Annotated in this window: 52 protein-coding genes; 28 read left to right on the forward strand and 24 right to left on the reverse strand. The window is 59.8% G+C overall.

The genetic code is table 11. From position 1 onward, the window contains the following. Positions 1-14: 14 nt before the first annotated feature. A complete protein-coding gene (gene polA, locus ACM6IN_RS15510) occupies positions 15-2,819 on the forward strand; it encodes a DNA polymerase I (protein WP_414916316.1) in 2,805 nt (934 codons plus the stop codon). Positions 2,820-3,230: 411 nt separating this feature from the next. Here the strand turns inward: polA and yihA are convergent, their stop codons facing one another. Continuing rightward, the gene (gene yihA / locus ACM6IN_RS15515) at positions 3,231-3,872 is read right to left on the reverse strand and encodes a ribosome biogenesis GTP-binding protein YihA/YsxC (protein WP_007911767.1); all 642 of its coding nucleotides are present in this window, start codon (positions 3,870-3,872) and stop codon (positions 3,231-3,233) included. 191 nt (positions 3,873-4,063) lie between these two features. Here yihA and ACM6IN_RS15520 point away from each other — a divergent pair, with 191 nt between their 5' ends. The 7 genes from ACM6IN_RS15520 to ACM6IN_RS15550 all read left to right on the forward strand — a co-directional run bounded on the left by ACM6IN_RS15520 (position 4,064) and on the right by ACM6IN_RS15550 (position 11,366). After that, entirely contained in the window at positions 4,064-4,354 is a 291-nt protein-coding gene (locus tag ACM6IN_RS15520; RefSeq protein WP_038365005.1) for a c-type cytochrome, read from the forward strand. A gap of 43 nt (positions 4,355-4,397) precedes the next feature. Further along, on the forward strand, positions 4,398-5,009 hold the full coding sequence (locus tag ACM6IN_RS15525; RefSeq protein WP_095113107.1) for a c-type cytochrome: 612 nt from the start codon (positions 4,398-4,400) through the stop codon (positions 5,007-5,009). Positions 5,010-5,209: 200 nt separating this feature from the next. Then, positions 5,210-5,851 carry a thiol:disulfide interchange protein DsbA/DsbL gene (locus ACM6IN_RS15530; RefSeq protein ID WP_007911777.1) on the forward strand — a complete coding sequence of 214 codons (642 nt, stop codon included), beginning with the start codon at positions 5,210-5,212 and terminating at the stop codon, positions 5,849-5,851. Between the two features lie 14 nt (positions 5,852-5,865). Next, entirely contained in the window at positions 5,866-6,744 is an 879-nt protein-coding gene (locus tag ACM6IN_RS15535) for an endonuclease/exonuclease/phosphatase family protein (protein ID WP_007911779.1), read from the forward strand. Continuing rightward, positions 6,741-8,792 carry a diguanylate cyclase gene (locus ACM6IN_RS15540; protein ID WP_414916317.1) on the forward strand — a complete coding sequence of 684 codons (2,052 nt, stop codon included), beginning with the start codon at positions 6,741-6,743 and terminating at the stop codon, positions 8,790-8,792. The genes ACM6IN_RS15535 and ACM6IN_RS15540 overlap by 4 nt, the downstream gene beginning before the upstream one ends. Before the next feature lie 101 nt (positions 8,793-8,893). Next, positions 8,894-9,676: an N-acetylmuramoyl-L-alanine amidase gene (locus tag ACM6IN_RS15545; RefSeq protein ID WP_007911785.1), complete on the forward strand. Its 783-nt coding sequence runs from the start codon at positions 8,894-8,896 to the stop codon at positions 9,674-9,676. A 76-nt stretch (positions 9,677-9,752) separates the two neighbouring features. Beyond that, the gene (locus tag ACM6IN_RS15550; protein WP_095113109.1) at positions 9,753-11,366 is read left to right on the forward strand and encodes an EAL domain-containing protein; all 1,614 of its coding nucleotides are present in this window, start codon (positions 9,753-9,755) and stop codon (positions 11,364-11,366) included. On the opposite strand, the gene ACM6IN_RS15555 is transcribed toward ACM6IN_RS15550, so the two are convergent. Together ACM6IN_RS15555 and algB are read right to left on the reverse strand one after the other, a co-directional pair. Next, the gene (locus tag ACM6IN_RS15555; protein WP_414916318.1) at positions 11,363-13,153 is read right to left on the reverse strand and encodes an ATP-binding protein; all 1,791 of its coding nucleotides are present in this window, start codon (positions 13,151-13,153) and stop codon (positions 11,363-11,365) included. The genes ACM6IN_RS15550 and ACM6IN_RS15555 overlap by 4 nt on opposite strands. Before the next feature lie 10 nt (positions 13,154-13,163). Next, entirely contained in the window at positions 13,164-14,510 is a 1,347-nt protein-coding gene (gene algB, locus ACM6IN_RS15560; RefSeq protein ID WP_007911789.1) for a sigma-54-dependent response regulator transcription factor AlgB, read from the reverse strand. 428 nt (positions 14,511-14,938) lie between these two features. Here algB and ACM6IN_RS15565 point away from each other — a divergent pair, with 428 nt between their 5' ends. The 5 genes from ACM6IN_RS15565 (at position 14,939) to ACM6IN_RS15585 (ending at position 19,326) form a co-directional block, all read left to right on the forward strand. Further along, positions 14,939-15,223 carry a hypothetical protein gene (locus ACM6IN_RS15565; protein WP_007911790.1) on the forward strand — a complete coding sequence of 95 codons (285 nt, stop codon included), beginning with the start codon at positions 14,939-14,941 and terminating at the stop codon, positions 15,221-15,223. Positions 15,224-15,295: 72 nt separating this feature from the next. Further along, entirely contained in the window at positions 15,296-15,460 is a 165-nt protein-coding gene (locus ACM6IN_RS15570) for a DUF1328 domain-containing protein (RefSeq protein ID WP_003177151.1), read from the forward strand. A 2-nt stretch (positions 15,461-15,462) separates the two neighbouring features. Beyond that, positions 15,463-15,927 carry an inhibitor of vertebrate lysozyme family protein gene (locus tag ACM6IN_RS15575; protein WP_007911791.1) on the forward strand — a complete coding sequence of 155 codons (465 nt, stop codon included), beginning with the start codon at positions 15,463-15,465 and terminating at the stop codon, positions 15,925-15,927. Positions 15,928-16,628: 701 nt separating this feature from the next. Then, entirely contained in the window at positions 16,629-17,960 is a 1,332-nt protein-coding gene (gene gltP / locus ACM6IN_RS15580; protein ID WP_007911792.1) for a glutamate/aspartate:proton symporter GltP, read from the forward strand. A 136-nt stretch (positions 17,961-18,096) separates the two neighbouring features. Then, positions 18,097-19,326: a nucleoside recognition domain-containing protein gene (locus ACM6IN_RS15585; protein WP_007911793.1), complete on the forward strand. Its 1,230-nt coding sequence runs from the start codon at positions 18,097-18,099 to the stop codon at positions 19,324-19,326. A 118-nt stretch (positions 19,327-19,444) separates the two neighbouring features. Here ACM6IN_RS15585 and ACM6IN_RS15590 read toward each other — a convergent pair whose 3' ends face one another. The 9 genes from ACM6IN_RS15590 to ACM6IN_RS15630 form a co-directional block, all read right to left on the reverse strand. Next, positions 19,445-20,071, reverse strand: a complete 627-nt coding sequence (locus ACM6IN_RS15590; protein WP_007911794.1) for an ABC-type transport auxiliary lipoprotein family protein — start codon at positions 20,069-20,071, stop codon at positions 19,445-19,447. Next, positions 20,068-21,006, reverse strand: a complete 939-nt coding sequence (locus ACM6IN_RS15595; RefSeq protein ID WP_016986431.1) for an MlaD family protein — start codon at positions 21,004-21,006, stop codon at positions 20,068-20,070. The genes ACM6IN_RS15590 and ACM6IN_RS15595 overlap by 4 nt, the downstream gene beginning before the upstream one ends. A gap of 1 nt (position 21,007) precedes the next feature. Continuing rightward, positions 21,008-21,811 carry an ABC transporter ATP-binding protein gene (locus ACM6IN_RS15600; protein ID WP_007911797.1) on the reverse strand — a complete coding sequence of 268 codons (804 nt, stop codon included), beginning with the start codon at positions 21,809-21,811 and terminating at the stop codon, positions 21,008-21,010. Continuing rightward, on the reverse strand, positions 21,808-22,956 hold the full coding sequence (locus ACM6IN_RS15605) for an ABC transporter permease (protein ID WP_034152225.1): 1,149 nt from the start codon (positions 22,954-22,956) through the stop codon (positions 21,808-21,810). The genes ACM6IN_RS15600 and ACM6IN_RS15605 overlap by 4 nt, the downstream gene beginning before the upstream one ends. Before the next feature lie 54 nt (positions 22,957-23,010). Then, the gene (locus ACM6IN_RS15610) at positions 23,011-24,039 is read right to left on the reverse strand and encodes a DUF5924 family protein (protein ID WP_007911799.1); all 1,029 of its coding nucleotides are present in this window, start codon (positions 24,037-24,039) and stop codon (positions 23,011-23,013) included. Between the two features lie 184 nt (positions 24,040-24,223). Further along, on the reverse strand, positions 24,224-25,603 hold the full coding sequence (locus ACM6IN_RS15615) for a M16 family metallopeptidase (RefSeq protein WP_123376021.1): 1,380 nt from the start codon (positions 25,601-25,603) through the stop codon (positions 24,224-24,226). Positions 25,604-25,772: 169 nt separating this feature from the next. Then, positions 25,773-27,431: a Na/Pi cotransporter family protein gene (locus ACM6IN_RS15620; RefSeq protein WP_007911815.1), complete on the reverse strand. Its 1,659-nt coding sequence runs from the start codon at positions 27,429-27,431 to the stop codon at positions 25,773-25,775. Positions 27,432-27,741: 310 nt separating this feature from the next. After that, positions 27,742-28,509: a TerC family protein gene (locus ACM6IN_RS15625; protein ID WP_007911817.1), complete on the reverse strand. Its 768-nt coding sequence runs from the start codon at positions 28,507-28,509 to the stop codon at positions 27,742-27,744. 85 nt (positions 28,510-28,594) lie between these two features. After that, the gene (locus tag ACM6IN_RS15630) at positions 28,595-29,902 is read right to left on the reverse strand and encodes a CitMHS family transporter (RefSeq protein WP_007911819.1); all 1,308 of its coding nucleotides are present in this window, start codon (positions 29,900-29,902) and stop codon (positions 28,595-28,597) included. A 323-nt stretch (positions 29,903-30,225) separates the two neighbouring features. On the opposite strand from ACM6IN_RS15630, the gene ACM6IN_RS15635 reads away from it, so the two are divergent. After that, on the forward strand, positions 30,226-30,627 hold the full coding sequence (locus ACM6IN_RS15635; protein WP_414916319.1) for a GFA family protein: 402 nt from the start codon (positions 30,226-30,228) through the stop codon (positions 30,625-30,627). Here the strand turns inward: ACM6IN_RS15635 and ACM6IN_RS15640 are convergent, their stop codons facing one another. Beyond that, positions 30,628-30,954: a DOPA 4,5-dioxygenase family protein gene (locus tag ACM6IN_RS15640; RefSeq protein ID WP_007911836.1), complete on the reverse strand. Its 327-nt coding sequence runs from the start codon at positions 30,952-30,954 to the stop codon at positions 30,628-30,630. It abuts the gene before it with no gap. 83 nt (positions 30,955-31,037) lie between these two features. Here ACM6IN_RS15640 and ACM6IN_RS15645 point away from each other — a divergent pair, with 83 nt between their 5' ends. Further along, a complete protein-coding gene (locus ACM6IN_RS15645) occupies positions 31,038-31,703 on the forward strand; it encodes an NAD(P)-dependent oxidoreductase (RefSeq protein WP_414916320.1) in 666 nt (221 codons plus the stop codon). Positions 31,704-31,783: 80 nt separating this feature from the next. On the opposite strand, the gene ACM6IN_RS15650 is transcribed toward ACM6IN_RS15645, so the two are convergent. Then, entirely contained in the window at positions 31,784-32,734 is a 951-nt protein-coding gene (locus tag ACM6IN_RS15650; protein WP_007911840.1) for a choline sulfate utilization transcriptional regulator, read from the reverse strand. A gap of 114 nt (positions 32,735-32,848) precedes the next feature. Here ACM6IN_RS15650 and betC point away from each other — a divergent pair, with 114 nt between their 5' ends. The 3 genes from betC to ACM6IN_RS15665 all read left to right on the forward strand — a co-directional run bounded on the left by betC (position 32,849) and on the right by ACM6IN_RS15665 (position 37,125). Then, positions 32,849-34,363, forward strand: coding sequence for a choline-sulfatase (gene betC / locus ACM6IN_RS15655; protein WP_414916321.1), 1,515 nt, complete (start codon positions 32,849-32,851; stop codon positions 34,361-34,363). Between the two features lie 16 nt (positions 34,364-34,379). Beyond that, entirely contained in the window at positions 34,380-35,300 is a 921-nt protein-coding gene (gene choX, locus ACM6IN_RS15660) for a choline ABC transporter substrate-binding protein (protein WP_095113118.1), read from the forward strand. A gap of 256 nt (positions 35,301-35,556) precedes the next feature. Then, positions 35,557-37,125, forward strand: a complete 1,569-nt coding sequence (locus ACM6IN_RS15665; RefSeq protein ID WP_414916322.1) for a SulP family inorganic anion transporter — start codon at positions 35,557-35,559, stop codon at positions 37,123-37,125. A 130-nt stretch (positions 37,126-37,255) separates the two neighbouring features. On the opposite strand, the gene aroE is transcribed toward ACM6IN_RS15665, so the two are convergent. Next, positions 37,256-38,077, reverse strand: coding sequence for a shikimate dehydrogenase (gene aroE / locus ACM6IN_RS15670; protein ID WP_414916323.1), 822 nt, complete (start codon positions 38,075-38,077; stop codon positions 37,256-37,258). Between the two features lie 9 nt (positions 38,078-38,086). After that, complete coding sequence (gene hemF / locus ACM6IN_RS15675) at positions 38,087-39,001, reverse strand: oxygen-dependent coproporphyrinogen oxidase (protein ID WP_007911850.1); 915 nt, start codon at positions 38,999-39,001, stop codon at positions 38,087-38,089. Positions 39,002-39,150: 149 nt separating this feature from the next. Here hemF and ACM6IN_RS15680 point away from each other — a divergent pair, with 149 nt between their 5' ends. Next, complete coding sequence (locus ACM6IN_RS15680) at positions 39,151-40,128, forward strand: NADPH:quinone reductase (RefSeq protein WP_414916324.1); 978 nt, start codon at positions 39,151-39,153, stop codon at positions 40,126-40,128. A 64-nt stretch (positions 40,129-40,192) separates the two neighbouring features. Here the strand turns inward: ACM6IN_RS15680 and ACM6IN_RS15685 are convergent, their stop codons facing one another. From ACM6IN_RS15685 to ACM6IN_RS15700, 4 genes are all read right to left on the reverse strand, one after another. Next, the gene (locus ACM6IN_RS15685; protein WP_414916325.1) at positions 40,193-40,867 is read right to left on the reverse strand and encodes a hypothetical protein; all 675 of its coding nucleotides are present in this window, start codon (positions 40,865-40,867) and stop codon (positions 40,193-40,195) included. A gap of 240 nt (positions 40,868-41,107) precedes the next feature. Next, positions 41,108-41,665 carry an L-threonylcarbamoyladenylate synthase gene (locus ACM6IN_RS15690; protein WP_414916326.1) on the reverse strand — a complete coding sequence of 186 codons (558 nt, stop codon included), beginning with the start codon at positions 41,663-41,665 and terminating at the stop codon, positions 41,108-41,110. 55 nt (positions 41,666-41,720) lie between these two features. Next, entirely contained in the window at positions 41,721-42,821 is a 1,101-nt protein-coding gene (gene dprA / locus ACM6IN_RS15695) for a DNA-processing protein DprA (protein ID WP_007911856.1), read from the reverse strand. An 80-nt stretch (positions 42,822-42,901) separates the two neighbouring features. Further along, positions 42,902-43,927 carry a LysM peptidoglycan-binding domain-containing protein gene (locus ACM6IN_RS15700; protein WP_414916327.1) on the reverse strand — a complete coding sequence of 342 codons (1,026 nt, stop codon included), beginning with the start codon at positions 43,925-43,927 and terminating at the stop codon, positions 42,902-42,904. Positions 43,928-44,087: 160 nt separating this feature from the next. On the opposite strand from ACM6IN_RS15700, the gene def reads away from it, so the two are divergent. The 5 genes from def (at position 44,088) to ACM6IN_RS15725 (ending at position 48,801) form a co-directional block, all read left to right on the forward strand. Continuing rightward, the gene (gene def, locus ACM6IN_RS15705) at positions 44,088-44,594 is read left to right on the forward strand and encodes a peptide deformylase (RefSeq protein WP_007911858.1); all 507 of its coding nucleotides are present in this window, start codon (positions 44,088-44,090) and stop codon (positions 44,592-44,594) included. A gap of 58 nt (positions 44,595-44,652) precedes the next feature. Continuing rightward, positions 44,653-45,612: a methionyl-tRNA formyltransferase gene (gene fmt / locus ACM6IN_RS15710; RefSeq protein WP_414916328.1), complete on the forward strand. Its 960-nt coding sequence runs from the start codon at positions 44,653-44,655 to the stop codon at positions 45,610-45,612. Further along, positions 45,609-46,919, forward strand: coding sequence for a 16S rRNA (cytosine(967)-C(5))-methyltransferase RsmB (gene rsmB, locus ACM6IN_RS15715; protein WP_007911860.1), 1,311 nt, complete (start codon positions 45,609-45,611; stop codon positions 46,917-46,919). Before fmt ends, rsmB begins: the two co-directional genes overlap by 4 nt. Before the next feature lie 22 nt (positions 46,920-46,941). After that, a complete protein-coding gene (gene trkA / locus ACM6IN_RS15720; RefSeq protein WP_007911861.1) occupies positions 46,942-48,318 on the forward strand; it encodes a Trk system potassium transporter TrkA in 1,377 nt (458 codons plus the stop codon). A gap of 168 nt (positions 48,319-48,486) precedes the next feature. Beyond that, positions 48,487-48,801 carry a tetratricopeptide repeat protein gene (locus ACM6IN_RS15725; protein WP_007911863.1) on the forward strand — a complete coding sequence of 105 codons (315 nt, stop codon included), beginning with the start codon at positions 48,487-48,489 and terminating at the stop codon, positions 48,799-48,801. A gap of 1 nt (position 48,802) precedes the next feature. On the opposite strand, the gene ACM6IN_RS15730 is transcribed toward ACM6IN_RS15725, so the two are convergent. From ACM6IN_RS15730 to ACM6IN_RS15740, 3 genes are all read right to left on the reverse strand, one after another. Beyond that, the gene (locus ACM6IN_RS15730) at positions 48,803-49,042 is read right to left on the reverse strand and encodes a PilZ domain-containing protein (protein WP_007911864.1); all 240 of its coding nucleotides are present in this window, start codon (positions 49,040-49,042) and stop codon (positions 48,803-48,805) included. Between the two features lie 73 nt (positions 49,043-49,115). Next, complete coding sequence (locus ACM6IN_RS15735) at positions 49,116-50,003, reverse strand: lysophospholipid acyltransferase (RefSeq protein WP_008084359.1); 888 nt, start codon at positions 50,001-50,003, stop codon at positions 49,116-49,118. Positions 50,004-50,043: 40 nt separating this feature from the next. Then, on the reverse strand, positions 50,044-50,601 hold the full coding sequence (locus ACM6IN_RS15740) for a DNA-3-methyladenine glycosylase I (RefSeq protein ID WP_414916329.1): 558 nt from the start codon (positions 50,599-50,601) through the stop codon (positions 50,044-50,046). Between the two features lie 81 nt (positions 50,602-50,682). Here ACM6IN_RS15740 and glyQ point away from each other — a divergent pair, with 81 nt between their 5' ends. From glyQ to ACM6IN_RS15760, 4 genes are all read left to right on the forward strand, one after another. Continuing rightward, positions 50,683-51,636, forward strand: a complete 954-nt coding sequence (glyQ, locus tag ACM6IN_RS15745; protein ID WP_034152298.1) for a glycine--tRNA ligase subunit alpha — start codon at positions 50,683-50,685, stop codon at positions 51,634-51,636. Beyond that, positions 51,633-53,687, forward strand: a complete 2,055-nt coding sequence (glyS, locus tag ACM6IN_RS15750) for a glycine--tRNA ligase subunit beta (protein WP_007911868.1) — start codon at positions 51,633-51,635, stop codon at positions 53,685-53,687. Before glyQ ends, glyS begins: the two co-directional genes overlap by 4 nt. A gap of 4 nt (positions 53,688-53,691) precedes the next feature. After that, the gene (gene gmhB, locus ACM6IN_RS15755; protein ID WP_414916330.1) at positions 53,692-54,231 is read left to right on the forward strand and encodes a D-glycero-beta-D-manno-heptose 1,7-bisphosphate 7-phosphatase; all 540 of its coding nucleotides are present in this window, start codon (positions 53,692-53,694) and stop codon (positions 54,229-54,231) included. 83 nt (positions 54,232-54,314) lie between these two features. Beyond that, complete coding sequence (locus ACM6IN_RS15760) at positions 54,315-55,094, forward strand: lysophospholipid acyltransferase family protein (RefSeq protein WP_414916331.1); 780 nt, start codon at positions 54,315-54,317, stop codon at positions 55,092-55,094. 168 nt (positions 55,095-55,262) lie between these two features. On the opposite strand, the gene ACM6IN_RS15765 is transcribed toward ACM6IN_RS15760, so the two are convergent. Then, a complete protein-coding gene (locus tag ACM6IN_RS15765) occupies positions 55,263-56,795 on the reverse strand; it encodes an ATP-binding protein (RefSeq protein WP_414916332.1) in 1,533 nt (510 codons plus the stop codon). Between the last annotated feature and the right edge of the window lie 127 nt (positions 56,796-56,922).

Here is a 56,922-nt window from a genome sequence, read left to right on the forward strand (position 1 = left end):
GGTTGATCCTGCTCATGAGCCAAGCCCCCCTCGTCCTGGTGGACGGTTCGTCTTACCTGTATCGCGCGTTTCACGCGCTGCCACCACTGACCACCTCCAAAGGCCTGCCGACCGGTGCGGTCAAAGGCGTGTTGAACATGCTCAAGAGTCTGCGCAAGCAGTACCCGGACAGCCCGTTCGCCGTGGTGTTCGACGCCAAGGGTGGGACATTTCGCGATGAGATGTACGCCGAATACAAAGCCAACCGCCCAAGCATGCCCGATGACATGCGCGTGCAGATCGAGCCGCTGCACCAGAGCGTGATCGCCCTCGGTTTCCCGCTGCTGTGCGTGGAAGGCGTCGAGGCCGACGACGTGATCGGCACCCTCGCCCGCAGCAGCGCGGCGGCGGATCGTCCGGTGATCATCTCCACCGGCGACAAGGACATGGCGCAATTGGTCGACGGCCACATTACCTTGGTCAACACCATGTCCGGTAGTTCGATGGACGTGGAAGGCGTGAAGGAGAAATTCGGCGTCGCACCGGAGCAGATCATCGATTATCTGGCGCTGATGGGCGATTCGTCCGACAACATTCCGGGTGTGCCGGGCATTGGCCCGAAGACCGCTTCCGGCTTGCTGGTCGGGGTCAACGGCGGCCTTACCGAGCTGTACGCCAATCTCGACATCGTTCCGAGCCTGCCGATTCGCGGCGCGAAAACCCTGCCGGCCAAGCTCGAAGAGCACAAGGAGATGGCGTTCCTCTCCTATCAACTGGCGACCATCAAGGTCGACGTGCCGCTGGACGTCGAACTCGACGATCTGCAAATGGGCGCGGAAGACCCGGCCAAGCTCTACGAGCTGTACTCGCTGCTGGAATTCAAGAGCTGGATCAACGATCTGGATCGCGACGCCAAGCGTCTGGAGCTGAGCGCGGCCAGCGAGCCTGCACCGGCCGGCGATCTGTTCAGCGCGCCAGCAGCAGAAGCGCCTGCTGCTCCGACCGAAGCCGCGTATGAAACCATCCTCGATCAGGCGCGTTTCGACGTCTGGCTGGAAAAACTGAAGAACGCCAAACTGTTCGCCTTCGATACTGAAACCACCGGCATCGACGCGCAACAAGCGCAACTGGTCGGCCTGTCGTTCGCCGTGCAGGCCAACGAAGCCGCGTACATTCCGCTGACCCACTCCTACATCGGCGTGCCGGAGCAACTGGATCGCGACACCGTACTGCGCGCACTCAAGCCGATTCTGGAAGACCCGAGCAAGCTCAAGGTCGGCCAGCACGCCAAGTTCGATATGAATATTCTGGCCAACTGCGCCATCGGTGGCGACCAGAACAACGGCATCACCGTGCGCGGCATCGCCTTCGACACGATGCTTGAGTCCTACGTGCTCAATTCCACCGCGACCCGCCACGACATGGACAGCCTCGCGCAGAAGTACCTCGATCACACCACCGTAAGCTTCCAGGACATCGCCGGCAAAGGCGCCAAGCAGCTGACCTTCGACCAGATCGCCCTGGAGCAGGCCGGCCCTTACGCCGCCGAAGACGCCGACATCACCTTGCGTCTGCACCAGACGTTGTTCGAAAAACTCAGCGCGATCCCGAGTCTGGCCAGCGTGCTGACCGACATCGAAATTCCGCTGGTGCCGGTGCTGGCGCGCATCGAACGCCAAGGCGCGTTCGTTGACGCTGAGCTGCTCGGCATCCAGAGCATCGAGCTGGGAAACAAAATGGTTGCGCTGGAGCGCGAAGCGTTCGAAATCGCCGGGGAAGAATTCAACCTTGGCTCGCCGAAACAACTGGGCGTGATTCTCTATGAGAAACTTGGTCTTCCGGTGCTGAAGAAGACCGCCAAGGGTCAGCCGTCCACTGCTGAAGAAGTGTTGGCGAAGCTCGCTGAAGACGATCACCGCTTGCCGAAGGTGCTGATGGAGCACCGCTCGATGAGCAAGCTGAAAAGCACTTACACCGATCGCTTGCCGGAGCAGATCAACCCGCGCACCGGCCGTATTCACACCTCATATCATCAGGCTGTGGCGTCGACCGGGCGCTTGTCCTCCAGCGATCCGAACCTGCAGAACATCCCGGTACGCACCGCTGAAGGCCGCCGTATCCGCCAAGCGTTCGTCGCGCCAAAAGGCTACAAACTGCTGGCGGCGGACTATTCGCAGATCGAGCTGCGAATCATGGCGCACCTGTCCAAGGACGAAGGCCTGATGAACGCCTTCCGCAACAATCTCGACGTGCACACCGCGACCGCTGCCGAAGTGTTCAAGGTCGAACTCAACGAAGTGACCTCCGACCAGCGCCGTGGCGCCAAGGCGATCAACTTCGGTCTGATCTACGGCATGGGCGCGCAGAAGCTCGGCAAGGACATCGGTGTCGATACCAAGACCGCCAAGGCTTACATCGACACCTACTTCGCCCGGTATCCGGGGGTTCGCGAATACATGGATCGCACCCGCGCGCAGGCGGCGGATCAGGGTTATGTCGAAACCTTCTTCGGTCGTCGCCTGTATCTGCCGGAAATCAACTCGAACAAACCGCAGGAACGCGCCGCCGCCGAACGTACGGCGATCAACGCGCCGATGCAGGGCACGGCCGCCGACATCATCAAGAAAGCCATGGTGGCAGTGGATAACTGGCTGGCGACGTCCGGGCTGGACGCCAGAGTCATTCTGCAGGTGCACGATGAACTGGTACTGGAGGTTCGCGAGGATCTGGTCGAACAAGTCAGTGCCGAGATCCGCGTACACATGAGCGAAGCGGCGAAACTGGATGTACCGCTGCTGGTCGAAGTGGGTGTGGGCAACAATTGGGATGAGGCTCACTGAGCCTTTTGAACACGGTTTGCCGCGACCTGTTGTCGCGGCAATGCCGGTAAAACCTGCTTATTTCAAAAAGCGCTTGGGATTATTCCAAAGCTTTTTGAAAAAAATCTGAACTAATCTGGAAGGTCACTACTCAGAGTTACTGAATGGCTGGTGAAGCCCTTCGATGCTCCTATGTTGTGTTAAGTGTTGGCAGATATCTGAACCCCGCCCTAGCGGTTCGGAACTTAAACCCCGGAACTTCTCCCTCCCCAATGAAGTCCGGGGCTTTTTTTGCCCGAAAATTGGCTGTGGCACGCTCAGACTGCGTTGAAAGCACAGCTAAAAATGCTCATTTAGGTACCCTAAACTCCGCTTTTTAGCTGTGCTTTCGCCTTGCCTGAGCGCACCACAGCCAATTTTCTAATCCCTGTTTTACTCAGCCGCCTCGGCGCCTTTGTCTGCCAGTTCCATCCAGCCGGCCAGTACAGTGTAGGCCTCTTCCAGGCCCATGCGTTTTGGCGCGGAGAACAGCTGGATGGTGACCAGATCGCCCCAACCCTTGCGAATTTCCGACTGCACTTTGAGCAGGGTGTTCTTGGCTGCGCCGTAGGTCAGCTTGTCGGCCTTGGTCAGCAGGATGTGCATCGGCATGCCGGCGGCAACGGCCCAGTCGAGCATCAGCAGGTCGAAGTCGGTCATTGGATGACGGATATCCATCATCAGAATCAAACCCTTCAAACTCTCGCGGCCACCGAGGTAAGCCTCAAGGTGACGCTGCCAGTGCATCTTCAGCGGGATCGGTACTTTTGCGTAACCGTAGCCCGGCAGGTCGACCAGACGGCGATCTTCGTCTAGCTTGAAGAAGTTCAACAGCTGTGTGCGACCCGGAGTTTTCGAGGTGCGCGCCAGGCTGGCGTGAGTCAGGGTGTTCAGTGCGCTGGATTTGCCGGCGTTGGAACGACCGGCGAACGCCACTTCGAAGCCTTCGTCGTCAGGGCATTGATCGACTTTGGCGGCACTGAGCATGAACGTGGACTGTTGGCACAGGCCGAGGATGGGATTCTTGAGTTGCATGGGATTTCCGATGTGGGCGGCGCCGGGATTGGGCGCGGAACGCGGTGTCGCTTCCGTTTCAGTGACGCCAGTATATAATGCCGCAGATTTTGTGTGTGCTTTGTCCCAGCGTAGGATGAAGTTCACGAGAGCGACAGACCTTGATTGCGCATTAGAACGCAGAACGCTCTCAACCCTGAAAAGGTCGTTTTATGACGAAATGGCTGCTGGCTGCCGGAGTCTTGATGCCGCTTTACAGCGCACAGGCTACACAGGATCCGGAAGCTGTGTACAACCGTGTTTGTGGTGCCTGTCATTCCGGCCAACTACCCATGGCGCCCAAAAGAGGCGATCAGGAAGCTTGGACGCCGAGGTTGGCGAAAGGTATGGGGACGCTGGTGCAACACGTGACCCAGGGTTTCAAGGCGATGCCGCCGCGTGGTTTGTGCATGGACTGCAGTGCCGAGGATTACCAAGCCATCATCCTGTGGATGAGCGAGTAAACCCGGTCCATAACTTAACCCTTAGCCGTAGTTGGATTAGCTGATGAACAAATTGATCGTGAGTCTGCTGTTGACCGTGGGAATTTCAGGCTTCGCCCATGCTGCCGGTGATGCCGCAGCGGGCCAGGCAAAAGCCGCTGTATGTGGAGCCTGCCATGGCCCGGACGGTAACAGCATGGCGCCAAACTTTCCGAAACTGGCCGGTCAAGGTGAACGCTACCTGACCAAGCAGCTGCACGACATCAAGTCGGGCAAGCGCACCGTTCTGGAAATGACCGGCCTGCTGACCAATCTGAGTGATCAGGACCTGGCCGACATCGCCGCCTATTTCGCCAGCCAGAAAGGCAGCGTCGGCGCCGCCGATCCGAAGATCGTCGCGCGCGGTGAAGCGCTGTTCCGCGGCGGCAACCTGGCCAAGGGCCTGCCAGCCTGCACAGGCTGCCACTCACCAAACGGCGCCGGCAACGCCGCTGCCGGTTTCCCGCATCTGGGTGGCCAACACGCTCAATACATCACCAAGCAGCTCACCGACTTCCGCAAGGAAGAAGGCGGCCGCACCAACGACGGCGACACCATGACCATGCAGACCATCGCCAAACGCCTGAGCGACGAAGACATCGCTGCGGTCTCCAGCTACATTCAAGGTCTGCACTAAGGCCTACGGATCGAGCGCTGCAGGCGATGGACATCTCCTGCAACGTTAACGCTCGATTAATCCGTCGCAGCAAGTATAAAAAGGGTGGCTTTGGCCGCCCTTTTTTGTGGCCGCTGCCGTTACACTACAGAACTCATGCCCGCCAGGATCTGTCTGAAAACAGGTCGCGCGAGGCGACCCAAATTGTCCAGGAGTAAAGCATGCGTAATCTGATCATCAGCGCCGCTCTCGTCGCTGCCAGCCTGTTCGGCGTGACCGCTCAAGCCGCCGAAGCCCCAGCCGCCCCTTACGTGGAACTGGCCAACCCGGTACCGGTTGCAGAGCCTGGCAAGATCGAAGTGGTCGAGCTGTTCTGGTACGGCTGCCCGCATTGCTACGCCTTTGAGCCCGTGATCAACCCTTGGGTTGAGAAACTGCCGTCCGACGTCAACTTCGTGCGTATTCCTGCCATGTTCGGCGGCCCATGGGACGCTCACGGCCAGATGTTCCTGACCCTGGAAGCCATGGGTGTCGAGCACAAGGTTCACGCTGCGGTATTCAACGCAATTCAGAAAGAACACAAGAAGCTGACCGATCCACAGGATATGGCTGACTTCCTTGCGACCCAGGGTGTCGACAAGGACAAGTTCCTGGCCACCTTCAACTCGTTCGCTATCAAGGGTCAGATCGTCAAAGCTCGCGAACTGGCCAAGAAGTATGAGATCACTGGCGTACCTACCATGATCGTCAACGGCAAGTACCGTTTCGACATCGGCTCTGCCGGTGGTGCCGAGCAAGCGCTGAAACTGGCTGACCAACTGGTCGCCAAAGAGCGAGCGGCAACCAAGGCTGCTGCCAACTAAGCGCGGCAACCGCCATGCGCCGCTGGAAGTCCGAACGCATCGTTGGCCTGCATGATCCGCAGGTCAATGAGCATCACCTGGAGTCAACGGGCCTGCCCGCAGACCAGCGTCTGCGTTTGCTCAGTTTCAATATCCAGGTCGGCATCAGCACCGAGCGCTATCGGCATTACCTGACCCGCAGCTGGCAGCACCTGCTGCCGCACAACGGACGCTCAGGCAATCTGCAAAAGATCGGCGACCTGCTCGGCGACTTCGATCTGGTCGCCCTGCAGGAAGCCGATGGCGGCAGCCTGCGTTCGGGCTACGTCAATCAGGTCGAACACCTGGCCCAACTCGGCGCCTTCCCCTACTGGTATCAACAGCTCAATCGCAACCTCGGCCGACTCGCTCAGCACAGCAATGGCGTGCTCAGTCGTCTGAAACCGTCGGCGATTGAAGATCACCCGCTGCCCGGACCGAAAGGTCGCGGGGCGATTCTGCTGCGTTTCGGCGAAGGCCCGGAAGCGCTGGTGGTAGTGATGATGCACCTGGCTCTTGGCGCGCGAACGCGCAGCCTGCAACTGGCCTATATTCGTGAGCTGATCGGTGGCTATAAACACCAGGTGTTGATGGGTGACATGAACACCCATGCCAGCGATCTGCTACAACATTCTCCGTTACGCGATCTCGGCCTGCTGGCCCCGCAGGTGGAAGCGACATTCCCCAGCTGGCGTCCTCAGCGTTGCCTTGATCATATTTTGCTCAGCCCGACCCTGACCCTGGAAAAGGTCGAAGTGCTGGCACAACCGATTTCCGATCACCTGCCGGTCGCGGTAGAGATTCGTCTGCCGGGTTCGCTCACGGCCGATGCATTGCCCGCGTTGAGTCCTGCCCCTCGCGGAACCCCTGAATGAGCGACGACGCCCAGCGCTGGAAAGAGAAGTACCTCAAAAGCATCGAACAACAGGACAAACTCGAACGCCGCTGGGCCGCGAGGCTCGACTTGCTGCGTCGCGGCCTGGTGCGCAGCACGCTGGCGGCCGAAGGTACCGATAAAGTCGTCGATCAGTGCATGAAAGAGATGCGCGACGTGGTGCGCACCGACGACATGGACGCCGGCCTCGCCGCCCTCCTGCCGCGCCTGGAAAAAGCCGTGCTCGATTCCGAGCAGCGCCGCGAAACCCGTATCGATCAGGTCAGCACCGCGCTGACATCGCTGGTCACCCAGTTGCAGGCGTTGCCGCTGCCGCGGGAAGTCGCCCAGCCCTTGAAGAAGTTCGCCAAACAACTGGATAGCCGCGTAGGTTCGGCGCGGGAAATGCCATTGCTGCTGAGTGAACTCAGCGGCCTGCAAGGCAAGGCACTGAGTCAGTTGGACACCCCGCCAGAGCCGGGGCGACCAGGTCTGCTGCAGCGTTTGTTCGGAAGCCGCGACAGCGAAGAAGCCCCAGCGACAGAATCACCCGCGCCGCTGCAACCGCTTGCCGCACCGTCACCCGCACCAGAAACCGCACAGCCCGCCCCTGTCGCATCGATTGAACCTGTGATGGCAACTGCTGCCATCGAAGCAATTGCGCCTGTCGAAACAAAAATGCCGGACGCCCAGAATCAACCGGAATCGGCAGAAGTGGTTACCTTCGTGCCACCCTCGGTCGGCAGCGAAGGCAGCAGTGACCCGAGCGAACCTCAAGCAGAGCGCTTTGAACCCGAGCCTGTTTTCACCCAGGCTGCCGCTCAGACTCCAATCACGCCTGCCGCCATCAATCCTGATGAGCTGATTCACCCCGGTGATCCATCGCCACTGATCCTCGACAGCCTGCCGCTGCCCGAACCCATCGCGCAGGCGTTGGCCGCCATTGATCCGGAGCAATCCGAACACGACATCCTGTTCGCCCTGCCTGATACCCCGGAGCCGTCTTACAGCTCCGTGGCCAAGCACATCGAAGACACCCTGATCGGCCTCCTCGACGACCTGACCCTGCCGGAGCGCCACCGCCCGCAAGCCGAAGCCATGCGTGAAAGGCTGAAACATGGCTTGAACTGGTACGAACTGATACCGATCCTCGACGATCTCGCGACGTTGATGCTGGCGATCACCGACAGCGGCCAGCACGAATTCGAAGCCTACCTGCAGCAACTCAACGAACGCCTCGAAGCGTTCCAGAGCAATCTGCAAGCTGCCAGTGAAGGCCATGCCGACAACAGCTCAGCGGCGCGGGCCATGGATACGCAGATCCGCGAGCAAGTCGACGGCTTGCAGACCAGCGTTCAGGAAGCCGCCGATCTGGATGACCTCAAGCAAGTGTTGGAGAACCATCTCGAAGGCTTGATCGGCACCATGGATCAGCACCAGAAGCAGCGCGACGCCCGCGAACAGGAAGTGGCTGCGCGGCTCAAAGGTCTGTCCGAGCGCGTGGCGCATATGGAGCAGGAAGCCCAGGGATTCCGTGAGCACCTCGAAGAACAGCGCCAGAAAGCCTTGATCGACCCACTCACCGGCTTGCCCAATCGCGCTGCGTGGAGCGAGCGCCTCGAGCATGAAATCAAGCAGTGGCAGCAGCACGGCAACACCCTGAGCCTGGCCATGCTCGACCTTGATCACTTCAAACGGATCAATGACAACTACGGCCATCTGGCCGGCGACAAGGTGCTGAAGATTATTGCCACGGTGCTGCGCAAACGCCTGCGCGGATCTGATTTCATTGCCCGATTCGGTGGTGAGGAGTTCGTCTTGCTGCTGCCGGCCACCCCGCCTGCGGTCGGCGCCAAGCTTCTGGAAACGTTGCGCGCAGCGATCGAAGCCTGCCCTTTCCACTTCAAGGGCGAGCGAGTGACGATCACCATTTCCATGGGGCTGGCAACATTTCGTGCTGGAGAACACAGCGATCTGGTGCTGAAAAGAGCCGATCAGGCGCTTTATCGCGCTAAAAATGCAGGCCGTAATCGGGTCGAGCTGGGCTGAGCAAATTGTTCCATTTTGTTTAAATCCGCCCACTGACCGTCGAGACGCAAGGCAGTACGTTACACTGTTGCATTACTGTCTTGCGTGTACTGCCTTCTGCCATGAAATTCTTTGCCCTCCTCGCTTCGTTGCTCGTTCTGGCCGGTTGTGCCAGTGGCCCGCGCTACAACACCAGCCACCCTTCGGCCAATTACGACAGCCGCATTCAGTTTGTGGTCGTGCATTACACGTCGGCCTCGCTGGAGCGCTCGCTGCAGTTGCTGACCCACGGCGAAGTCAGCAGCCATTACCTGATCGGCGACGACAATAGCGGTACGGTCTACAAACTCATGGATGAGAATCAACGCGCCTGGCACGCCGGCGAAAGCCAATGGCAGGGGCGTACCTGGCTCAACTCCAGCTCGATCGGCATTGAAATCGTCAACCCGGGTTTCAAGGACACGCCGAGCGGGCGTCTGTGGTATCCGTACAGCGAGGCGCAGATCCAATCGTTGATCGCCCTGCTCAAAGACATCAGCAAACGCAACGGCATCAGCCCGCGACACATTATCGGTCACAGCGACATCGCACCCTTGCGCAAACTTGATCCGGGGCCACTGTTCCCGTGGAAACGCCTCGCTGCTGAAGGCTTGGGCGTCTGGCCGAACGAACAGGCGGTAGCGCGCCAGCAAATGCTGTTCAACAGCAGTGAACTGCCGAGTATCAGTTGGTTCCAGGCACAACTGGCGCACCTGGGTTATGACACGCCGCAGACTGGTGAACTGGACGTCGCCACGCGCCACGTCCTTGCAGCGTTCCAGATGCACTTCCGCCCTTCGCGCTTCGACGGCACGCCGGATGCGCAAACGGCGGCACTATTGCTGGTGCTCAATCAGACAAAATAATGACGCCCGCCCGACGGTCAGGGCGAAATTGCAATCAGCAGCTATAACTCATTGGTAATTCTTCGGATATTCCTTGATGGCTGCTACCCGAGAGACGTTGCGTAGCTGGTTTTATCGCCCCTGGTTTTTGGCGATGATCGCGGCTGTCCTCAGTGCCAGCCTGCTGATCGCCGGCGGAATGTTCGTGGCGATGCGCCAGGTCGAGCAAAGCGAAAGCCAGCAAATGAACGCACAAGGCGAGCGGTTCCTCGCCCGCCTCGAACAATTGTTCGGCCAGTTGCGTGAAAGTCTCGATGATCTTGAAGCGCAGCCATTGCGCAGTTGTGACGATGAAATGATCGCCACCCTGCAGCAGGTCACCTTCAACTATCGCTTCGTGTATGAAGCAGCTTATATGGACGCTTCGCGGACCTGCTCGAACCGTCCGCGCCAGGAAGGCCTGTCGGTGGTTCGCGCGCCGGATATCAAAGGCCCGACTTACAGTTATTGGCTGAACACCACCACCGAACCCGATGAAAACCGTGCAGCGCTGATGCTCGGACGCGGCAATTTCCGCGTGGCCACCTCGCGCGGGCATCTGACCGACATGGTCGATCTGTCGCCCGGCAGCAGCCTGCTAGTGGTGCTCGATCACGGCACCCGGGCCATCCCGGTGCTCGGCATGGCGCAAGACTGGCCACCCACGGAACACTGGCCACCAAAGAGTCGCGATGCCCTGCAAGTCACGCAGACCCGGCTGATCTACCGCATGCCCACGGATAATCCGGAGTATCAGTTGGTGCTGATCACACCCAGAACCAGCATGCACATCCCGGCTATCTGGTGGTGGATGATTCCGGCGTGCGTGCTGCTTGGCGCCTTTTCGGGTTTCTTCGTTTTCCTGCTGGTGCGCCAGCGTCAGTCACTGGACGCCGAACTGCACGGCGCGATCCGGCGCGGCGAGTTGCAGGTGCTCTATCAGCCGATCTTCGATCTCGACAGCCGCAACTGCGTCGGCGCCGAGGCGCTGCTACGCTGGCGTCGCCCGGACGGCACGCTGACCAGTCCCGACCTGTTTATCCCCATGGCGGAAAACACCGGACAAATCCGCCAGATGACCGACTTTGTTCTGCAGCGCTTGCTGGAGCAACTGGGCCAGTTGCTGCGCGCCAATCCGCAGCTGTATATCTCGGTCAACCTTGCAGCCTGTGACGTGATGGTGCCGCGCATTGGCCAGGTCATGGCGCGGCTGCTCACGCTCCATCGCGTCGCCGCGCGGCAGATTGCCTTCGAAGTTACCGAGCGCGGTTTGATTGATGTGGTGGTGGCGCGGGAAAACCTGCAAGCCTTGCGCGATGTCGGCCATCAAGTATTGATCGATGACTTCGGCACCGGCTACTGCAGCCTCGCCTATCTGCAGACCTTGCCGGTCGATTGCCTGAAAATCGACAAAGCATTTATCGATGCACTGGGCCATGACGCAGCGAGCAGCGGCGTCGCCCCGCACATCATTCACATGGCCCAGGCGCTGGATCTGAAGGTGATTGCCGAAGGCATCGAGCTGGAATCGCAGGCTGAGTTGCTCAGCAGCGAAGGCGTGAAATTCGGCCAGGGCTGGTTGTTCGCCCATGCGCTCAGCGCGGTGCAGTTCATCGAACTGATCACCCGTGGCCGACGCCTTGCCGGACGGCGAATGGACGATGAAGCCTAGACCGTCAGCGCCATATAAAACTGCGTACCTTGCCCCGGTCGCGAGTAAACGCCCATGCGTCCGCCATGCAGCTGGACGATTTCCTTGCACAGCGCCAAGCCCAGACCGGCACCACCCTTCTTGCGCCCTACCTGTACGAACGGTTCGAAGATCCGTCCTTGCTGACCGTAGGCAATGCCTTCGCCGTTGTCTTCAACACTGATGATCACTCGCTCGCCGTGCCGGCGTGCCTGCAAGCGGATCTGACCGTTGCGGGCGGTATGGCGCAGGGCGTTGTCGATCAGGTTATCCAGCACGCGATCGAGTTGCGCCTGATCGGCCTGCAAACGTGGCAACGGCCCCTGCACCTCGACATTCAGGGCGATGCCCTTGGCCGCCGCCGAATCGGCAAAGCGTAGTTGCGCCTGCTCCAGCAAGTCTTCGATGGAGCATGGTGCCAGGGTGAGTTTCTGCAGGCCATTCTGATAACGCGAGAAGTTGAGCAAGTCATTGATCAACTGCATCAGGCGCTGCATTTCCTCATTCACGGTGTCGAGCAGATCGGCCTCTCGCGACTCCGCGGGATACTTCGCCCGTTCGCGGAACAGGCCGAACGCCATGTGCATGCCGGTGACGGGGGTGCGCAGCTCATGGGAAGCGCGCAAGACGAACTCGCTGCGCACCCGTTCGAAGGCGCGTTGCTCGGTGACATCGTGCAGCACCATCACCGCGCCGAGGATATGTCCCTGGGTGTGGCTGACCGGGGTCAGGCTGTAGGTCAGCAGGCGGGATTCGCCGTCGACCTCGATGCTCAAGTCTTCCGGCGCGCGCTCCAGGGAGCCGCCGCGCAGCACCAGCTGCAGCTGCGAATCCAGCTCTGGTCGCTCCAGCGCCGTGCCCAACCCTTGGCCGAGACGATCATCTTCCCAGCCCAATTGTCGCTGGGCCACTGGGTTGAGGTGCTCCAGATGCCCTTGGCGGTCGATCATCAGCAAGCCGTCATCGATGCTGTCGAGCACCGCTTGCAAGCGTTGCTGACCGGCGAGCAGTTCATCAACGTTGGTCGCCTGGTGCTCGCGAAGCGCCTCGGCCATCAGGCCAAAGCGTTTGGTCAGCAGATTCATTTCCATCGCCGAGGAAATCGGCAGGGTCACTTCAAAATTGCCCTGGCCGATATTGTCTGCGGCTTTCGCCAGCGCCTCGATCGGCGCGCCGAAACGCCGAGCAATGCCGTGGGCCGTGATAAAACCGATGATCAGCACCGCCAGCCCGACAAAGCCAAGCAGACCCGCAATCAACAAGGCACGGTCGCGCGCCTCACGCTGTACCGCGTTGATGTTGTCCAGTGCATGCTTGTGTTCGGTGATCAGTCCGTTGCGCAGTGTGTTGAAGCGCTCTCGAAAGTCGGCGCTGCTGCTTATCGAGCTGGCCGGGTCACGCGACAAATCGAACGCTTCCAGAAAGCTCAGATAATCCGCTTTTGCCCGACTGAAGCCATATAGCCGGCCATCGCCCTCTTGCTCTTGGGCGATGCCTTGGTCCAGTAACTCGAAGTAATGCTGTTTCGACGCTTCGAACGCCACCGGATCAGGCTTTTCCGCCAGCATGATGATCAGTTGATCACCCAGCGTCTGGCGCAGCTTGAGACCCAGATCGAGGGTGACGAAGTTGCTGCGCACCAACGCCTCTTGCGTTCCCGCCATCTGCATCACGCTGACCAGCCCGAGCAGCAGCCCGAGCAAGGCCACGGTGATGAGCGCGGAAATACTCAAGAACAAACGGGTCCGCAACTTCATCGCCAGTTTCATCGCCGGGCGCTCACAGGTTGTACTGCTTGCGCTTGCGATACAGGGTCGAAGCGTCGATGCCGAGGGTTTTTGCCGCTTGATCCAGCGTGCCGGCGGTGGCGAGGACCGCGCCGATGTGGGCTTTCTCCAATTCGTCGAGGCTCAATGCCGCACCGACTCGAGGGGCGTTGTTGACCGGTTGTTCGGCCATGCCGAGGTGGCTGATTTCCACACGCTCCTGCGGGCAGATGATGCTTGCCCGCTCAACCACGTTACGCAGCTCGCGAATGTTGCCCGGCCAACGGTAGCCCAACAGTGCCTCGCGAGCCTCGTCGCTGAAGCCCCGTGCCGGGCGCGCATACTCTTTGACGAAACGCGCGAGAAAGCGATCGGCCAGGGTCAGAATGTCCTCGGCGCGCTCGCGCAAGGGCGGCAGATGCAGGGTGATGACATTCAGACGATAGAGCAGGTCTTCGCGGAAACGCCCGTCTCGGACCATGTCTTCGAGGTTGAGGTTGGTTGCCGCCAGAATACGCACATCGGCGCGACGGGTGACCGGATCGCCCACCCGCTCATATTCCTTGTCCTGAATGAAACGCAGCAACTTGGGTTGCAAAGTGAGCGGAAAATCGCCGATCTCATCGAGAAACAGCGTACCGCCGTCGGCCTGATTGACTCGACCCAAGGTGCTCTCGCTAGCACCGGTAAACGCGCCGCGACTGTGACCGAACAGCTCGCTTTCCATCAATTCCGCCGTCAGCGACGGGCAGTTGATGGTCACGCAGGATTTCTTCTCGCGCTTGCTCCAGCCATGAATCGCTCGAGCCAGTTCACCTTTACCGGTGCCGGACTCGCCGAGGATAAGAATGTTGGCGTCGGTGCCGGCGACCTGGCGTGCTGTTTCCAGTACCACTTTCATTGCCGGGCTGTGGGAGTCGAGACCGTCCTTCGGTTTGCGAATCTCGCCTTCGAGAGCTTCCAGGCGCGCTGACAGTTGGCGCACTTCCAGCTGTTTGGCGGTGGCCAGACGCAACTGATCCGGGCTGCACGGTTTCACCAGATAGTCGGCCGCGCCTGCCTGGATCGCATCGACGGCGGTATCGACAGCCGAATGCGCGGTGACGATGACCACACGCATCCACGGCGCCTGAATGCGCATCTGCGCCAGTACGTCGAGACCGTTGTCTTCGCCCAGACGTAAATCAAGGAAGCACAGGTCGAAGACCTGGCGTTGCAGCAGCGCGTCGGCCTGAGCCGCGCTGTTGGCTGTGGCAACCGTATAGCCTTCGTCTTCGAGGCAATAACGGAAGGTACGCAGGATGGCAGATTCGTCGTCCACCAGCAGAATGCGGCCTTGATGCTCAGTGGCAGATTCCATTTTTCCTACGCTCCATAGTGATTGGTCTTGGGTTAGTCCCGGAAAAATCGGGCAAGTTGCATGGTTGATTCTGAACGATGCCAGCCATAGGAGGGTAGCTCTCTCCTGCCATTACGGCCAAGTTGTTGGTTTTGCTGGTTTTTTAAACAATCACCGATTTGCAGGGCATTCCCTGCGTACTTTTCTGACATCTGCGCCCTGCTCTCAATTCCATAAGAATGAAATCTCCTACGAAAAAATCGTGCATTGCGCACGATCTCAGATGCCCCATCGTGCAGGATGCGTCGCAAACGTTTTTTATCACGCACATAACTCATTGATTTTATTGAATATTTTTCAATTAAAAAACTGGCATGCAGGCTGCAATACCTCACTTAGCCCGGGCAGAACATGAACTGCCCTAACCGAATAAGAGTGAGGAACCCAGGATGACTCGCCAACGTGCCGCCCAAGTGCGTATCTCGCCACTGCACATCCAGCAAGGTCTGTTTGGCGTATTGGCGCTGTTGATCACCCTGATCGCTTGCCAGCAATACCTGAGCTGGGAAAACAGCCAGAAAGTTGAGCCGCTGATCTCGATCCAGCACAGCACGCAAACGCACTTCAGCGCCGTCAGCAGCAGTCAGGCCGAAAGCGCCTCGATGCGCATGATGGACGTCGATCAGGCGCAGCCGCTGGATCAACTGCCACGTGAAGAGCGTTGGGTTTTCTAAAGAGCAAACGAATTCGGGCGCACAGCGCCGGGACATGCAACACCCCTAAATAGAGAAGTAAGGAGAATCACCATGTTGAGCTGGGCAATTACATTCTTGATCATTGCCATCATCGCTGCAGTACTGGGCTTCGGTGGTATCGCGGGCACCGCCACGGGTATCGCCAAGATTCTCTTTGTCGTGTTCCTGGTGATGTTCATCGCTTCCTTCTTCTTTGGCCGTCGTGGCCGAGGTTAACGATGAGTGCGTTAAAGACACTGGCAGCCGCCCTGCTTCTGGGCGGTAGTGCCATGGCGATGGCGGCCAATGACGGCCAGGCGCGGGTCAACGAACTGCTCGCCTCTGACGAGCAGTACCGTGAGACCTGGGAAGGCGTGATAAAGAAAGAAGAGCGCGTACCGGAATGGGTGATCAACCTGTCCGGGGCCTCCGAACAACAGATGAACGCGGTTACTGAAGACGGCAACAAGTACTTGGTGGGCCCGCTCTGCGAGAATCAGGACAAGTGCCTGAACCACCGTTTGATCGTCGCATTCAGTTTCGACAAGGATGACGCCTACGCCATGCTGGTTGATGTTCCTGAAGGATTGCCGCAAGACAAGTCGCCGACGCGACATGCGACATATCGCTTCTTCGGCAAACCCGATCAAGGCATGCAGGATCTGCTGATGGAAACCCTGAAGAAAGATCCGAAGTGGTACTGATTTGAACATGAGGGCAGCGCCCTGCTGCCCTCCATTGCGCTCACCTGAGGAAGGCAGGCGCATGACCAAGGGGCCGGGATGTTCTGACTGTTGCAGGGTCGGAGTGACCTACGGGTACAGGGAGTGCCTGCGAGAGGGCCGGGTCAGGGTAAAAGCTGCGCCGCAGGTTCGCCGACCCACAGTGGCTCGACGGACTTGCGCTGAGCTTTCAAAAAGACAAAACATTGATCCAGAGCGTCCAGCTCGCTGTTTTTATCGCTGACACTGCGCGCGAAAACATTACGCGGTGTTTCCTGGCGACCGTATATCGACAAAAAAACCGCTTAAACAGTAGGACTTCTAGTCTTGCCACGTAGGCATTTTCCCAACATTTTTGTCGATTTTTCTCGTTCAAAAAATAATCAACGTGCTCTGTGATGGCCGGTTCACGGCACTTATGCCGGCCGAAATGTCACAATCGAACCGGTTGGGACGCCAGTTTCAATAAAAAAAGCTCATGCCGATTCGGCATAGGGTAGGCGTTTACGGCATTAGACGGCGCAACCTTGCATCGGAATAGTTGCGCCTTTTTTCGCCTGCCGAAGAGCCGTAAATACGCGCTTCGGGGCACCTTATACGGAGGCAGATGCACAGACTTTTCCGCTAAAGAGCGTTCCAGTTCCTGCATGTGCCTGAGTCAAACGCAAGTAAGGGTAAAGATAATGAAGAAGGCAAAACTTAGCCTCGCCTGGCAGATCCTCATCGGTCTGGTATTGGGTATTGCAATTGGTGCGTTGCTCAACCACTTCAGTGCCGAGAAAGCCTGGTGGATCAGCAACGTCCTGCAACCGGCAGGCGATATCTTTATCCGTCTGATCAAGATGATCGTGATCCCGATCGTCATCTCTTCCCTGATTGTCGGCATCGCCGGCGTGGGCGACGCCAAGAAGCTCGGGCGCATCGGCCTGAAGACGATCATCTATTTCGAAATCGTCACCACCATTGCCATCCTCGTTGGTCTGGTATTGGCAAACGTGTTCCATCCGGGTGCCGGCATCGACATGAGCACCCTGGGCACGGTGGATATCTCCAAGTACCAGGCGACCGCCGCCGAAGTGCAGCATGAACACGCGTTCATCGAGACCATCCTCAACCTGATCCCGTCGAACATCTTCGCGGCCATGGCTCGCGGCGAAATGCTGCCGATCATCTTCTTCTCCGTGCTGTTCGGTCTCGGTCTGTCGAGCCTGCAGTCGGACCTGCGCGAGCCGCTGGTGAAGATGTTCCAGGGCGTCTCGGAAAGCATGTTCAAAGTCACCCACATGATCATGAACTATGCGCCGATCGGCGTATTCGCACTGATCGCGGTAACGGTGGCCAACTTCGGCTTCGCCTCGCTGGTGCCGCTGGCCAAACTGGTCATCCTGGTTTACTTCGCCATCGCCTTCTTCGCCTTCGTGGTGTTGGGCCTGATCGCCAAGATGTTCGGTTTCTCGGTGTTCAAGCTGATGCGCATCTTCAAGGATGAGCTGGTCCTGGCCTACTCCACCGCTTCTTCGGAAACCGTGCTACCACGCGTGATCGAGAAGATGGAAGCCTACGGCGCGCCGAAAGCCATCTGCAGCTTCGTCGTCCCGACCGGTTACTCGTTCAACCTCGACGGTTCGACCCTGTACCAGTCGATCGCGGCAATCTTCATTGCGCAGCTGTACGGCATCGACCTGTCGATCAGCCAGCAACTGCTGCTGGTCCTGACCCTGATGGTCACCTCCAAAGGCATCGCCGGTGTACCGGGCGTGTCCTTCGTGGTGCTGCTGGCAACTCTGGGCAGCGTCGGTATTCCGCTGGAAGGCCTGGCGTTTATCGCCGGTGTCGACCGCGTCATGGACATGGCCCGTACCGCACTGAACGTGATTGGTAACGCGCTGGCCGTGCTGGTTATCGCACGCTGGGAAGGCATGTACGACGACGCCAAGGGCGAGCGCTACTGGAACTCCCTGCCGCACTGGCGCAGCAAGGAAAAACTGCCAGCAGGCGAAATCTCGAAGAACTGACACACCCCTGTAGGAGATTGAGGTCAACCCGGTAAATGGGGTGGCAGCAGGTACACACAAACCCCGGAGAAATCCGGGGTTTGTCGTTTCTGGCGACCCCGCTATCATTCGCCGCATTCTTCGGGGGATTTGACTGATGCTTAATGGCCTGTGGCTTGGCTTCTTCATCGTGGCAGCCGTATCGGCGCTGGCGCAGTGGCTGATCGGCGGTAACGCCGGGATCTTTGCGGCGATGGTGGAAAGCATTTTCGCCATGGCCAAGCTCTCGGTCGAAGTCATGGTGCTGCTGTTCGGCACCCTCACCCTGTGGCTGGGCTTCCTGCGCATTGCCGAGAAGGCCGGGATCGTCGAGTGGCTGGCGAAAGTGCTCGGCCCGCTGTTTCTGCGGCTGATGCCGGAAGTCCCGGCCGGTCACCCTGCCCTTGGCCTGATCACCCTGAACTTCGCCGCCAACGGTCTCGGCCTCGACAACGCGGCCACGCCGATCGGCCTGAAAGCCATGAAGGCGCTGCAGGAGCTCAATCCCAGTGCCACCATCGCCAGTAACGCGCAAATCCTCTTCCTGGTGCTCAACGCCTCTTCCCTGACCCTGCTGCCGGTAACGATCTTCATGTACCGCGCCCAGCAAGGCGCACCCGACCCGACGCTGGTGTTCCTGCCAATTCTGCTGGCGACCAGCTGCTCGACGATTGTCGGCTTCCTCTCGGTGGCGTTCATGCAGCGTTTGCGGATCTGGGATCCGGTGGTGTTGGCTTATTTGATTCCGGGCGCGCTGATTCTCGGTGGATTCATGGCGCTGTTGGGTACTCTTTCAGCTACGGCCTTGGCGGGATTGTCGTCGATCCTCGGCAATCTCACGCTGTTTGGGTTGATCATGCTGTTTTTGCTGATCGGCGCGTTGAAGAAGGTCAAGGTCTACGAGGCGTTTGTTGAGGGCGCCAAAGAAGGCTTCGACGTAGCGAAGAACCTGCTGCCCTATCTGGTCGCGATGCTCTGTGCGGTCGGCGTGCTGCGCGCCTCCGGGGCACTGGACTTTGGTCTGGACGGCATTCGGCATCTCGTCGAGTGGGCCGGTTGGGACACGCGGTTTGTCGATGCGCTGCCGACGGCGATGGTCAAACCGTTCTCCGGCAGTGCGGCGCGGGCGATGTTGATCGAGACGATGAAAACGTCCGGTGTCGACAGCTTCCCGGCGCTGGTCGCGGCGACGATTCAGGGCAGTACCGAAACCACGTTCTATGTGCTGGCGGTGTATTTCGGTGCGGTGGGGATTCAACGCGCGCGGCATGCGGTGGGGTGTGCGTTGTTGGCGGAGTTTGCCGGTGTCGTGGGTGCGATTTTCGTCTGCTACTGGTTCTTCGGCTGAACAAATATCCAAACTGTAGGAGTGAGCCTGCTCGCGATAGCTGGGTGACAGTCACTGATGATGGTGGCTTATAGACCGCTATCGCGAGCAGGCTCACTCCTACATGGATTGTGGTGAATCAGGGCTTTGGGGGAGCGAGTTTCTGGCCTTGCTCTACGGCCCAGGCGACTACTTTGGCGGTGAGACGATCACTGGCCTGACCAAACCCGGCGACCACCGCCGGCACCTGCACATCGTTCAATGGCTGACGCTCCTCAAACCGCCGACTGGCCAGAATCCGCTGGTCATAACCGCGCACCAGCAACGCATCAACCCGCACCACTACGCTGGCCTGGGTGCCCTGATACTCGGTCTGAAACGCCTGCAAACTCCCGCCCAATTCCAGATCCGCCGCAAAGTTGCTGTCATCGGTACTCAGCAACGTCACCCGGCCATCACGCGCAAAGCCGTCGAGCAAACGATTACGCACCAGCACCGGTGCCGGATCGCTCCAGCGCGAGCCTTTGTAGCTGCTGATCACGTCACCCTGCGGAATCACCGCAATCGTCGGCCGGTTCAACGCTTCACTGGCCTGCAGCTTGTTCAACCGCAGCGACCACGACTGAGTCGCCGCCGAACGGGCCGAGGCGGGCGCCTGGGCAGTCGGCAGGCGATAGACATCCGACGGCTCGGACTCGGGCAGAATCGAACAGGCGCTGATCAAGGAAAAACCGGCAGCGAAGAGGGCGAGGCGAGTCAGCTTCATGGCGTGAATTCCTTGTTCTTGTCACGGCCCAGCAGGTAACCGCTGGGGTTGGCCTCAAGGCGTTGGGAAATAGCTCGCAGCGAGGTCAGCGTCTCACGCAGTTCGCGGATCGCCGGCGCCAGGCCATTGAGGCCCTGCATGCCGTTGTCGAGGGAGTTTTCGTTTTTGCTGAGCAAGGTGCTGATGGTGGTGGTGCTTTGTTCCAGCGACTTCATCGCTTGCTCGGCGCTGCCCAATGCTTGCTTGCCTTGATCGTTGATCAGGCCGTTAGCGTTGCGCATCAGCAGCGAGGTCTGTTCGAGCATGCTGCCAGCCTGTTTGCCGACGGTCGCCAGTTGCTGCATGGCCTGTTTGATGTCACCGCGCTGATCGTTGATCGTCCCGGTGGTTTGCTCCAGATGGGCGAGGGTCTTGCTCACACGCTCGACGTTCTCGGCAGAGAACATCTGATTGGCGTTCTGCAGCAGCGCGGTGATGCCGGTCATCAAATCGTTGGAGTCATTGAGCAAGCGCGAAATAGGCGAGGGCGATGCCACGATGGTCGGCAGATTACCGTCATGCCCACGCAGTTTCGGGCTCTCGGGCGTGCCGCCGCTGAGCTGGATGATCGACGTCCCCGTAATCCCGGCCAGCGCCAGTTTGGCCTGGGTGTCTTCCTTGACCGGTGTGTCACCGGCCAGGCGAATCCGCGCCAGCACCCGCCGCGGATCCTTTGGATCAAGGCGCAGGTTGATCACATCGCCGACCTTGATCCCGCTGTACTGCACCGGGCTGCCCTTGGACAAACCGCTGACCGCTTCGCTGAAGACAATCTCGTAGTCCTTGAACTCGGTATCGACACTGGACTTGGCCAGGAACAGACCGAAGAGCAGGGCGCCTGCCACCACAATCACGGTGAACAGGCCGATCAACACATGATGCGCTCGGGTTTCCATGTCAGACCTCGTTGAGCAATTTGGCGGCGTCCAGCGCCGAGCGGCCGCGCGGGCCGTGGAAGTATTCGTGAATCCACGCGTCGTCGGTTTCCGAGACGACGTCGATGGGACCGGCGACCAAGACCTTTTTCTGCGCCAGCACCGCCACGCGGTCGGTGATGGTGTAGAGCGTGTCGAGGTCGTGGGTCACCAGAAACACGCTGAGGCCGAGCGCATCGCGCAGGGTCAGGATCAATTGATCGAATTGCGCCGCGCCAATCGGATCGAGGCCGGCGGTGGGTTCGTCGAGAAACAGAATGTCCGGATCCAGCGCCAGCGCCCGGGCCAGCGCGGCGCGCTTGATCATGCCGCCGGACAGCGACGCCGGGTATTTGTCCGCTGCCGACAGCGGCAAACCGGCCAGCGCCAGCTTCACGGCGGCCAAGTGCTCGGCGTCGTTGCGGCTCAAGCCGGCGTGTTCGATGAGGGGCAGGGCGACGTTCTCGGTGACGGTCAGCGAGGAGAACAGCGCGCCTTTCTGGAACAACACACCGAAGCGTCGCTCGACCAGCGAGCGCTCATGCTCGGACAGGCTCGGCAGGTTCTTGCCGAACACTTTGACCATGCCTTCGCTGGGCCGGCGCAGACCGACAATGCTGCGCAACAGCACCGATTTGCCGCTGCCGGAGCCGCCGACCACGGCGAGGATTTCGCCCTTGTACAAATCCAGATCGAGGTTCTCGTGCACGCTCTGGCTGCCAAAGCGATTGCACAGGCCGCGGACTTCGATCACCGCCTCCGAGGGCGCGCGGGGTAGACGACTCACCAGCCCATCTCCATGAAGAACAGCGCGGCCACCGCATCGAGCACGATCACCACGAAAATCGATTGCACCACAGCGGAGGTGGTGTGGGCGCCGACCGACTCGGCGCTGCCGCTGACCTTGAAGCCTTCCAGACAACCAATCGCGGCAATGATGAAGGCAAAGATCGGCGCCTTCACCAAGCCTACGAGAAAGTGCTGAACGCCGATGTCCGACTGCAACAGCGTCAGGAACATCGCTGGCGAAATATCCAGCGACACCGCGCAAACCACGCCGCCACCGATGATCCCGCACAGCATGGCGAGAAACGTCAGCATCGGCAGCGCCACCAGCATCGCCAGTACCCGCGGCACGACCAGCAACTCCATCGGGTCGAGGCCGAGGGTGCGGATCGCGTCGATTTCTTCGTTGGCCTTCATCGAGCCGATCTGCGCGGTGAAGGCACTGGCGGTGCGCCCGGCCATCAGGATCGCCGTGAGCAGCACGCCGAATTCACGCAGGAACGAGAACCCGACCAAGTCCACGGTAAAAATCGTCGCGCCGAAACTGGCCAGTACTGTGGCGCCGAGAAACGCCACCACCGCGCCGACCAGAAAGGTCAGCAACGCCACGATCGGCGCGGCGTCGAGGCCGGTCTGTTCGATGTGCGCGATCATCGGCGTGATCCGCCAGCGCTTGGGCCGGAACAGGCTGCGCGCGATGGTTTCCATGATCAGGCCGACGAAGCCGAGCAATTGCAGGGTGTCTTGCCAGACGGTATCGACGGCGCGACCGATGCGCGTGAGCAATTGCACGCTGACGCTGATTTCCGGCTCTTTGATCGGCACGCAGAAATCGGTCATCGAGCAGTACACGGTTTGCAGCAGCGCGCGGTCGGCGGAGGTCAGGGTGCAATCGGGGTGTTCGGCGGATTTGCCCAGGCGTTCGGAGCCGAGCAGTTCGACCAGCAACGAAGCGCCAGCGGTGTCGAGGGCGCCGAGGCTGTTGAGGTCGATCGGGGTGTTGGCATCGTACTGACCGTGGAGCTTTTCGCTCAGTTGCTTGAGCTCGGCGTAATGGGCAAGCGTCCAGTCCCCCGTGACCCGCAGGCGGGCAGGGGTTATCGACGTGTCCAGTTGAGCATTACCGCTGATCGAGCTGCTGGTCATAAGCTCCGTGCTTGTTCGGCCTTTATGCGAACTAACGTAATAGCACGAACCGGATTACTTTTCTTTGATCGCTGTGCTGTCCGTGACTTCGAAACGCAGCACGCCGATCACCTGGCCATCCTCGGTCAACACCCGCACTTGCCACTTGCCCGCCGGGTTGCCGGGGAAGTTCTGCTTGTGCGTCCACGCACGGTAGCCTTCCTTGCGCCCGCCATGGATGTCGAGGGCGATGCGGTCGACCTCTTTGCCGTTGAATTGCCAGACGTGATAAATCCGCTCATCCAGCCCGCGCGGTGCGTTGATCGCGGTGTAGGCATACAGGCCATCGCCGCGAATCTGCTCGGCGCTGACCGTGTCGAGGCTGGCACCTGGGGTGCGGTCCTGCATTTGCGTGCTGATCGCCACGTCGGTCATCCATAGCGTCGCCGGCGGCACCCACGAACGCAGCGCCCAACCCACGCCACCAATGCCGACGGTGATGCACAGGATCGCCAGCGCGTTGCGCAGCGTGCGGATCGGAAAGATCGACGCCAGACTCGGGAACGACAACAGCACGGCAATGCCCAGCGCCCACTTGAAACTCTGCGCCGTGGTCAGGTGCATGATCACCGGCAACGCAGTGAGCAGGGCGGCGAACAGGGTCAGCGTGTGCAGTGCGAGAAACGCCCAGCGCCGGGGCGCCAGCCATTTGTAATAGAGCGGGTCGACGATCGAGATCAACGCGGCGACGCTGAGCAGGCCGGTGAAAAACAGCTGGCCACTGTTCCAGGTCGTGGTGATAAAGAAGAACGGCAGGACGAAAAACAGGCTTTCCTGATGGATCATCTGCGTCGCGTAACGCAGCAGCGGCTGGGGAATCTCGCGTTTGAAGATCCGAGTGAAAAGGCCGGTAAGGGTGTTTTCCAGCATCAGCCAGATCCAACTGAGCAGCATGATCACGGTGATCCAGCTCGCCAGCCCTTGCTGACGATCGACCATGATGAAACTGCCGACCCCGGAGATGAACCCGCCAAGCGCAATGACCCCGGGATAGCGCTTCATCAGTTCGAGAATGCGCTGGATCAGGAGCTGTATTTTTGGCATTTGGGCGGTTCACGACTTGAGGGAAAAAACCTCGACAGAGTAGCGCCCGCCGGGCGTTGTGGCGAGGCTGCCGGTCACTTATTCGGTGCATTTCAGGGCCTCAAAAGATCGCAGCCTTCGGCAACTCCTACATTTGGAACGCAATCCCCTGTAGGAGCTGCCGCAGGCTGCGATCTTTTGATCTTCAACCCCGCTTGCGGTGCAAACGCCAGCCGATCAGGATCAACAACACCAGACCCAACCCACCCGCACTCAACCACAACACCTGATCATCACTGAGCAACGGCTTCTCGATCCGCAGATACCCCGGTTGCAGCAACAACTCGCGCATCGCCTTGTTCGCCGCTTCCAGCGTCACCCCTTGCAGCTCGCGCGCCGGATTGGCAAAGCGTCCGTCCTGGTAATCAGCGAGCGCGCTCCAGTAGTAATCCGCCATCGCGCTGTTGCCCTGCACCGCCCACGCCTGATGGGCGATCGAGGCCTGTTTGATCCGCGCAAAGGTGTCCGGGTCGAGACCGTTTTTCAGTAGGTCGGCCTTGAGGTCTTCCAGCACTTGAATGGCCTCGTCGACATCATCGCGATCGAGATCGGCATTCAGGCTCATAAAGCCGACACCGCCAAACACTTCACGCTCGGCCCATGGCCCGTAAGACAAGCCGTGGTTGAGGCGGATCTGTCGGTACAGCGCCCAGTCGAGGTAATCCTTGAGAATGTCGAAGGTCTGGTCGTACTGATCGTCGATCACCGGCTCCGGCACCAGCCAGTGCAGTTTGGCGCTGTCACCGATAAAGCCACGGGTGAGGGTGCGTTCATGGGCGGCACTGGTACGGATGTCCGGTAGCGGGCGGTGTTCGCTCGGCTCGACCGCTTCGAGTGCGCCCCAGGTGCGTTCCAGATAGGCCGGCAGCAGCTTGTCGAGTTCGCCGACGACGATCAGGGTCATGTTGTTCGGTGCGTACCAGGCCTTGCGAACCTTCTCCAGTTGTTCCTGAGTCAGGTGACCGACCTCGGCGCGCTGCGGGCATTTCAAGCCCAGTTCGACGGCGAGCTGATTGCTCGCGGTGTGGCCGAGATCCTGCCGATCGAGAAAGCGTTGCAGACGCGTGTAATGGCCGCCGTCCTCGCGCTCGACCACACGTTTGGCGGCGTTGATGGCGTTGTCGTCGATGCGCGTTTGCGTAAGCAGAGCGAGCAGCAGGTCGAGCACTTTGCGTTGGTTTTTCGCCGGGGCCTCGATGACAAACGTGGTGTCGGCATTGCTGGTGAACGCGTTCCAGTCACCGCCCAGCGCCTGCATGCGTTCCTCTAAACCGCCTTCGCCGGTCGCATCGATGCCGCTGAAGAGCAGGTGTTCGAGCAGGTGCGGCAACTCCTTTTCGTCACAGTCGAAATCATCGAGGCCGACACCGACCACCAGCCGGATCGCCACGTGCCCGCGCTCGGTGCCGGGTTTGAGCATCAGTTGCAAACCGTTGGGCAGCGCATAGCCTTCGACCTGAAAACGATCCAGGGCAAAGGCGGGCAGGGAACCGAGCAACAGACAGGCGAACAACAGGCAACGCATAACAGGCTTCCGTACGGCTGATTTGGAGATCCGTGTCGTCAGTCAGGCCCCCATCGCGAGCAGGCTCACTCCTGCATTTGGAATGCATCCCCCCTGTAGGAGTGAGCCTGCTCGCGATAGCGGCCTGAAGGCTGAATCAATGTAACTGACTAAACCCAGCCCCAGACGTTCAAGGCGAATGCGTAATGTCGGCAATATCATCCGCCGCCAGCGCCCCGGTATCCGCCGTTTCCAGCACCACATACGCACTGCCGCAAAACAGCGAATTCAAGCGTTTCATGTCGGCAATCAACTCCAGGTGCAGCGAACTGGTCTCGATACTCTGCACGATCTTGCGTTGCAAACGGCTGACATGCGCATGGGCCAGACGCCGTTCCTGAGCGCGGAAACGGCGTTTCTCGCGCAGCAATTGCCGGGCACTTTCGCGGTCACCACTGAGGAACACCGAAAGGCCCAAACGCAGGTTGGAAATCAGTTGCTGCTGCAATCCGGCCAGATCCTCCAGACCTTCTTCGGAAAACGAACGCCGCTGCGAGGTCTTCTGCTGCTGGATCTTGCGCAGCATGCGTTCGATCAGGTCGGCGGCCAGTTTCAGGTTGATTGAAAGCTCGATGATCTCGGCCCAGCGTCGACTGTCCTGCTCGCCGAGGTCTTCGCGGGGCATCTGCGCCAGGTACAACTTGATCGCGCTGTAGAGCGCTTCGACGTCGTCGGTCAATCGGCGCATTTCCTGGGTGACGGCGGTCTGCTTGCCGCGCAGCACATCGAGGGTCGCGTCGAGCATGTTGTCGAGCAGATCGCCCATGCGCAGGGTTTCCCGTGCGGCGTTGGCCAGCGCCAGGCTCGGTGTAACCAGCGCCGTCGCGTCGAGATGGCGCGGTTTGGCGGTGCCGTTGACCTCCGGCCGCTCTGGCAGCAGCCAGGCGCAGAGGCGTGCCATTGGCCCGACGCTTGGCAGCAGAATCAGGCAGCGCGCGGTGTTGTAGAGCAGGTGGAAGCCGATGACCATTTCCTGCGGGCTGAAATCGAGGCTGTCGATCCAGTGCACCAGCGGATCGAGCACCGGGATGATCAGCAGCAGGCCAATGAGTTTGTACAACAGACTGCCCAACGCCACTTGCCGCCCGGCGGCGTTCTGCATGCTGGTGCTCATGAACGCGAGAATGCCGCTGCCGATGTTGGCGCCGATCACCAGACCGATCGCCACTGGCAGGCTGATCACACTGGCCCCGGCCAAGGTCGCCGTGAGCAGTACGGCGGCGAGACTGGAGTAGGAAATCATTGCGAACAGCGCGCCGACCAGGGCATCGAGGAGGATGTCACCGGTCAACGAGGCGAAAATCACCTTAACCCCTTGCGCGTGGGTGATTGGCGCAGCAGCCTCAACGATCAATTGCAGCGCGAGAATGATCAGCCCGAGGCCGATCGACACCCGGCCCATTTGCCCGAGCCGCGTCTGTTTGCGCGACAGAAAGAAAATCACCCCGAGAAAGATCAGCAGCGGCGACAGCCATGACAGGTCAAACGTCAGCACCCGCGCCATCAGCGCGGTACCGACGTCGGCGCCGAGCATGGTCGCCAGCGCCGGGGTCAGCGCCATCAGACCCTGACCCACGAAGGAGGTGACGAGCATGGCCGTGGCATTGCTGCTCTGCACCATGGCGGTAACGACAATGCCGGCAACGAACGCGAGCCAGCGCTTGGACATGTTCTGGCCAATCACATGGCGCAGGTTGGTGCCATACACCCGCAGGATGCCGGTTCTGACGATGTGCGTGCCCCAGATCAGCAGGGCGACGGCGGAAAGCAGATTGAGCAGGGTGAGCATGCAGACCCCCTGTAATAGCAGTGCCTCAGAGAGGCAAGTTGACGGTACCGCGCGGTTTCTACGTTTTTGATACTTAAGCTGTAGTTGGCTAACGGTCTGGGCGCCAGCATTGCACAGCTAAAGTGTCGATTGAAACAAAAGTGTCATGAAAAGCGCCTTCATACACTCCCTTTAAATCAACGCCGTCTCCTGTGGGAGCGAGCCTGCTCGCGAAAGGGGTGGATCAGCCAACATTTCAGTCGACTGACACTCCGTCTTCGCGAGCAGGCTCGCTCCCACAGGGGGTACTGCGTATTGCCGGACTAGCAGATTACTGGCCCGGGATGTCCTTGCGCAGTTTCACCGGATCTTGCTGCTGTCGCTTCTTGGCCATTGCGCCGCGCAGCTTGATGTTGATCGCCTCAACCGCCAGCGAGAACGCCATGGCGAAGTAGACGTAGCCTTTCGGCACATGCACGTCGAACGACTCGGCAATCAGCACGGTACCGACCACCAGCAGGAACGACAGCGCCAGCATCTTCAGCGACGGGTGCTTGTCGATGAACTCGCTGATCTTGCCCGAGGCCAGCATCATCACCAGTACCGCCACAACGATCGCCGCAACCATCACCGGCACGTGGGAAACCATACCCACTGCGGTGATCACCGAATCCAGCGAGAAGACGATGTCGATGATCGCGATCTGGATGATGGTGTAGAGGAAGTTGCCACCCTTGCCACCCGGGGTTTCGTCGCTTTCGTCTTCGCCTTCCAGCGCGTGATACATCTCTTGCGAGCTCTTCCACAGCAGGAACAGACCACCGAAGAACAGAATCAGGTCACGGCCGGAAATGCCCTGACCGAACACTTCGAACAGGTCGGCGGTGAGGCGCATGACCCAGGTGATCGACAGCAGCAACAGGATGCGGGTGATCATGGCCAGGCCAAGACCGAAGATCCGGGTGCGCTGCTGCATGTGTTTCGGCATGCGGCTGACCAGGATCGAAATCATGATGATGTTATCGATGCCGAGGACGATTTCCAGGGCGGTCAGGGTGAAGAAGGCAACCCAGATTTCGGGGTTGGTCAGCCATTCCATGTGTATTCCTTTGAGCGATTGTTAAACCGAAAAAGGTCCGGGCTTCAAACCGCGAAGCCAGGACCCGAAACGGTGAGTCTTGGGCTTATAGAGTGCTGAACACCGGGAAAGTCCCCAACAGCAGTGCAGCAATCAGGATGCAGATACAAACCAGGATCGCCCATTTCAGGGTGAAACGCTGGTGGTCACCAAAATCAATGCCGGCCAAGGCTACCAACAGATACGTCGATGGCACCAACGGGCTCAGCAAGTGGACGGGCTGACCGACGATCGAGGCACGGGCCATTTCCACTGCGGTGATCCCGTAGTGGCTGGCGGCTTCGGCCAACACCGGCAACACGCCATAGTAAAACGCATCGTTGGACATGAAGAAGGTGAACGGCATGCTCACCAGCGCCGTGATCACCGCCAGGTACGGGCCGAGGAAATCCGGGATCACCGCCAACAGGCTCTTCGACATCGCATCGACCATGCCGGTGCCGCTCAGGATACCGGTGAAGATACCCGCCGCAAAGATCAGACCGACCACTGCCAGCACGCTACCGGCGTGAGCGGCGACACGATCCTTCTGCATCTGCAGGCAAGGGTAGTTGACGATCATGGCAATACTGAACGCAACCATGAACAGCACCGGCAATGGCAGCAGGCCGGCGATCAGGGTGCACATCAGGCCGAAAGTCAGGGCGCCGTTGAACCAGATCAGTTTTGGACGGCGGGCATCCGGGAACTGCGACACGCTGATTTCGCTGTGATCGATATCATCGCCAACCAGATGCAGCTCACCCAGACGCGCACGCTCACGTTTACCGTAGAAATAAGCGATAACCAGAATCGCCACCACACCAGCGGCCATGGCCGGAATCATCGGCACGAAAATGTCCGACGGATCGACATGCAGCGCACTCGCCGCACGCGCGGTCGGGCCGCCCCACGGCGTCATGTTCATCACGCCACCGGCGAGGATGATCAGACCGGCCATGATCCGCGGGCTCATGCCGATGCGGCTGTACAGCGGCAGCATGGCGGCCACGCAGATCATATAAGTGGTCGCGCCGTCACCATCGAGGGAAACGACGAGCGCCAGTACGGCGGTGCCGACCGAAACCTTCAGCGGGTCACCCTTGACCAGTTTGAGAATCTTGCGCACGGCCGGGTCAAACAGGCCGGAGTCGATCATCAGGGCGAAATAGAGAATCGCGAACATCAGCATCACGCCAGTCGGCGCGAGCTTGGTGATGCCTTCGAGCATCATCGGGCCGATCTTCGGTGCAAAACCGCCGAACAGGGCGAAGACGATCGGGATGATGATCAGAGCGATCAGCGCGGACAGGCGCTTGGTCATGATCAGGAACATGAACGTGATGACCATGGCGAAGCCAAGGAAAGTCAGCATGGGAATACTCCAGGCGTAGCGCGGCTAGTTAAATGAGCAGATCGGACGGGATCAGCGCAGAACGGGAAGCACGAGACGTACGGGCGGAGTGACAGCGAAAAGGCGGGCTACAGAGGACATCAGAATCACCATTGTTGTTGTTAATTGGGCCGTTCGTGCGAGGTATCACACGCGTTGGCCAACCGGTCTGTTGCCGGAAGTGGAGGCGATCCTAATCGGGGAAGCTTTCAGCTACCTTTCGCTTGAGAAAGCTTTGAATGAACGGTCAACCGGCCGTCGGATGCGAACTAGAGTCAATAAACACGGGAAGGGGAGCTTTCGAGATGAGCGAATTGCACAGCGGCGGCTGCCATTGCGGACACATTCGTTATCAGTTCAGCGGGGCCTTGCAGGATATCGCCCATTGCCATTGTTCGATTTGCCGCCGAGTCAGCGGCGGAATCGTCACGACCTGGATCACCGTGCCGGCAGCGAATTTTCAATGGCTGGCCGGCGTGCCTTCGCGATATGACTCGTCGGCCAGTTGCGCGCGGTTCTTCTGCCCGCACTGCGGCGCGCAACTGGCGCTGGTGACATTACTCAGCCCCGAGAGCATCGACGTGACCATCGCCACCCTTGATCACCCAGAGCAGGCACCCGCCGAGCGACACATCTGGACGGACAGCCAATTGCCCTGGCTGCATCTGGACGAGCATCTGCCAGGCGAGGCAGCAGAAACGATTTGATCAAAAAATAGACAGATCCAGCGTTCGGATCGCACCCATCCAGATCGCGTGCTCCGTATGGTCGAGCAAGTCATCGCCAGTGTCCGGGTGCAGAAACACCACCAAGCCTTTACGGTTCAGCGCCAGCCATGGCAGCACATCGCCAATCAGCTCGGGGCCGAAGGCCAATTGGCAACTCCAGTCCGGATGCGGCCCGACCGGGCGCTCGTGGACGCGGCCCATCTTCAATGAAAACAATTGCGCGGCCTGCTCGCACAAGGCCCGCGCCTGTTCAATGGTGTCGGCGTCAAAATAGACGTGGGCGTGGTAGCCCTTGATCGCTTGCATCGCAAACCCTCGGAAATCGGTTCGAACCCTCGGCGTTGCCCGTATGTCACACGCCATACAAGGAATAAGAAAAGGGATCAGCCATGAAAAATGCCGAAACCCCGGCGGTAAAAGTGGTGCTCTATGGTGCCATGAGTAGCCTGGGCAGCGCGTTGATGGCTGAATTGCTGCGTCGTCAGCACGAAGTCATCGCCATCCTCGACGATTTGACCGCAATCGCGCCGCGTCCTGGATTGCGCACCAAAACGGGCGATTTGTTCGACTCGGAACGGGTCAATCAGAGTGTGGCCGGCAGTTCGGCGGTCATCTGTTTACTGGATGCGCCGGGGTTACCGTTCAGCAGCGATCAGGTTGAACGCTCCGTAGTGCTCGGACCGGTCGAGCAAGTCCTGGCCGTCGACGCACTGGTTGATGGCCTGCAAGCGGCCAATGTGTCGCGGCTGTTTCTGGTGGGCGACTTTGCCGTACTTGATGAGCCGGATGTTGATGATCGCCTGCAACGTCATGCTGCCGAAGAAATTCGCGAAGCCGTGCAAAGCAGCCCGCTGCACTGGACGCTGGTCAATGCACCGCACGGCGTGGCCGGGCTGACCATCGAACATTTCAGTCAAGTCGGCGGCAACCTGGAACCGGGTCTGGCCGAACCGCTGGAGCGGCTGAATCGCGTGGCGGTGGGCATAGCCGATGAGCTAAGGCTGAATTTGCATGTGGGTGAACATGTGAATTTTGTGGCGGCTTCAGATTCGTAAAAGATCGCAGCCTTCGGCAGTTCCTACAGGGGACCGCGTTCCAGATGCAGGAGCTGCCGAAGGCTGCGATCTTTTGATCTTCAAACCGCAATCGAAGGCAATGCCAACCCATTGAGCGATTCAGCGCTACTCGCCTGCTCCACCATCAACCAATCGACAAACTGCTGAATCAGAGTGCCCCGGCGTTTGCGTTGCGGCAGCACCACGTAATAACCCAACCGCGACAGCGTCGTTTCAGCAATCGGCCGGCATAACAAACCCTGACTCAGCAAGTTATCCACAAGGTGCCGCCAGCCAATCGCCACGCCTTGCCCGCCAATCGCCGCTTGAATCAACAGCGTGTAATTGTCGAAGCGCAATTGCCCCGGCGCTGGCGGTGTATTGATACCGAGTTCACGGAACAGACCACTCCAGTCAAACCAGTTGCTGCTGTTTTCCCCGCGCAGGTGCAGCAACGGAAACTCCAGCAACGCCTGAGCAGGCAAGGGCGGGGCGCGGTCCTTGAGCAATTGCGGACTGCACACGGGGAACACTTCTTCGCTGAACAGCCAATGGCTTTCACCCTGTTTAAAGCGCCCATCGCCAAACAGGATCGCCACATCGATATCGGTGCGCAGCATGTTGTGGTTGCGTTCGCTGGTCACGAGGCTGACGTCGACCTGCGGATTGGCTTCGTGAAAGCGATGCAGGCGCGGCATCAGCCAATACGCAGCGAAGGCAAAATCAGTGGCAACCTGCAGGACTTCATGTTGCTGCTGTGCACTGATCGCACTCAATCCTGCATCGATATTCTGCAAACCGAGGTTAACTTGCTCAAACAGTATCGCGCCGACTTCGGTCAGCTCGATGCCACGGTAGATGCGATCAAACAACCGCGTACCAAGTTTTTCTTCCAGCCGTTTGATTTGCTGGCTGATCGCCGGTTGTGTGGTGCCCAGCTCGACCGCCGCCGCGGTAAAACTGCGATGCCTGGCTGCGGCCTCGAAGGCGCGCAGCAGGTCGAGGGACAGATCCCCCAGAGCTTCATACATAAGCTGTGCTTATCCTAGTCATTGTCCGGCGCGGGCTTTACCGAATACAGCATGGACTCCATGCTCGATCGCAGCAATGTCGCATAAATATTCACTATGGAATGCCGCGATCACATGAAGCGCAAGAATATTCTTTTCATCATGGCCGATCAGATGGCCGCGCCAATGTTGCCGATCTACGGCCCGTCGCCAATCAAACTGCCGAATCTTTCCCGCCTCGCCGCCCAAGGCGTGGTGTTCGATGCCGCTTACTGCAACAGCCCGTTATGCGCGCCGTCGCGTTTCACCCTGGTCAGCGGCCAGTTGCCGAGCAAGATTGGCGCCTATGACAACGCGGCGGATTTCCCCGCCGACATTCCGACCTACGCCCACTACCTGCGCCGCCTCGGCTACCGCACCGCGCTGTCGGGCAAGATGCATTTCTGCGGCCCGGACCAGTTGCACGGTTATGAAGAACGCCTGACCAGCGATATCTACCCGGCAGATTACGGTTGGGCCGTGAACTGGGATGAGCCGGACGTGCGGCCGAGTTGGTATCACAATATGTCTTCGGTGCTGCAGGCCGGGCCGTGTGTGCGCACCAACCAGCTCGATTTCGATGAAGAGGTGGTGTTCAAGGCGCAGCAATACCTGTTCGATCACATTCGCGAGGATGGCGATCGCCCGTTCTGCCTGACCGTATCGATGACTCACCCACACGATCCCTACACCATTCCCAAGGCGTTCTGGGATTTGTACAACGATGCCGATATCCCGCTTCCGATCACGCCGGATCAACACGAACTCGATCCGCACTCGCAACGTCTGCTCAAGGTTTACGACCTGTGGGACAAGCCGCTGCCTGTGGATAAGATCCGCGATGCACGCCGGGCCTACTTCGGCGCCTGCAGCTATATCGACGCCAACGTCGGTAAACTTCTGCAAACCCTCGAAGAAACCGGACTAATTGACGACACCGTCATTGTGTTCTCCGGTGACCACGGCGACATGCTCGGCGAGAAAGGCCTCTGGTACAAAATGCACTGGTACGAGATGGCGGCCCGTGTGCCCCTGTTGATAAGTGCCCCAGGCCAGTTCGATGCCGGGCGGGTTAGCGCAGCCGTGTCGACCGCTGACCTGTTGCCGACCTTCGTTGAACTGGCCGGCGGAACGCTGGAACCGGGCTTGCCGCTGGACGGCCGCTCACTGGTTTCACACCTGCAAGGGCAGGGCGGCCATGACCAAGTGTTTGGCGAATACATGGCCGAAGGCACCATCAGCCCGTTGATGATGATCCGTCGCGGCGCCTACAAATTTATCTACAGTGAAAGCGACCCTTGCCTACTCTTCGACGTAAATAACGATCCGCGTGAACTGGAAGAACTCAGCCAATCGCCGCAACATCGCCAGCTTTTCGACGATTTTCTCGCCGAGGCGCGAGCCAAGTGGGACATCCCGGCAATACACCGCGACGTCCTCGCCAGCCAACGCCGTCGCCGATTTGTTGCCGACGCATTAACCATCGGCAAGCTGAAGAGCTGGGATCACCAGCCGCTGGTGGACGCCAGTCAGCAGTACATGCGCAACCACATCGACCTCGATGATCTGGAACGCAAAGCACGTTATCCACAACCCTGCCAAAACCAATAATGTTAAGGGGAAGTCCATGCGCAAGTTATCCACAGTAGTGACGGTTGGCCTGATCGCGTTGAGCAGCACTTCGGCCTTCGCCGAGCAGAGCTGCGACACGGTGAAAATGGCTGATCCGGGCTGGAGCGACATCGCCGCGACCAACGCCATCACCGGGTTTCTGCTGGACGGCATGGGCTACAAGGCTAAGGTCGACACCCTCGCGGTGCCGATTACTTTTGGCGGGTTGAAGGATGGCCAAGTGGATGTGTTCCTCGGCAACTGGATGCCGGCGCAGCAGGGCTTCTACGACAAGTTCGTCGCCACCGGCGATGTCACGCAACTGGCGAAAAACCTCGACGGCACCGAGTTCACCCTGGCTGTACCGGATTACGTGTGGGACGCCGGTGTGCATAACTTTGCCGACCTGAACAAATACGCCGACAAGTTCGAGCGCAAGATCTACGGCATCGGCTCGGGCGCGCCGGCAAACATCTCGCTGCAGGAGATCATCAAGAAGAACGACTTCGACATGGGCCAGTGGAAGCTGATCGAGTCCAGTGAACAGGCGATGCTGGCGGAAGTGTCGCGGGCGGTGAAGAAACAGAAATTCGTCACCTTCCTCGGCTGGACGCCGCACCCGATGAACGTGCAGCTGAAAATGCATTACCTGAAGGGTGGCGAGAAATACTTTGGCGAGACTGGCAGCGTGTTTACGTTGACGCGCAAGGGCTACGCCGAGGCGTGTCCGAATGTGGGTAAATTGCTGACCAATCTTTCGTTCACTCAGGAGATGGAGAACAGCATCATGGCTGAGGTGGTGAACAAGAAGGTCACTAATGCCGAGGCGGCGAAGGCGTGGATCAAGGCGAATCCGGCGGTGCTGGACAAGTGGCTGGATGGGGTGAAGACCGTCGATGGCAAGGATGCGTTGGTGGCGGTGAAGGCGAAGCTCTGATCGTGGGGTTGCTGGAATTTTGCTTGGCTTGAGATTTTTTCCCCCTCACCCCAGCCCTCTCCCCCAGAGGGGGCGAGGGGGAAAGGGAGCCGATATTTGTTGCATTCAAAACTTGCGTTCAACTTTGAAATCGCAGGTTGATGAATCTCTGACAGACACCTCGGTCAGTCCCCTCTCCCTCTGGGAGAGGGCTAGGGTGAGGGGCCTTTCCCTGACACCCTGATAACCTTGAATAAAACCCCAACCGCGAGGACCCATGGCCTTCCCCAGCCGCCACTCTCTCTTGCCCTTCCTCACCTGGCTACCGCGGCAAACCCGCGCCAGCGTCGGACGGGATCTGATCGTCGGCCTCAGCGGTGCGATTCTCGCGTTACCCCAGTCGATTGCCTACGCGCTGATCGCCGGCCTCCCACCTGAATACGGCCTCTACGCCGCGATCATTCCGGTGTTGATCGCCTGCCTGTGGGGCTCATCGTGGCATCTGATCTGCGGCCCGACGGCGGCGATTTCGATTGTGCTGTACGCCAGCGTCAGTCCCTTGGCCGTGCCAGCCTCGCAGGACTACATCACCTTGATCCTGCTGCTGACGTTCCTGGCCGGGATTTTCCAGTGGCTGCTCGGACTGCTGCGCTTCGGTGCGCTGGTGAATTTCGTTTCGCATTCGGTGGTACTCGGTTTCACTCTCGGCGCGGCGGTGGTGATCGCCATCGGGCAGTTGCCGAATCTGTTGGGACTGGAATTACCGGCGAAAGCCACGGCGCTGGCGAGTCTGATGGATCTGCTGCAGCACCTCAGGGCTGTGGATAAACCGTCGTTAGTTCTGGGCGTAGCCACGGTGGTGGTCGGCGTGGTGCTGAAACAACTGCTGCCACGCTGGCCAACGCTGTTGATCACATTGGTGCTGGCCAGTCTGGTGGTGTGGCTGTGGCCGGCGATGTTCGGGCATGTGCATCTGGTCAGCGCGTTTGTCGGGCGCCTGCCGCCGTTCAGTGGCTTGCCGCTGGATCTGGATTTGATCCTGCGTTTGCTGCCGAGCGCCGTGGCGGTGGGCATGCTCGGGCTGGTCACCAGCCTGTCGATCGCGCGCTCGATTTCCGCTCGGTCGCAACAGTTGCTCGATGCCAATCAGGAAGTTCGCGCGCAGGGTTTATCGAACATCGTCGGGGCGTTTTTTTCCGGGTCGCTGTCAGCCGGATCGTTTACCCGTTCGGGGTTGAGCTACGAGGCGGGCGCCTGTTCGCCATTGGCCGGGATCTTTTCAGCGATCTGGGTGGCGTTGTTTGCGATTTTCGGCGCCGGTCTGATTTCGCACATTCCCATTCCGGCAATGGCGGGCAGCATTCTGCTGATCGCCTGGGGCCTGGTCGATCATCGCGGCATTCGCGCGTTGCTGCGAGTCAGCCGTGCCGAGTTCGTGGTAATGGCGCTGACTTGCCTGGCGACATTGCTGCTGGAATTGCAGACGGCGATTTATGCCGGGGTGCTGGCATCACTGTTCTTCTACCTCAAGCGCACCTCGCAACCGCGTGTGCAGCATTGGCGCGACGGTGAGGATGATGTTTTGCGCGTCGGCGGCTCGATCTTTTTCGGCGCCAGCCATTACCTGCAAGTGCGCCTGCAGCGCCTGCACGGCGCGCGGGTGGTGATCGAGGCGCAGCAAATCAACTTCATCGACTATTCGGGGGTGGAGATGCTGCATCAGGAGGCGCGGCGTTTATTGCGCCAGAATCGCAGCCTGACCTTGCGCCGGGCGCGGCCGCAGGTGGTGGAGGAATTGAGGAAGCTTGAGGGGCCGGAGAAATGTCCGATCCGGTTTGAGGATTGATTGGCGATCGAGGTAATCCTTGTGGGAGCGAGCCTGCTCGCGAAGACTGCGGCACATCCAACATTGATGTGTCAGACAGACCGCTTTCGTCGGATCGCCGCCCGGAGCCGGCTCGCTCCCACATGGGTACTTATTGGGCCAGTTGCCGGCGCAGTTCGGCGAGTACTGGCGCGGTGTCCGGGCGTACACCGCGCCACAGGAAGAACGCCTCAGCCGCCTGTTCAACAAGCATCCCCAAGCCATCCATCACCACCGCTGCGCTATGCTCAGTGGCCCAACGGCAGAACGCTGTCGGCTCCTTGCCGTACATCATGTCGTAGCACAGGGTCTTGCCCGGCTCGATCAGGCTCGGCGCAATCGGCGGCACATCACCGGTCAGGCTGGCAGATGTAGCGTTGATGATCACGTCCACCGGCTCGCGCAACCAGTCGAAACCACTGGCTGACACCGGCCCGAGGTCGCAGAACAACTCGGCCAGCAATTCAGCCTTGTCCACCGTGCGATTGGCGATGATCACCGACGCGGGCTTCTCCGCCAGCAACGGCTCCAGCGCACCGCGCACGGCGCCACCGGCACCGAGCAGCAGGATGCGTTTGCCGGTCAGGCTGAACCCGGCGTTCACCGTCAGATCACGCACCAGTCCGGCGCCGTCGGTGTTGTCACCCAGCAGCGAGCCGTCCGCCAGTTTGCTCAAGGTATTCACCGCACCGGCGCGCTGCGCACGAGCAGTCAGGCTATTGGCCAAACGGTAAGCGTCTTCCTTGAACGGCACGGTAACGTTGGCACCGCGACCGTCCTGGAAAAACGCCGTGGCGCAGCCGGCGAAATCATCAAGCGGCGCCAGCAGCGTGCAGTAGTCGAGGCTCTGACCGGTCTGCGCAGCGAACAGTTTGTGAATCATCGGCGATTTGCTGTGGCCGATCGGGTTACCGAAAACGACGTAACGATCCATCAGAAATCCTCAGGCTTCGCCTAACCAGTCGCGGTCTTGCAGGAAGTACTCGGTCAGGCGCGCTTCTTCGCTGCCAGGTGCAGCCTTCCAGTCATAGCCCCAGCGCACTTGCGGCGGCAGCGACATCAGGATCGATTCGGTTCGCCCGCCCGATTGCAGGCCGAACAGCGTGCCACGGTCGTACACCAGGTTGAACTCGACGTAACGGCCACGGCGGAATTCCTGGAATTCACGCTGCTGCGCGGTGAAAGCATCGTTTTTACGGCGCTGCACGATCGGCAGATAGGCGTCGATGTAAGCGTCGCCGATGGCGCGCATGAAGGCGAAGCTGGTGTCGAAGTCCCACTCGTTCAGGTCATCGAAGAACAGACCGCCGATGCCGCGCGGTTCGTGGCGATGCTTGATGTGGAAGTAGGTGTCGCACCAGGCTTTATAGCGCGGGTAGACATCCGCCCCGAACGGCGCGCAAGCCTGCTCGGCGACGCGGTGCCAGTGGATGCAGTCTTCTTCGTTGCCGTAATACGGAGTCAGGTCGAAGCCGCCGCCGAACCACCAGACCGGCTCCTCACCTTCCTTCTCGGCAATGAAAAAACGCACGTTGGCGTGGGAAGTCGGCACATGCGGGTTGTGCGGGTGGATCACCAGCGACACGCCAAGCGCTTCGAAACCGCGACCGGCCAATTCCGGGCGATGGGCGCTGGCCGACGGTGGCAGACCACTGCCGAAGACGTGGGAAAAGTTGACACCGCCCTTTTCGATCACCGTACCGTTCTCGATCACGCGGGTGCGACCGCCACCGCCGGCGGGCCGGGTCCAGGCGTCTTCGACGAAGCGCGTGCCGCCGTCCTCGGTTTCGAGAGCCGCGCAGATGCGGTCTTGCAGGTCGAGCAGATAGGCCTTTACGGCGTCGGTGCGGGTCGTCATGGCTTCACCTTGAATCGGGCGGCGCCCCGCAGGCGGGCGACGCAAATGGGCGCGTAGCATACCACCGCACAACGGCGCGCCGCAGTTGACGAAGATCAAGCATGGGAGTTGGATAGGGGGCTCACAAAAGACCCAAGGAGAGCAGGCAAATGGCAAAGCGTATCCAGTTCCGCGCCCACGGCGGCCCCGAAGTGCTCGAATATGTTGACTATCAACCCGCCCCCCCCGGCCCGAATCAGGTACGCGTTGCCAACAAGGCCATCGGCCTGAACTTCATCGATACCTATTTCCGTAGCGGCCTGTATGCGCCGCCAGCCTTGCCGTCCGGCCTGGGCGCTGAAGGTGCGGGCATCGTCGAGGCCGTGGGCAGCGACGTCACCCGCTTCAAGGTCGGTGATCGCGTGGCCTACGGCAGCGGCCCGTTGGGGGCCTACAGCGAATTGCATGTGCTGCCCCAGGACAATCTGGTGCACCTGCCCGACGAAATCAGCTTCGAAACGGCTGCCGGGGTCATGCTCAAAGGCCTGACCGTGCAGTATCTGTTGCGTCAGACTTATGAGCTCAAGGGTGGTGAAACCATTCTGTTCCACGCTGCGGCAGGGGGTGTCGGTTCGCTCGCCTGCCAATGGGCCAAGGCCTTGGGCGTGAAGCTGATCGGCACCGTCAGCTCCAAAGAGAAGGCCGAGCTGGCCAAGGCCAATGGCGCCTGGGCGACCATCGATTACAGCCACGAAAACGTTGCGCAACGCGTGCTGGAGTTGACCGATGGCAAGAAAGTACCGGTGGTCTATGACGGCGTCGGCAAGGACACCTGGCTGACCTCTCTCGACAGTGTGTCGCCGCGCGGTCTGGTCGTAAGCTTCGGTAATGCTTCCGGCGCGGTAGACGGGGTCAATCTGGGCATTCTTGCCGCCAAAGGCTCGCTCTACGTAACCCGGCCGACACTGGCAACTTATGCCAACAATGCCGAAAACCTGCAGCGGATGGCCGATGAATTGTTCGAGATGATCATCAGCGGCAAGTTGAAGGTGGACATCAGCCAGCGTTATCCACTGGCTGATGCGGCGAAGGCGCAAACCGAACTGTCGGCACGCCGCACCACCGGTTCCACCGTCCTGCTGCCTTGATACCTCCCGGCGTCCTGCCAGTCAGGGTTTCAGATCCATGACTGGCAGGACGCTTCGAGCGTGTTCAGTACTTCTGTGGATGAGCCGCCGACGGTCTTGGCGTCCGATGACCGACAGTCGCGGGATCAGGCTGTTGCAACGCTGCGAGGATTTGCCGCCACTCGGCTGACAGCACCCAGTAATCCCCGCGTGCGCGCTGTTCGATATGCATGGGATTGGAGGCAACCGGCATCAGACCGAAACGCTGGTACAGGCGCAGCTGCGATGCCCTGCACAACGCAGTGACACCTTGATAGCCCTGTTTTATGGCCCACTCGGCAGCGGCCGCCATCAGACTGTCGACGGCAATAGGCTGTTCGCTGGGCGCGTACGAGATCAAGCGACTGAGTTCGACATGGCGTGACAACGCCACCGTGGGCGAAACATGCTGCTGCGCCAGTGAAGCCCACTCGAACGGCGCCGGAGTGGCCCTCAATACCGCCAGCAACTGATCGTGCCGATACAACAGAAAGTGGGTACTTCGCGGCCGTGTCGCCAGTCGGGTTTCGAGCATCCGCGCCCTGGACGTCAGCATGTAATGCTGCAGCCGAAGCCGAAATTGCCGTTCGATAAACCGATCGAACACTTGGGTATCCGACCCCGCTTCAAGCATCACGATCCGGCATCCCTCCTGATGACTGTTTAACGTCACCTGAAGCGTCTGCAAGTATTCCGTGAGTTGCAAATCCGTAGTGTCCATTCTTTCTCCGCAGACCTTAACTTATCGAAGTGTTTCGAGTGCAGGGAAAGGATGGTTGCTTTTGGCGATACCGCCACGAAACGCGGTCTGATAATCAGGTGGGAAAATTCAGTTAATTCAGATAGTTGATGATTTTTCCGACGCAACAACAAGCATCATTGCAGGATAAATCGCAGGCACGCGTAGTACTCCTCGCCGTCAAGGCGAGGAGTACTCACGTTACTAATGTTAGAGGCTGGATCAGTCGGGACGGATGACTTTGCCGGTCGCCAGATCACGAATCACGCTGGGGTTCTTGCGCCCACCCAGTCGCCCGCCCAGTATCAGATCGATCTGCCCACGGAAATATTGCTCAACCCGCAAGCGAGTGCGCGCTGCCGGGCGCCCCTGTGGGTTGGCAGAGGTCGAAATCAACGGCCCGACCATCGAGCACAGATCGCGCACCTGCGGGTGATCACTGACCCGTAGCGCCACGGTGTCGTGCATACCGGTCACCCATTCGGGCAACAAACCTTGATGCGGCACCAGCCAAGTGTTCGGCCCCGGCCAGGTGCTGGCCATGCGGTCGATCCACTCTGGCGGGAAGTCTTCGAACAGAAAATCGAACTGGCGAATATTGTCGGCAACCAGAATCAGCCCTTTGACCACCGATCGATTCTTGATCGCCAGCAACCGATCCACGGCCTCTTCGTTCCATGGGTCGCAACCCAGCCCCCAGACGGCTTCGGTTGGATAGGCAATCACCGCCCCGGCGCGAATCTCTCGTGCGGCTTGTTGCACACGCCAACTGTTGACCATGAAAAAATTCTCCGCAATCAGGTTTCGCGCAGTTTACCGATCTTCCTTGTAAAACCTAGCTTGTCCTGGCCAACCAGCGACCGTTTTCGCATACCGCGCGGCCGTCCATTTCCAGTTCGGTGAGTGCCGCCAGCACTTTCGGTAACGCCCAGCCGCTGCTGTCGGCCAAGCCTTCGCTGGTGTGCGGCGCGGCGTGCAGCAATATGAGCAATGGATGATCGACTTTCGCGGTGTCTGCGGACAATGGCAAATGCTGCCAGCCACGCAGGGCTTCGAGGATGTGCTCGATGGTTTCCACCAACACCGCACCGTCGCGAATCAATTGGTGACAACCGCGCGCGCCGGGGTGATGAATCGAGCCGGGAATCGCATACACCTCGCGCCCCTGTTCGGCTGCCAGCCGCGCAGTGATCAATGAACCGCTGGCAACGCTGGCCTCGACCACCAGCACTCCCAGAGACAATCCGCTGATGATCCGGTTACGACGCGGGAAGTTGCTCGCCGTCGGCCCGGCATCCAGCGGGAACTCCGAAAGCACTGCGCTGCCGGACGCGATCATCGCGTCAGCCAGGCGCCGATTGCGCTGTGGATAAAAATTTTCCAGCCCGGTACCCAACACACCGACGGTCAAGCCACCGACATCCAGTGCCGCCTGATGCGCAGCGGCATCAATGCCCAGTGCCAGACCGCTGGTGATGACAAAACCGGCCCCGGCGAGGCTGCGGGAAAACGCCGCTGCCGTGTCCATTCCCGGACGCGAAGCGCGTCGGCTACCCACCATTGCCAGTTGCGGTTTTTCCAGAATCAGTGGATCCCCGGCGACAAACAGCAACGGCGGTGGATCCGGAATCTGTGCCAGCAGCGCCGGATAATCCGCCTGATCCCACATCAGCAAATGATGATCCGACCGCTCTAGCCAGCGCATTGCATGGCTCGCGCCATCGCGCACCTCAGGACAGCGTCGCGCTTCGGCGCAGGCCGCCGGCATTCCCAGCGAGCGCCAGGCACTCGCTGGCGCGCTGATGGCTTTGGACGCCGAGCCGAAAGCTTCGAGCAATTTGGCAAACCGCTTCGGACCGATGTCCGGCAAGCGGTGCAGGCGCAGACGCGCTTCCAGTTCCGCCGGCGAAACCGGCGTGCAGACAGACAGCATCATGGATCATCCTTGATCGTTATAAGTCCCGAACCATTCGGAACAAGCTGTGGATAACTCTGTTGGTAACTTGTGAAGCAAGCTTACGGATTTCGCACCTTGTCGAGCACCGCCAGCGAGCGCGATGCGTTGAGCACGAGGCCATAGCTGAGTTTGTCGTAGGTGCGGAACACCATCAGCAAACCGGCGCGCTCATCGGGAATTTTCAGCGGCTGACCGGTGATGCGATCACGCACGGTTTCGCCGGTTTTCATCACCACCAACACGTTGCCTTCGGCCAGACCGTCGCGCTTGCCCTTGTTCAACGTGACCACGTCCATCACGCCAATCTGGGTAACACCGCGCGGCACATCGATGATCACTCCGTTGATGTTGGTCGTTGGTGCGCTGGGCATGAAGGTCGAGTTGATCGAGCGCTCTTCGCCGCTGAACAAACGATCGCCGAGGCGTACTTCCTGAGTGGTGCGTTGCAGGGCGAGAGTGGCGACGTCGCCTTCGGTCGCGACAATCTCACCGCCACCGATGTCGTCGGCATTGATCCCGAGGAACTCCTTGGTCTGCGGATCGGTGTAGACCTTGCCCTGACGGAAGATGCCGTAGACCGGTTGATCGGGGTCGAAATGGCCGCGAGCGAAGATGCGGTCACCGGTACCGCTGAGCACGCGTTCGGCATCGCCGGCGACGATGTACGGCGCCTTGTCGAAGTCCTCGGCCTTGTCGACGATGCGATTGCTCAGCAGAAAGCTGTTGATGGATTTCAGCGGAATGCTCGGAATCGCCTCGGCCACCGGGCTGGTACGGATCCGTGGCGAGAGCTTGATGGTGCCGCGCGACTCGCCGCGATTGACGGTCAGACGCGGCTGACCGTCGACATAACTGAGGGTCAGCGTGTCGCCGGGATAGATCAGGTTGGGGTTTTCAATTTGCGGATTGGCCCGCCACAGTTGTGGCCACTGCCAGGGCTCGCGCAGGTATTTGCCGGATATGTCCCAGAGTGTGACCCCCGAAACCACCGTGTATTGCTGTGGAAAACCATCCCTGAGTTGCACTTGCCCTTGCACCACGCCGGCCGAAGCCAACAGCAGCAGGGCGAGTAGTGTTTTCCTCATGCAGTGAATCCCTTTATCATGTGCATTCGCGTGAACCGTCAGAGCCCCCGTGGCTCGCTTGTGCAAAATGCACAAGCTACGCTTCACAACGGTAGCCTGCATCTTCGGACCTGCCAGGCCATCGCCCGACTTTACTCAACGTGTGCAGCAATCAAAGCCTATGGCCATTTTAAACATCCTCGAATTCCCGGACCCGCGTCTGCGCACTATCGCCAAGCCTGTGGCTGTAGTGGACGACGAAGTGCGTCAGTTGGTCGATGACATGTTTGAAACAATGTATGAAGCGCCGGGCATCGGCCTTGCCGCGACCCAGGTCAACGTGCACAAACGTATCGTCGTGATGGACCTTTCCGAAGACCGCACCGAACCGCGGGTGTTCATCAACCCCGAGTTCGAATCGCTGACCGAAGAAATGGACCAATACCAGGAAGGCTGCCTGTCGGTACCGGGTTTTTACGAAAACGTCGACCGCCCGCAAAAGGTCAGGATCAAGGCGCTGGACCGCGACGGCAAGCCTTATGAGCTGATCGCCGAAGGCCTGCTCGCGGTGTGCATTCAGCACGAATGCGACCACCTCAACGGCAAATTGTTCGTCGATTACCTGTCCACGCTCAAACGCGACCGGATCAAGAAGAAACTGGAAAAGCAGCACCGCCAGAACGCTTGATGCCCCTCCTTCAAAGGCTTGCTGCGGCAAGCCTTTTTCTTTTTATGAGAAGCCCTTCATGACTGAGCCACTGCGCATCGTTTTTGCCGGCACCCCGGAATTCGCCGCCGAACACCTCAAGGCCCTGCTGAACAGCCCCTACGAGATCGTTGCGGTCTACACCCAACCGGATCGCCCGGCCGGTCGCGGGCAAAAACTGATGCCGAGCCCGGTCAAACAGCTCGCCCTGGAAAATAATATCCAGGTGTTGCAGCCGCCGACTTTGCGCAACGCCGATGCACAGGCTGAACTGGCCGCGCTGAAACCGGACTTGCTGGTGGTGGTCGCCTACGGCCTGATCCTGCCGCAAGTGGTGCTGGATATTCCGCGTCTGGGCTGCATCAACAGCCATGCCTCGTTGCTGCCACGCTGGCGCGGTGCGGCGCCGATCCAGCGCGCCGTCGAACACGGTGATGCCGAGAGCGGCGTTACCGTAATGCGCATGGAGGCCGGCCTCGACACCGGGCCGATGTTGCTCAAGGTCGTCACGCCGATCACCGGTGAGGACACTGGCGGCTCCTTGCATGATCGTCTCGCCGAGATGGGTCCGCCGGCCGTGGTGCAAGCGATTGCCGGTCTGGCTGCTGGCACGCTGGAAGGCGAAGTGCAAAACGACGAGCTCGCCACCTACGCGCACAAGCTCAACAAGGACGAAGCACGCATCGACTGGAGCCGCCCGGCGGTTGAGCTGGAGCGACTGGTGCGCGCCTTCAACCCATGGCCGATCACCCACAGCACCCTTAACGGTGAAGCACTGAAAGTGCTGGCGGCGACGCTTGCCGAGGGCAATGGCGCGCCGGGTGAAATCCTCAGCGCCAGCAAGGACGGCCTGGTCGTCGCTTGCGGCGAACAAGCGCTGTGCCTGACCCGTCTGCAATTGCCTGGCGGCAAGGCACTGAACTTCAGCGACCTGTTCAACAGCCGCCGTGAGAAATTTGCTCTCGGCACCGTACTCGGCGCAGCGGTGGACGCGCAATGAACCCGCGTCTGGCCGCCGCCAAGGCACTCGCCGCCGTGCTCAGCGGCAAAGCCTCGCTGAACAGCTCCCTGCCCACGCAACTGGACAAAGTCGAGGATCGCGATCGCGGTTTCACTCAGGATCTGGCGTTCGGCACTGCGCGATGGCAGCCACGCCTGTCGGCGCTGGCGGAAAAACTGCTGCAGAAACCGTTCAAGGCCGCCGACGCCGATGTCGAAGCGCTGCTGCTGGTCGGTCTCTACCAATTGCTCTACACCCGCGTGCCGGCCCACGCCGCCATCGGCGAAACCGTCGGTTGCGCCGACAAGTTGAAAAAGCCGTGGGCCAAAGGCCTGCTCAACGCCGTGTTGCGCAACGCCCAGCGCGAAAGCGAAACAATTTTCGCCGAACTGGAACGTGATCCGGTGGTGCGCACTGCTCACCCGCGCTGGCTGCAAAAATCCCTCAAGGCCTTCTGGCCTGAGCAGTGGGAAGCCATTTGCGAAGCGAACAATGCGCATCCGCCGATGATTCTGCGGGTCAACCGCCGCCATCACAGCCGCGACGCCTACCTTGGTCTGCTGACCGAGGCGGGCATTGCTGCGACGCCATGCGTTTACAGCCGCGACGGCATCATCCTTGAAGCCGCTGCCGACGTGCGCAGCCTGCCGGGTTTCGCCGAAGGCTGGATCAGCGTGCAGGACGAGGCCGCGCAACTGGCTGCCGACCTGCTTGATCTGGCGCCGGGCCAACGCGTGCTCGACGCCTGTTGCGCCCCTGGTGGCAAGACCTGCCACATTCTCGAAGCCGAACCGGCGCTGGCCGGCGTGGTCGCGGTGGATCTGGAAGCCAAACGACTGGTGCGCGTTAAGGAAAACCTTGAACGCCTTGGTCTGAATGCCGAACTTATCGCCGCCGACGGTCGCGACACCGAGAAATGGTGGGACGGCAAACCGTTCCAGCGCATCCTGCTCGACGCGCCGTGCTCGGCCACCGGCGTGATCCGCCGCCACCCGGACATCAAGCTGACCCGTCAGCCCGACGACATCGTCGCCCTCGCGCAATTGCAAGGCGAACTGCTCGACGCCATGTGGAAAACCCTCGAAGTCGGCGGCATCCTGCTCTACGCCACTTGCTCAACGCTGCCGACCGAAAACACTGAAGTCATCGCTGCGTTCCTCGAGCGCACCCCGGGTGCCCGCGAACTGGATCTGGCCACCACGGCCGGGATCAAACAGCCCCATGGTCGCCAATTGCTGGCCCAGCAGGGCGGCCATGACGGGTTCTACTACGCCAAGCTGATCAAGATCGCTGCCGCGCGCGGCTAAACGGATTCAACGGAGTGACTGGATGAAAATCATCATCCTCGGTGCGGGACAGGTCGGCGGTTCGCTGGCCGAGCATTTGGCCAGTGAAGCCAACGACATTACGGTGGTCGACACCGACGGCGAACGCCTGCGCGACCTCGGCGACCGCCTCGACATCCGCACCGTGCAGGGCCGTGGCTCGCTGCCGTCGGTGCTGCGTCAGGCCGGTGCCGACGACGCCGACATGCTGGTGGCGGTGACCAACAGCGACGAGACCAACATGGTCGCCTGCCAGGTGGCCCACACCCTGTTCCACACCCCGACCAAAATCGCCCGGGTGCGCGAAGCGTCTTACCTCAATCGCGAGGAACAGCTGTTCCAGAACGAAGCGATTCCGGTCGACGTGTTGATCAGCCCCGAGCAAGTGGTGACCAACTACATCAAGCGCCTGATCCAGCATCCCGGCGCTTTGCAGGTGATCGATTTCGCCGAAGGCGCTGCGCAATTGGTGGCGGTGCGCGCCTATTACGGCGGCCCGCTGGTAGGTCAGCAACTACGGCAGTTGCGCGAACACATGCCGAATGTCGAGACGCGCGTGGCAGCGATTTTCCGCCGTGACCGACCGATTCTGCCCCAGGGCGATACCGTGATCGAGGCCGATGACGAAGTCTTCTTCATCGCTGCCCGTGAGAATATTCGCGCAGTGATGAGCGAAATGCGCCGCCTCGACGAAACCTACAAACGCATCGTCATTGCTGGCGGCGGGCAAATTGGCGAGCGTTTGGCCGAGGCCATCGAAAGCCGGTATCAGGTGAAGATCATCGAGATGAGCCCGGCGCGTTGCCGTTATCTCTCCGACACCCTCGACAGCACCGTGGTGTTGCAGGGCAGCGCTTCTGACCGTGATTTGCTGCTGGAAGAGAACATCGCCGACGCCGACATTTTTCTCGCGCTGACCAACGATGACGAAGCCAACATCATGTCGTCGCTGCTGGCCAAACGGCTGGGGGCGAAAAAGGTCATGACGATCATCAACAACCCGGCCTACGTTGATCTGATCCAGGGCGGCGACATCGACATCGCCATCAGCCCGCAACTGGCGACCATCGGCACGCTGCTGGCCCACGTGCGTCGTGGCGATATCGTCAGTGTGCACTCACTGCGCCGCGGTGCGGCAGAAGCGATCGAAGCAATTGCCCACGGTGATGCGAAGTCGAGCAAGGTGATCGGCAAACCTATCGAGAAGATCGGCCTGCCGCCCGGCACTACGATTGGTGCGGTGATCCGCAATGAACAAGTGATCATTGCCCACGATGACACGGTGATCGAGGCGGGCGACCATGTGATTCTGTTCCTTGTGGATAAAAAGCATATTCGCGATGTGGAGAAGCTGTTCCATGTGGGGTTGAGCTTCTTCTGATCCTGAATGAGCGGTGCCTTCATTGGCCCCATCGCTGGCAAGCCAGCTCCCACAGGGTTTTTCGGTTGTTCACAAATGTGATGTGCACCCGAGATCCTTGTGGGAGCTGGCTTGCCAGCGATGGCGGCACCGCAGATCTTTCTGACGCACTAGAAAAGGAATCCACCGATGCTCGAATCCCTAGAAAAAATGCTCGCCAAGGGTGTGGATAACTCCCTGCTGCGCTTCGGCCTGGGCAAGGGCTATCTGGATCTGGGCGAAAACGCCAAGGCCGCCGAGCATTTCCAACGCTGTGTCGCCTTCGACCCCAAGTATTCGGCCGCATGGAAACTATTGGGCAAGGCGCATCTGGCGCTGGGCGATCACGCCGCCGCGCGGCAAGCGTGGGAACAAGGTCTGGAAGCGGCCCGCGCCCATGGCGACAAGCAGGCCGAAAAGGAAATGACGGTGTTTCTGAAGAAGCTGGATCGTCAGGCGCAGTAAATCAAAGGTAGCGAAGTCCGATACCGTCGGCATCCACCGTTACCACCTCCATGCGCACCCGCGGCGCGCCTGTGGGTAGTCCCTGCACCTGGCCGTAAACCACTGCACCTTTGGGTAAAGAAGCCAAAACCGGATGCTGCACAAACACCCCGGTGGGCGACAGATTGCGCGTCTGCCCGAGGCATTCGCCAAAGCTGTCGTGGGTAATCTTGATGCGGAAAGATTTGCGGTGTTCGGACATCTTGTTGCGCCCTTTGATGAACGGTTGTGGATAACCTCACCAGAGAAGTTATCCACAGATCATGCCAATCAGCTCAATACCAGCGCTCTTCGCCCGGCGGACGCTTTTTGAAGCGCTTCATGCTCCACATGTACTGGCTCGGATACGCCGCCACATAACGCTCGACGACTTTGCTCATCGCTGCGCAGGATTCGGCGGTATCGGTGCTGTACATGGCTTCTGGCGCGGCTTCGAGGATCACTTTGTAGCCAGATCCATCGGGCAGGCGCAACGCATGCAGGAACACGCCGACGGCTTTGCCACCGGCCAACATGTTCGGCACGAATTTGCTGGTCAGCGCTTGCGTGGCGAAGAACGGCACGAAGATCCCGGCGGATTCGGCCGGTTCCGGGTCAGCGGGAATGCCCACTGCACCACCTTTGCGCACTTCCTTGATGACGCTGAGGATGCCTTCCTTGGTCGACGCGGCGACTTTGTTGCCCAGTTGCACGCGCTGTTTGCGCAGCAATTCATCCACAGCCTTGAGCTTCGGCGGACGGTAGAAAATGATCGGCTTGCACTGGCTGCAATAGAAGTGATTGAGCACTTCCCAGTTACCAAGGTGGCTGGTGATGCCGACTACGCCTTTGCCCGAGGCGAGCGCGTCTTTCAGCACGTCGAGGCCTTCGACTTCGCGCACCAGGTCGATCGAGCGCTGCGCTGGCCAGATCCACGCGCAGGCGCTTTCGGTCAGCGACTTGCCGATGTCTTTCAGGCTCTGCCCGACCAGACGCTCACGTTCGGCCGGATCCATCTGTGGAAAACATTTCGCTAGGTTGATCCGCACCACGTCGCGGGAGCGGTTGGGGGTTTTCCACATGATCCAGCCGATCGCCGAACCCACGGCCTGCACGGCCCGCCATGGCAGCAGGGCAAACAGCCGCAGAGCGCCTACCAGCAAGGCGCCTTTAAACTTTTCCACAGGTCACTCCTGATCTTGTGCGGTGCGCGAGGCGGCCATTCTAACCGCCGTTGGCGAGCTGCGCGTAGCGGTCGCAGTCCTGGGTGTGGTCCATGACCATGCCCGAGGCCTGCATCAGTGCGTAGCAAATGGTCGGGCCGACGAACGTGAACCCGGCCTTTTTCAGGCCTTTGCTCATCGCCAGCGCTTCGGGGGTGATCGCCGGGACTTCGCTGCGATCCTTGAAATGATTGATGATCGGTTGGTCGTTAACAAACGACCAGAGGAACCCCACCGGGTCCTCCAGCGCCAGCCAGGCCTGGGCATTACGGCGGGCGGCATTGAGTTTGAGGCGGTTGCGGATGATCCCCGGATCGAGCATCAACTCGTCGATTTCGGCGTCGCTCATCTGCGCCACGCGCTGCACATCGAAGCCGAACAACACCTCGCGATAACGCTCGCGTTTGCGCAGCACGGTGATCCACGACAGCCCGGCCTGGAACCCTTCGAGCAAAAGCAACTCGAACAAACCCTGCGCATCGCGTAGCGGCGTGCCCCACTCCTGGTCGTGATAAGCCATGTACAGCGGATCTTCGGTACACCAAAAGCAGCGTGGCATAAGGCTCCAGGGGGCGTGCGCAGCAATGAATCGGGTATACTCCCGCTCTTTAAATCGCAGCCCAAGAAACAGGTGAATTTCGTGAGCCAGCCTACGCCAGCCGTGCGTACCTTCCAAGACTTGATCCTCGCGCTCCAGCAATACTGGGCCGAGCAAGGTTGCGTGGTACTTCAGCCCTACGATATGGAAGTAGGCGCCGGCACTTTCCACACCGCGACCTTCCTCCGCGCCATCGGCCCGGAAACCTGGAACGCCGCTTACGTGCAGCCAAGCCGCCGTCCAACTGACGGCCGTTACGGTGAAAACCCGAACCGTCTGCAGCACTACTATCAGTTCCAGGTCGTCCTGAAACCGAACCCGGACAACTTCCAGGAACTGTACCTGGGCTCGCTCAAGCATGTCGGCCTGGACCCGCTGGTCCACGACATTCGCTTCGTCGAAGACAACTGGGAATCGCCGACCCTCGGCGCCTGGGGTCTGGGCTGGGAAGTCTGGCTGAACGGTATGGAAGTGACTCAGTTCACTTACTTCCAGCAGGCGGGCGGCATCGAGTGCTACCCGGTAACCGGCGAGATCACCTACGGTCTCGAGCGTCTGGCCATGTACCTGCAAGGCGTGGACTCGGTCTACGACCTGGTCTGGGCTGACGGCCCGATGGGCAAAGTCACCTACGGCGACGTGTTCCACCAGAACGAAGTGGAGCAGTCCACTTACAACTTCGAGCACGCCAACGTCGACAAACTGTTCGAACTGTTCGACTTCTATGAAGGCGAAGCCAAGCGTCTGATCGAGCTCGACCAGCCGCTGCCGTTGCCGAGCTACGAAATGGTGTTGAAGGCGTCGCACACCTTCAACCTGCTGGATGCGCGCCGGGCGATCTCGGTGACCGCGCGTCAGCAATACATTCTGCGCGTACGCACCCTGGCGCGTTCCGTTGCGCAAGCCTACCTGCTGGCACGCGCCAAGCTGGGCTTCCCGATGGCGACCCCGGACCTGCGTGACGAAGTACTGGCCAAGCTGGAGGCAGCACAATGAGTGCGCAAGATTTTCTGGTTGAACTGGGCACCGAAGAACTGCCACCGAAAGCCCTGAACACCTTGGCTGAAGCGTTCCTCGCCGGTATCGACAAGGGCCTGCAAGCCGCTGGCCTGAGCTACGAGACTAAAACCGTCTACGCCGCGCCGCGTCGTCTGGCTGTGCTGATCACCGCGCTGGCGACTCAGCAACCGGATCGCAGCATCAACCTCGATGGCCCGCCACGTCAGGCGGCGTTCGACGCTGAAGGCAATCCAACGCAAGCAGCCTTGGGTTTTGCCAAGAAGTGCGGCGTCGATCTGAGCGAAATCGATCAGAGCGGCCCGAAACTGCGCTACAGCCAGAGCATCGCCGGCAAGCCGACCGCAAGCCTGCTGCCGACCATCGTCGAAGATTCGCTGAACGACCTGCCAATCCCGAAACGCATGCGTTGGGGTGCGCGCAAGGAAGAGTTCGTGCGTCCGACCCAATGGCTGGTGATGCTGCTCGGTGACCAGGTCATCGACTGCACCATCCTCGCGCAAAAGGCTGGCCGTGATTCCCGTGGTCACCGTTTCCATCACCCGCAAAGCGTGCGCATCGGTTCGCCGTCGAGCTACCTCGCCGACCTGCGTGCCGCTTACGTGCTGGCCGATGCCAACGAACGTCGCGAGATCATCAGCAAGCGCACCGAAGAGCTGGCCACCCGTCAGGAAGGCACGGCAATCGTTCCGCCAGCGCTGCTCGACGAAGTGACCGCGCTGGTTGAATGGCCGGTGCCGCTGGTGTGCTCATTCGAGGAACGTTTCCTCGACGTGCCGCAAGAAGCGCTGATCACCACCATGCAGGACAACCAGAAGTACTTCTGCCTGCTGGATGCCGACGGCAAGTTGCTGCCACGTTTCATCACTGTGGCCAACATCGAAAGCAAAGACCCGCAGCAGATCATCGCCGGTAACGAGAAAGTGGTTCGCCCACGTCTGACCGACGCCGAGTTCTTCTTCAAGCAAGACAAGAAGCAGAAACTCGAAGCCTTCAATGATCGCCTGAAGAACGTGGTGTTCCAGGAAAAACTCGGCAGCGTCTACGACAAGGCCGAGCGCGTATCGAAACTGGCTGCGTACATCGCCGCACGCATTGGCGGCAACGCCTCGTGGGCTGCTCGTGCGGGCCTGCTGTCGAAGTGCGACCTGGCCACCGAAATGGTCGGCGAGTTCCCGGAGATGCAAGGTGTCGCCGGTTACTACTACGCCCTCAATGACGGCGAGCCGGAAGACGTCGCGCTGGCGCTGAACGAGCAGTACATGCCACGCGGTGCCGGTGCAGAACTGCCAGCGACCCTGACCGGTGCCGCCGTTGCCATCGCCGACAAGCTCGACACCCTGGTCGGTATCTTCGGTATCGGCATGCTGCCAACCGGCAGCAAAGACCCGTATGCCCTGCGCCGTGCGGCACTGGGTGTGCTGCGTATCCTGATCGAGAAAAAACTCGATCTGGACCTGAACGATGCCGTCGCATTCGCGGTGAATGCGTTCGGTGCCAAGGTCAAGGCAGCCGGTCTCAACGAAGCCGTGCTGGAATTCATCTTCGACCGTCTGCGTGCGCGTTACGAAGATGAAGGCGTCGAAGTAGCCACTTACCTGTCGGTACGTGCCCTGAAGCCGGGTTCGGCGCTGGACTTCGACCAACGTGTGCAAGCGGTGCAAGCCTTCCGCAAACTGCCGGAAGCGGCAGCGCTGGCGGCGGTGAACAAGCGTGTATCGAACCTGTTGAGCAAACTCGAAGGCGCGGTACCGACCGAGGTGCAAGCCAAGTACTTCGACAACGCCAACGAGTTCTCGCTGTACTCGGCGATCCAGCAAGCAGATCAGGCTGTACAGCCAATGGCCGCTGCCCGTCAGTACAACGAATCGCTGGCACGCCTGGCGGCATTGCGTGAGCCGGTCGATGCGTTCTTCGACGCGGTGATGGTCAATGCCGACGACGCCAATGTGCGGGCCAACCGTTACGCGCTGTTGGCGCGTTTGCGTGGTCTGTTCCTCGGTGTTGCCGACATTTCGCTGCTGGGTTGAGGGATTGCTGTTGAAACTGCTGATTCTCGATCGGGACGGAGTGATCAATTACGACTCCGACGCTTACATCAAGTCAGTGGCGGAGTGGATTCCGTTGCCCGGCTCGATCGAAGCGATTGCGCAGTTGAGCAAGGCCGGCTGGACGGTGGCAGTGGCCACCAACCAGTCGGGCATTGCGCGCGGCTATTACGACCTCGCCACCCTGGATGCCATGCACGCGCACTTGCGCGAACTGGTCGCGGAGCAGGGCGGTGAAGTCGGGCTGATCGTGTATTGCCCGCATGGGCCGGACGAAGGCTGCGATTGCCGCAAGCCGAAACCGGGGATGTTGAAAACCATCGCGGCGCATTACAACGTCGAACTGAACAATGTCTGGTTCGTCGGCGACAGCCTTGGTGACCTGGAGGCCGCCAAAGCCGTCGATTCACAGCCAGTTTTGGTAAAGACCGGAAAAGGCGCAAAGACTCAGGGCAAAACCCTGCCGGTTGGCACTCTGATTTTTGACGATCTGGCGGCGATTGCCGCAGAACTTATCCACAACTAGAGTACTTCTGAATTTCCTGACCAGGGATTGATCGGGAGTGCGCTTGAACACTCGGGCATTGCCCCGTAACGGTAAACGTCACTATGTCGATACTGCGGGCCATCAGGATTTTTCTCTTTTACCTGCTGCTGGGCACCACCTCCCTGCTGTGGTGCAGCTTGAGTTTTTTTATCGCGCCGTTTCTGCCGTTCAAGGCGCGCTATCGTTTTATCAACGTGTACTGGTGCCGTTGCGCCTTGTGGTTGACCAAGGTGTTCCTCGGTATTCGTTACGAAATCAAAGGTGCGGAAAACGTGCCTGACCGGCCCTGCGTGATTCAGTCGAACCATCAGAGCACCTGGGAGACGTTCTTTCTCTCCGCCTATTTTTCGCCATTGAGCCAAGTGCTCAAACGCGAATTGCTTTACGTGCCGTTCTTCGGCTGGGCCATGGCCATGTTGCGGCCGATCGCGATTGATCGCGACAACCCGAAAGCTGCTTTGAAACAGGTCGCCGCCAAAGGTGATGAACTGCTCAAGGACAACGTTTGGGTGCTGATCTTCCCGGAAGGTACGCGTGTTCCTTACGGCACTGTCGGCAAATTCTCCCGCAGTGGTAGCGCTTTGGCGGTGAATGCGGCGCTTCCGGTCCTGCCGATTGCACACAATGCCGGTAAGTTCTGGCCGAAAATCGGTTGGGGCAAGAAGTCTGGCGTGATCACTGTCGTCATCGGCGAGCCGATGTACGCCGACGGTACTGGCCCTCGCGCCATCGCCGAGCTGAACGACCGGGTGCAAGCCTGGAACGAGAAGACTCAGCGGGAAATGGGTTCGCTGCCACCCACCCCGCAGGCACCGGCGGCAAGCGATCAGATCGCTGTCTGAGATTTTGTGGATAACCTGTGTACGGTTTTGTTGAAAACGCTTGAATATTGAAATTAAGTGATTGATTTACTTATATATTTCTCAAGCTCATAAAACACCGTAAAAGGTGCATAAGTTTTTTTCGGAAGTAAAAAAACCGGCTGATATAGCCGGTTTTTTTGTGCCTGATCATTCGGGGATCAACGGTAACTCAAGCAGGAACGTGGTGCCTTGATCGACCATGCTGCGGCATTCGATTCTGCCGCCATGGTGATCGACCACCGCTTTGACCATCGACAGGCCGAGGCCCACGCCGTCGATGCCCTGGGCCGAGGAAAAGCGTCGGTACTGACTGAACAGATCAGGCAACTCTTGTTCGGCGATGCCTTTGCCTTGATCGGTCAGTTCGCAACATAGCCACTCTCCGTGGCAACTGACTCGTAGTTCAATCGTGGTGTCTGCCGGGCTGTACTTGATCGCGTTTTCCAGCAGGTTGAACAGCGCACGCGTCAGTAGTCCCTGGTCAGCCATGATCAGGCGCTCCTGGGATTGCTCATCCATGTCGTGCAGCAGTTCGATACGTTTCTGCTGGGCGATGGGCAAAGCCTGATCCAGCACGTCCAGCACCAACATCGCGAACAGGCTCGGCTGGAACTGATAGGACTCGGACTCGGCCCGCGCCAGCAAGACGAAACCATCGGTCAGATCCAGCGCGCGACGCACCTGGCGCTCGATCTGGTCGAACAACGGCGAATCCACCTGGGCCTGATGGCGATGAACATCGAGCAGGGCGAGGATGGCCGAGTGCGGGGCACGCAGATCATGGGAAAGAAAGCGCAGTAATACTCCACGTTGCTCCTCGGCAGCACGTTCGGCGCTGAGATCGGTAAGGCTCAGCAGCCAACCGATTGGCGTGTCTCCGTCCACCGGCAGCAGTGCGGCACGCTCCAGGCGCAGGCTGCGTTCCTTGTGATCGCGAAACTCCAACAACGGCATGGCCGACAGCGACGGGCGCGGCTCTGTGGACAACTCTGGATAACCGAGGCTGGCCAGTTGATCGAGGACGTCGTCCCCCACCAGATTGTGATCGAATAGCTGACGAGCCTTGCGATTGCCCAACAGGATCTGGCCTCTGGGATCGCTGATCAGTGTGGCGACGGGCAAGTACTCCAGACCGTCGGCAATAAAGCGACGGGTATCTCGGGTGCGACTCATGGCCTGTTCAAGCGCCATGATCTGGCCCTGCAAGCGATCAGTCCCGGTAAATTGCGTACGACGACGTTCGGGGAACACTTTCGGCTCGCTGTCCAGCCGCGCCAGCTCCCAGCCGAAATACGTCAGCACCACACTCAGACGCCGCCAGTTCCAGATCAAATAGCCGAACAACATACCCAGCACCGCTGGTGTCGGCGACCACCAGTGGCGCATTTCCGCTAGCCCGGCACTGATCAACAACACACACGCCATGCCGATCAGCGTTAGCCAAAGTGCCCATCGCGGTCGCCACAACAGCAACCCCAGCACACAAGCCACCAGCCCTACCGATAACAACGCTCCCGTAACAGGCGTTGCATCCTGCAGATTGACCTGCGCGCGATACGACAACAGCGCAGTCAGCGGCAACAGCACTAGACTTATCCACAACCACTCGCGCACCAGCTGTCGAAACAGTCGCTGCACTTGGCTCGGCTCTCGGCTTTCACGCCGACGATTGTTGTTCATAGGGAAACAGGGCAGGGCGATGTGAATGGTTTCATGGGCCACAGGTCTGAGACGTAGACCCGAAGAATCATAGCGGACGTCGACCAATGGCGGGCCGCTTACTTTCCCAGCAATGGCGGAGCGACTA

It is taken from the genome of Pseudomonas sp. IT-P395 (assembly GCF_949767675.1).
Classification (GTDB): Bacteria; Pseudomonadota; Gammaproteobacteria; order Pseudomonadales; family Pseudomonadaceae; genus Aquipseudomonas.

Excerpts from the sequence above, each read along its gene's own strand:
- ACM6IN_RS15555 (WP_414916318.1), bottom strand. The coding sequence starts at position 13,153 with ATGAAACTGGCGATGAAGTTGCGGACCCGTTTGTTCTTGAGTATTTCC.
- ACM6IN_RS15630 (WP_007911819.1), bottom strand. The coding sequence starts at position 29,902 with ATGCTGACTTTCCTTGGCTTCGCCATGGTCATCACGTTCATGTTCCTG.
- fmt (WP_414916328.1), top strand. The coding sequence starts at position 44,653 with ATGACTGAGCCACTGCGCATCGTTTTTGCCGGCACCCCGGAATTCGCC.
- polA (WP_414916316.1), top strand. The coding sequence starts at position 15 with ATGAGCCAAGCCCCCCTCGTCCTGGTGGACGGTTCGTCTTACCTGTAT.
- ACM6IN_RS15700 (WP_414916327.1), bottom strand. The coding sequence starts at position 43,927 with ATGAGGAAAACACTACTCGCCCTGCTGCTGTTGGCTTCGGCCGGCGTG.
- hemF (WP_007911850.1), bottom strand. The coding sequence starts at position 39,001 with ATGACGACCCGCACCGACGCCGTAAAGGCCTATCTGCTCGACCTGCAA.
- ACM6IN_RS15765 (WP_414916332.1), bottom strand. The coding sequence starts at position 56,795 with ATGAACAACAATCGTCGGCGTGAAAGCCGAGAGCCGAGCCAAGTGCAG.
- ACM6IN_RS15570 (WP_003177151.1), top strand. The coding sequence starts at position 15,296 with ATGTTGAGCTGGGCAATTACATTCTTGATCATTGCCATCATCGCTGCA.
- ACM6IN_RS15665 (WP_414916322.1), top strand. The coding sequence starts at position 35,557 with ATGGCCTTCCCCAGCCGCCACTCTCTCTTGCCCTTCCTCACCTGGCTA.
- ACM6IN_RS15625 (WP_007911817.1), bottom strand. The coding sequence starts at position 28,509 with ATGGAATGGCTGACCAACCCCGAAATCTGGGTTGCCTTCTTCACCCTG.
- ACM6IN_RS15650 (WP_007911840.1), bottom strand. The coding sequence starts at position 32,734 with ATGTATGAAGCTCTGGGGGATCTGTCCCTCGACCTGCTGCGCGCCTTC.
- algB (WP_007911789.1), bottom strand. The coding sequence starts at position 14,510 with ATGGAATCTGCCACTGAGCATCAAGGCCGCATTCTGCTGGTGGACGAC.
- ACM6IN_RS15525 (WP_095113107.1), top strand. The coding sequence starts at position 4,398 with ATGAACAAATTGATCGTGAGTCTGCTGTTGACCGTGGGAATTTCAGGC.
- ACM6IN_RS15725 (WP_007911863.1), top strand. The coding sequence starts at position 48,487 with ATGCTCGAATCCCTAGAAAAAATGCTCGCCAAGGGTGTGGATAACTCC.
- ACM6IN_RS15635 (WP_414916319.1), top strand. The coding sequence starts at position 30,226 with ATGAGCGAATTGCACAGCGGCGGCTGCCATTGCGGACACATTCGTTAT.
- aroE (WP_414916323.1), bottom strand. The coding sequence starts at position 38,077 with ATGGATCGTTACGTCGTTTTCGGTAACCCGATCGGCCACAGCAAATCG.
- ACM6IN_RS15690 (WP_414916326.1), bottom strand. The coding sequence starts at position 41,665 with ATGGTCAACAGTTGGCGTGTGCAACAAGCCGCACGAGAGATTCGCGCC.
- betC (WP_414916321.1), top strand. The coding sequence starts at position 32,849 with ATGAAGCGCAAGAATATTCTTTTCATCATGGCCGATCAGATGGCCGCG.
- ACM6IN_RS15740 (WP_414916329.1), bottom strand. The coding sequence starts at position 50,601 with ATGCCACGCTGCTTTTGGTGTACCGAAGATCCGCTGTACATGGCTTAT.
- dprA (WP_007911856.1), bottom strand. The coding sequence starts at position 42,821 with ATGATGCTGTCTGTCTGCACGCCGGTTTCGCCGGCGGAACTGGAAGCG.
- yihA (WP_007911767.1), bottom strand. The coding sequence starts at position 3,872 with ATGCAACTCAAGAATCCCATCCTCGGCCTGTGCCAACAGTCCACGTTC.
- rsmB (WP_007911860.1), top strand. The coding sequence starts at position 45,609 with ATGAACCCGCGTCTGGCCGCCGCCAAGGCACTCGCCGCCGTGCTCAGC.
- ACM6IN_RS15620 (WP_007911815.1), bottom strand. The coding sequence starts at position 27,431 with ATGCTCACCCTGCTCAATCTGCTTTCCGCCGTCGCCCTGCTGATCTGG.
- ACM6IN_RS15585 (WP_007911793.1), top strand. The coding sequence starts at position 18,097 with ATGCTTAATGGCCTGTGGCTTGGCTTCTTCATCGTGGCAGCCGTATCG.
- trkA (WP_007911861.1), top strand. The coding sequence starts at position 46,942 with ATGAAAATCATCATCCTCGGTGCGGGACAGGTCGGCGGTTCGCTGGCC.
- ACM6IN_RS15530 (WP_007911777.1), top strand. The coding sequence starts at position 5,210 with ATGCGTAATCTGATCATCAGCGCCGCTCTCGTCGCTGCCAGCCTGTTC.
- choX (WP_095113118.1), top strand. The coding sequence starts at position 34,380 with ATGCGCAAGTTATCCACAGTAGTGACGGTTGGCCTGATCGCGTTGAGC.
- ACM6IN_RS15610 (WP_007911799.1), bottom strand. The coding sequence starts at position 24,039 with ATGCCAAAAATACAGCTCCTGATCCAGCGCATTCTCGAACTGATGAAG.
- ACM6IN_RS15645 (WP_414916320.1), top strand. The coding sequence starts at position 31,038 with ATGAAAAATGCCGAAACCCCGGCGGTAAAAGTGGTGCTCTATGGTGCC.
- ACM6IN_RS15590 (WP_007911794.1), bottom strand. The coding sequence starts at position 20,071 with ATGAAGCTGACTCGCCTCGCCCTCTTCGCTGCCGGTTTTTCCTTGATC.
- ACM6IN_RS15640 (WP_007911836.1), bottom strand. The coding sequence starts at position 30,954 with ATGCAAGCGATCAAGGGCTACCACGCCCACGTCTATTTTGACGCCGAC.
- ACM6IN_RS15730 (WP_007911864.1), bottom strand. The coding sequence starts at position 49,042 with ATGTCCGAACACCGCAAATCTTTCCGCATCAAGATTACCCACGACAGC.
- glyS (WP_007911868.1), top strand. The coding sequence starts at position 51,633 with ATGAGTGCGCAAGATTTTCTGGTTGAACTGGGCACCGAAGAACTGCCA.
- ACM6IN_RS15565 (WP_007911790.1), top strand. The coding sequence starts at position 14,939 with ATGACTCGCCAACGTGCCGCCCAAGTGCGTATCTCGCCACTGCACATC.
- ACM6IN_RS15550 (WP_095113109.1), top strand. The coding sequence starts at position 9,753 with ATGGCTGCTACCCGAGAGACGTTGCGTAGCTGGTTTTATCGCCCCTGG.
- gltP (WP_007911792.1), top strand. The coding sequence starts at position 16,629 with ATGAAGAAGGCAAAACTTAGCCTCGCCTGGCAGATCCTCATCGGTCTG.
- def (WP_007911858.1), top strand. The coding sequence starts at position 44,088 with ATGGCCATTTTAAACATCCTCGAATTCCCGGACCCGCGTCTGCGCACT.
- ACM6IN_RS15615 (WP_123376021.1), bottom strand. The coding sequence starts at position 25,603 with ATGCGTTGCCTGTTGTTCGCCTGTCTGTTGCTCGGTTCCCTGCCCGCC.
- ACM6IN_RS15520 (WP_038365005.1), top strand. The coding sequence starts at position 4,064 with ATGACGAAATGGCTGCTGGCTGCCGGAGTCTTGATGCCGCTTTACAGC.
- ACM6IN_RS15760 (WP_414916331.1), top strand. The coding sequence starts at position 54,315 with ATGTCGATACTGCGGGCCATCAGGATTTTTCTCTTTTACCTGCTGCTG.
- ACM6IN_RS15680 (WP_414916324.1), top strand. The coding sequence starts at position 39,151 with ATGGCAAAGCGTATCCAGTTCCGCGCCCACGGCGGCCCCGAAGTGCTC.
- ACM6IN_RS15535 (WP_007911779.1), top strand. The coding sequence starts at position 5,866 with ATGCGCCGCTGGAAGTCCGAACGCATCGTTGGCCTGCATGATCCGCAG.
- ACM6IN_RS15575 (WP_007911791.1), top strand. The coding sequence starts at position 15,463 with ATGAGTGCGTTAAAGACACTGGCAGCCGCCCTGCTTCTGGGCGGTAGT.
- ACM6IN_RS15540 (WP_414916317.1), top strand. The coding sequence starts at position 6,741 with ATGAGCGACGACGCCCAGCGCTGGAAAGAGAAGTACCTCAAAAGCATC.
- ACM6IN_RS15605 (WP_034152225.1), bottom strand. The coding sequence starts at position 22,956 with ATGACCAGCAGCTCGATCAGCGGTAATGCTCAACTGGACACGTCGATA.
- ACM6IN_RS15595 (WP_016986431.1), bottom strand. The coding sequence starts at position 21,006 with ATGGAAACCCGAGCGCATCATGTGTTGATCGGCCTGTTCACCGTGATT.
- ACM6IN_RS15545 (WP_007911785.1), top strand. The coding sequence starts at position 8,894 with ATGAAATTCTTTGCCCTCCTCGCTTCGTTGCTCGTTCTGGCCGGTTGT.
- ACM6IN_RS15685 (WP_414916325.1), bottom strand. The coding sequence starts at position 40,867 with ATGGACACTACGGATTTGCAACTCACGGAATACTTGCAGACGCTTCAG.